This is a genomic window from Cellvibrio sp. UBA7661 (assembly GCA_002483365.1).
Lineage (GTDB): Bacteria > Pseudomonadota > Gammaproteobacteria > Pseudomonadales > Cellvibrionaceae > Cellvibrio.
In genome coordinates this window covers 1-57,671 of the sequence record DLHT01000018.1, presented here as the reverse complement: position 1 = coordinate 57,671, position 57,671 = coordinate 1, and the positions used below count along the sequence as shown (strand labels likewise).

At 46.3% G+C, this 57,671-nt stretch carries 47 protein-coding genes and 1 tRNA gene (1 of these 48 running past the window's edge); 11 read left to right on the top strand and 37 right to left on the bottom strand.

What is annotated here, in order from left to right; all coding sequences use genetic code 11:
- Positions 1–158, bottom strand: the start of a protein-coding gene (locus B2739_RS15455; protein WP_331346747.1) for a flavodoxin. Its footprint begins 388 nt before the window's first position; the window shows 158 of its 546 coding nt (coding positions 1–158); the start codon lies at positions 156–158; its stop codon lies beyond the left edge, outside the window.
- 187 nt (positions 159–345) lie between these two features.
- Complete coding sequence (locus B2739_RS15450; protein WP_331346746.1) at positions 346–852, bottom strand: Spy/CpxP family protein refolding chaperone; 507 nt, start codon at positions 850–852, stop codon at positions 346–348.
- 186 nt (positions 853–1,038) lie between these two features.
- On the opposite strand from B2739_RS15450, the gene B2739_RS15445 reads away from it, so the two are divergent.
- The 3 genes from B2739_RS15445 (at position 1,039) to B2739_RS15435 (ending at position 4,299) form a co-directional block, all read left to right on the top strand.
- The gene (locus tag B2739_RS15445) at positions 1,039–1,746 is read left to right on the top strand and encodes a response regulator transcription factor (RefSeq protein ID WP_331346745.1); all 708 of its coding nucleotides are present in this window, start codon (positions 1,039–1,041) and stop codon (positions 1,744–1,746) included.
- Positions 1,746–3,140 carry an ATP-binding protein gene (locus tag B2739_RS15440; RefSeq protein WP_331346744.1) on the top strand — a complete coding sequence of 465 codons (1,395 nt, stop codon included), beginning with the start codon at positions 1,746–1,748 and terminating at the stop codon, positions 3,138–3,140. The genes B2739_RS15445 and B2739_RS15440 overlap by 1 nt, the downstream gene beginning before the upstream one ends.
- A 223-nt stretch (positions 3,141–3,363) precedes the next feature.
- Positions 3,364–4,299 (top strand): GGDEF domain-containing protein, encoded by a 936-nt coding sequence (locus B2739_RS15435; protein WP_331346743.1) that lies wholly within the window; start codon positions 3,364–3,366, stop codon positions 4,297–4,299.
- Positions 4,300–4,406: 107 nt separating this feature from the next.
- On the opposite strand, the gene B2739_RS15430 is transcribed toward B2739_RS15435, so the two are convergent.
- The 5 genes from B2739_RS15430 to B2739_RS15410 all read right to left on the bottom strand — a co-directional run bounded on the left by B2739_RS15430 (position 4,407) and on the right by B2739_RS15410 (position 12,412).
- Positions 4,407–7,928 (bottom strand): ThuA domain-containing protein, encoded by a 3,522-nt coding sequence (locus B2739_RS15430; protein ID WP_331346742.1) that lies wholly within the window; start codon positions 7,926–7,928, stop codon positions 4,407–4,409.
- Between the two features lie 226 nt (positions 7,929–8,154).
- A complete protein-coding gene (locus B2739_RS15425) occupies positions 8,155–10,353 on the bottom strand; it encodes a response regulator (protein WP_331346741.1) in 2,199 nt (732 codons plus the stop codon).
- 55 nt (positions 10,354–10,408) lie between these two features.
- Positions 10,409–10,606, bottom strand: coding sequence for a DUF2788 domain-containing protein (locus B2739_RS15420; RefSeq protein WP_414633236.1), 198 nt, complete (start codon positions 10,604–10,606; stop codon positions 10,409–10,411).
- Positions 10,607–10,697: 91 nt separating this feature from the next.
- Positions 10,698–11,666: an electron transfer flavoprotein subunit alpha/FixB family protein gene (locus tag B2739_RS15415; RefSeq protein WP_331346739.1), complete on the bottom strand. Its 969-nt coding sequence runs from the start codon at positions 11,664–11,666 to the stop codon at positions 10,698–10,700.
- Positions 11,663–12,412: an electron transfer flavoprotein subunit beta/FixA family protein gene (locus tag B2739_RS15410; protein WP_331346738.1), complete on the bottom strand. Its 750-nt coding sequence runs from the start codon at positions 12,410–12,412 to the stop codon at positions 11,663–11,665. The genes B2739_RS15415 and B2739_RS15410 overlap by 4 nt, the downstream gene beginning before the upstream one ends.
- Before the next feature lie 202 nt (positions 12,413–12,614).
- On the opposite strand from B2739_RS15410, the gene B2739_RS15405 reads away from it, so the two are divergent.
- The gene (locus B2739_RS15405) at positions 12,615–13,361 is read left to right on the top strand and encodes a hypothetical protein (protein WP_331346737.1); all 747 of its coding nucleotides are present in this window, start codon (positions 12,615–12,617) and stop codon (positions 13,359–13,361) included.
- A 10-nt stretch (positions 13,362–13,371) separates the two neighbouring features.
- Here B2739_RS15405 and B2739_RS15400 read toward each other — a convergent pair whose 3' ends face one another.
- From B2739_RS15400 to B2739_RS15305, 20 genes are all read right to left on the bottom strand, one after another.
- Positions 13,372–14,061 carry an acylneuraminate cytidylyltransferase family protein gene (locus B2739_RS15400; RefSeq protein WP_331346736.1) on the bottom strand — a complete coding sequence of 230 codons (690 nt, stop codon included), beginning with the start codon at positions 14,059–14,061 and terminating at the stop codon, positions 13,372–13,374.
- Positions 14,062–14,266: 205 nt separating this feature from the next.
- Positions 14,267–16,327 carry a flagellar filament capping protein FliD gene (gene fliD, locus B2739_RS15395; protein ID WP_331346735.1) on the bottom strand — a complete coding sequence of 687 codons (2,061 nt, stop codon included), beginning with the start codon at positions 16,325–16,327 and terminating at the stop codon, positions 14,267–14,269.
- 167 nt (positions 16,328–16,494) lie between these two features.
- Positions 16,495–19,152: a CHASE domain-containing protein gene (locus B2739_RS15390; RefSeq protein WP_331346734.1), complete on the bottom strand. Its 2,658-nt coding sequence runs from the start codon at positions 19,150–19,152 to the stop codon at positions 16,495–16,497.
- A gap of 149 nt (positions 19,153–19,301) precedes the next feature.
- Positions 19,302–21,341 (bottom strand): flagellin, encoded by a 2,040-nt coding sequence (locus tag B2739_RS15385; RefSeq protein ID WP_331346733.1) that lies wholly within the window; start codon positions 21,339–21,341, stop codon positions 19,302–19,304.
- Positions 21,342–21,786: 445 nt separating this feature from the next.
- Positions 21,787–22,173, bottom strand: coding sequence for a flagellar protein FlaG (locus B2739_RS15380; protein ID WP_331346732.1), 387 nt, complete (start codon positions 22,171–22,173; stop codon positions 21,787–21,789).
- A 67-nt stretch (positions 22,174–22,240) separates the two neighbouring features.
- Positions 22,241–24,268 (bottom strand): flagellin, encoded by a 2,028-nt coding sequence (locus B2739_RS15375; RefSeq protein WP_331346731.1) that lies wholly within the window; start codon positions 24,266–24,268, stop codon positions 22,241–22,243.
- A 228-nt stretch (positions 24,269–24,496) separates the two neighbouring features.
- The gene (locus tag B2739_RS15370; RefSeq protein ID WP_331346730.1) at positions 24,497–24,823 is read right to left on the bottom strand and encodes a flagellar protein FliT; all 327 of its coding nucleotides are present in this window, start codon (positions 24,821–24,823) and stop codon (positions 24,497–24,499) included.
- A gap of 276 nt (positions 24,824–25,099) precedes the next feature.
- Positions 25,100–26,983 (bottom strand): flagellar hook-associated protein FlgL, encoded by a 1,884-nt coding sequence (gene flgL, locus B2739_RS15365; RefSeq protein WP_331346729.1) that lies wholly within the window; start codon positions 26,981–26,983, stop codon positions 25,100–25,102.
- A gap of 225 nt (positions 26,984–27,208) precedes the next feature.
- Positions 27,209–29,974, bottom strand: a complete 2,766-nt coding sequence (gene flgK / locus B2739_RS15360) for a flagellar hook-associated protein FlgK (RefSeq protein WP_331346728.1) — start codon at positions 29,972–29,974, stop codon at positions 27,209–27,211.
- A 3-nt stretch (positions 29,975–29,977) separates the two neighbouring features.
- On the bottom strand, positions 29,978–31,189 hold the full coding sequence (gene flgJ, locus B2739_RS15355) for a flagellar assembly peptidoglycan hydrolase FlgJ (RefSeq protein WP_331346727.1): 1,212 nt from the start codon (positions 31,187–31,189) through the stop codon (positions 29,978–29,980).
- A complete protein-coding gene (locus B2739_RS15350; protein WP_331346726.1) occupies positions 31,190–32,293 on the bottom strand; it encodes a flagellar basal body P-ring protein FlgI in 1,104 nt (367 codons plus the stop codon).
- A 36-nt stretch (positions 32,294–32,329) separates the two neighbouring features.
- Positions 32,330–33,049, bottom strand: coding sequence for a flagellar basal body L-ring protein FlgH (gene flgH / locus B2739_RS15345; protein WP_331346725.1), 720 nt, complete (start codon positions 33,047–33,049; stop codon positions 32,330–32,332).
- 15 nt (positions 33,050–33,064) lie between these two features.
- The gene (flgG, locus tag B2739_RS15340) at positions 33,065–33,850 is read right to left on the bottom strand and encodes a flagellar basal-body rod protein FlgG (protein WP_049629664.1); all 786 of its coding nucleotides are present in this window, start codon (positions 33,848–33,850) and stop codon (positions 33,065–33,067) included.
- Between the two features lie 47 nt (positions 33,851–33,897).
- A complete protein-coding gene (gene flgF, locus B2739_RS15335) occupies positions 33,898–34,641 on the bottom strand; it encodes a flagellar basal-body rod protein FlgF (protein WP_049629663.1) in 744 nt (247 codons plus the stop codon).
- Positions 34,642–34,870: 229 nt separating this feature from the next.
- Complete coding sequence (locus B2739_RS15330; protein ID WP_331346724.1) at positions 34,871–37,375, bottom strand: flagellar hook-basal body complex protein; 2,505 nt, start codon at positions 37,373–37,375, stop codon at positions 34,871–34,873.
- A gap of 49 nt (positions 37,376–37,424) precedes the next feature.
- A complete protein-coding gene (locus B2739_RS15325) occupies positions 37,425–38,126 on the bottom strand; it encodes a flagellar hook assembly protein FlgD (protein ID WP_331346723.1) in 702 nt (233 codons plus the stop codon).
- 13 nt (positions 38,127–38,139) lie between these two features.
- A complete protein-coding gene (gene flgC, locus B2739_RS15320; RefSeq protein ID WP_049629660.1) occupies positions 38,140–38,589 on the bottom strand; it encodes a flagellar basal body rod protein FlgC in 450 nt (149 codons plus the stop codon).
- A gap of 57 nt (positions 38,590–38,646) precedes the next feature.
- Positions 38,647–39,048 (bottom strand): flagellar basal body rod protein FlgB, encoded by a 402-nt coding sequence (gene flgB, locus B2739_RS15315; protein WP_331346722.1) that lies wholly within the window; start codon positions 39,046–39,048, stop codon positions 38,647–38,649.
- 262 nt (positions 39,049–39,310) lie between these two features.
- Positions 39,311–40,189 carry a protein-glutamate O-methyltransferase CheR gene (locus B2739_RS15310; protein WP_331346721.1) on the bottom strand — a complete coding sequence of 293 codons (879 nt, stop codon included), beginning with the start codon at positions 40,187–40,189 and terminating at the stop codon, positions 39,311–39,313.
- A gap of 54 nt (positions 40,190–40,243) precedes the next feature.
- Positions 40,244–41,200 (bottom strand): chemotaxis protein CheV, encoded by a 957-nt coding sequence (locus B2739_RS15305; RefSeq protein WP_331346720.1) that lies wholly within the window; start codon positions 41,198–41,200, stop codon positions 40,244–40,246.
- 180 nt (positions 41,201–41,380) lie between these two features.
- Here B2739_RS15305 and flgA point away from each other — a divergent pair, with 180 nt between their 5' ends.
- The 5 genes from flgA (at position 41,381) to B2739_RS15280 (ending at position 44,170) form a co-directional block, all read left to right on the top strand.
- A complete protein-coding gene (gene flgA, locus B2739_RS15300; RefSeq protein WP_331346719.1) occupies positions 41,381–42,139 on the top strand; it encodes a flagellar basal body P-ring formation chaperone FlgA in 759 nt (252 codons plus the stop codon).
- 177 nt (positions 42,140–42,316) lie between these two features.
- Positions 42,317–42,631, top strand: coding sequence for a flagellar biosynthesis anti-sigma factor FlgM (gene flgM / locus B2739_RS15295; RefSeq protein ID WP_331346718.1), 315 nt, complete (start codon positions 42,317–42,319; stop codon positions 42,629–42,631).
- A gap of 131 nt (positions 42,632–42,762) precedes the next feature.
- Positions 42,763–43,239, top strand: a complete 477-nt coding sequence (locus B2739_RS15290) for a flagellar protein FlgN (protein WP_331346717.1) — start codon at positions 42,763–42,765, stop codon at positions 43,237–43,239.
- Positions 43,240–43,289: 50 nt separating this feature from the next.
- Positions 43,290–43,365, top strand: a tRNA-Arg gene (locus tag B2739_RS15285).
- Between the two features lie 94 nt (positions 43,366–43,459).
- Positions 43,460–44,170 (top strand): 16S rRNA (uracil(1498)-N(3))-methyltransferase, encoded by a 711-nt coding sequence (locus B2739_RS15280; RefSeq protein WP_331346716.1) that lies wholly within the window; start codon positions 43,460–43,462, stop codon positions 44,168–44,170.
- Here the strand turns inward: B2739_RS15280 and B2739_RS15275 are convergent, their stop codons facing one another.
- Entirely contained in the window at positions 44,171–46,612 is a 2,442-nt protein-coding gene (locus B2739_RS15275; RefSeq protein WP_331346715.1) for a putative bifunctional diguanylate cyclase/phosphodiesterase, read from the bottom strand.
- A 151-nt stretch (positions 46,613–46,763) separates the two neighbouring features.
- Positions 46,764–47,897: an alanine dehydrogenase gene (gene ald, locus B2739_RS15270; protein ID WP_331346714.1), complete on the bottom strand. Its 1,134-nt coding sequence runs from the start codon at positions 47,895–47,897 to the stop codon at positions 46,764–46,766.
- Between the two features lie 250 nt (positions 47,898–48,147).
- On the opposite strand from ald, the gene B2739_RS15265 reads away from it, so the two are divergent.
- Both B2739_RS15265 and pgm read left to right on the top strand, forming a co-directional pair.
- Entirely contained in the window at positions 48,148–48,681 is a 534-nt protein-coding gene (locus B2739_RS15265; RefSeq protein ID WP_331346713.1) for a hypothetical protein, read from the top strand.
- 154 nt (positions 48,682–48,835) lie between these two features.
- Positions 48,836–50,476: a phosphoglucomutase (alpha-D-glucose-1,6-bisphosphate-dependent) gene (gene pgm / locus B2739_RS15260; RefSeq protein WP_331346712.1), complete on the top strand. Its 1,641-nt coding sequence runs from the start codon at positions 48,836–48,838 to the stop codon at positions 50,474–50,476.
- A gap of 50 nt (positions 50,477–50,526) precedes the next feature.
- Here the strand turns inward: pgm and B2739_RS15255 are convergent, their stop codons facing one another.
- The 8 genes from B2739_RS15255 to B2739_RS15220 form a co-directional block, all read right to left on the bottom strand.
- Positions 50,527–51,384, bottom strand: a complete 858-nt coding sequence (locus tag B2739_RS15255; protein ID WP_331346711.1) for a pirin family protein — start codon at positions 51,382–51,384, stop codon at positions 50,527–50,529.
- Between the two features lie 173 nt (positions 51,385–51,557).
- The gene (locus tag B2739_RS15250; RefSeq protein ID WP_331346710.1) at positions 51,558–51,953 is read right to left on the bottom strand and encodes an OsmC family protein; all 396 of its coding nucleotides are present in this window, start codon (positions 51,951–51,953) and stop codon (positions 51,558–51,560) included.
- 23 nt (positions 51,954–51,976) lie between these two features.
- The gene (locus tag B2739_RS15245; RefSeq protein ID WP_331346709.1) at positions 51,977–52,456 is read right to left on the bottom strand and encodes a pilin; all 480 of its coding nucleotides are present in this window, start codon (positions 52,454–52,456) and stop codon (positions 51,977–51,979) included.
- 30 nt (positions 52,457–52,486) lie between these two features.
- Positions 52,487–52,741, bottom strand: coding sequence for a GNAT family N-acetyltransferase (locus B2739_RS15240; protein ID WP_331346708.1), 255 nt, complete (start codon positions 52,739–52,741; stop codon positions 52,487–52,489).
- Between the two features lie 131 nt (positions 52,742–52,872).
- On the bottom strand, positions 52,873–54,276 hold the full coding sequence (gene rimO, locus B2739_RS15235; RefSeq protein ID WP_331346707.1) for a 30S ribosomal protein S12 methylthiotransferase RimO: 1,404 nt from the start codon (positions 54,274–54,276) through the stop codon (positions 52,873–52,875).
- A gap of 201 nt (positions 54,277–54,477) precedes the next feature.
- Entirely contained in the window at positions 54,478–55,653 is a 1,176-nt protein-coding gene (locus B2739_RS15230) for a PatB family C-S lyase (protein WP_331346706.1), read from the bottom strand.
- Positions 55,654–55,817: 164 nt separating this feature from the next.
- The gene (gene dinD / locus B2739_RS15225; protein WP_331346705.1) at positions 55,818–56,663 is read right to left on the bottom strand and encodes a DNA damage-inducible protein D; all 846 of its coding nucleotides are present in this window, start codon (positions 56,661–56,663) and stop codon (positions 55,818–55,820) included.
- 124 nt (positions 56,664–56,787) lie between these two features.
- Complete coding sequence (locus B2739_RS15220) at positions 56,788–57,309, bottom strand: sel1 repeat family protein (RefSeq protein ID WP_331346704.1); 522 nt, start codon at positions 57,307–57,309, stop codon at positions 56,788–56,790.
- Positions 57,310–57,671 lie beyond the last annotated feature (362 nt).

The following is a 57,671-nucleotide window of genomic DNA, read 5'->3' as shown; positions in this document are numbered from 1 at the left end:
CCCAAAATAATTTTGTCGTAATTGGCAAAATCCAATTGTGTAGCATCACTGATATCGCGAACGTCAACAACATCGGCACCAAAACGATTTTGGATGCGATAAGCAACGCGCTCGGTATTACCTTCGTCACTACCAAAAAACAGACCTATCTGTGCCACGATAACCTCGGGAAGCAGGAGTAAACGGGAAATAGCAGGATCGCTAAAAACGGCGCGAATTTTCCCAAGAATGTCTTACACAAGCAAGCCCGATACGGATCCCATCCGGAAATTAGATCTAATCCATGATCCACTAACAAAAAACCCCGCCAAGCGGGGTTTTAGTCAAACAAGAGGGAATCCATATTCACGATGATGATTGGGTTTCTCTGCGCTCCGATTTATGTTCTTTTTTACGCTCCATACGCTTGGACTTGAGCTCGGTCATTTTTGTCTTTTGCTCATCTGTCAGTACAGCGAGAAACGCCTGGCGCGCTTTAAGACTTGCAAGCACTTGTTCAGCTTGTAATTTGCCCAAAGTATCTGCCAATGCCGTTAACTCCGCTTCATTCGCGCCAGCTTCTACAGCTGTTGCCAATGCCGTACGCGCACCAGACAACCTGGAGTGAAGTGCTTCGCGCGCTGCTTTGTTGGCGTCACGCTGGCTTGCAAGTGTTGCCTTTTGTTCATCAGTCAAATCCAATGCATGCCCAAGGTGGCGCAACTCGCGCTCTCCCATACCGTCATGCCCACCCCACTGGCCGATATGATGCTTAACATCACAACGCTTTCCCGAGTCCCCCGCCATAGCCGGCATTACACTGGCTGCACTCAACAGGATGACCCCAACAGACAATAATCTGATCGCTTTCATAACAATATTCCTCTGGCAGTATGGTCAGGCTGATTCAGCTCTCATGCCCGGCAGCCTGTATCCGAGCCTGTGAATCCATTATGGTGCGGATAATGTTAAGATTGGTTAATGAATTCCAAAGAATCATGACTCTCAACAAGGCCTGGTGCACACTCAGCGCCTTCCAACAGGGGATTAGATACGACCATGCTTAAAGTTCTACTCATCGACGACGACAAAGAACTCAGTCAATTACTGACCGAATACCTCCAAACTGAAAGTTTCTCGGTAGATACCGCTTTTGATGGTCAAACGGCTCTTGATCTTGCATTGAAACATCCCTATTCCGTTATCGTGCTTGATGTGATGCTGCCCGTGCGCAATGGATTTGATGTGTTGAAAAATTTGCGCCAGCACAATCAGACACCGGTGATTATGCTCACAGCTAAAGGTGACACTGTTGACCGTGTTATCGGCTTGGAAATCGGTGCCGATGATTATTTATCCAAACCCTGTGACCCACGCGAGTTAGTTGCACGCATTCGCGCTATCTTGCGTCGCGCAAACCACAAAGAAGCATCGCCCAATAGCGTTGAGCGTCTGACTTCCGGAAAGTTGTCACTGCATTTGGGAACACGTACAACAACCTGGGATAATCAGGAAGTCGCCCTCACCGGAACTGAATTCAGTGTTTTGGAAATATTGGTACGTCGCGCCGGACAGGTCATTAGCAAAGATGACATGACCGAACAAGCGCTTAACCGCAAGCTAACTCCTTACGATCGCAGCATCGACGTACATGTGAGCAACATCCGCAAAAAAATTACTGCTGCAGGCTCATCAAAGGATCTGATCATCAATGTACGCGGTGCCGGGTACATGTTAACGATGAACGATGATGATCCTGTAAATTAATGACACGCCTTTATTTAAAAATATTTCTTACATTTTGGTTGATTACGGTGGCGATTATTATCGGCACCAATATTGTTGTGCATTGGTTCGACATGACGCCAGATGGCAATCTGCAACATAGCAGCATGACCAATGATGATGATCCTGCAAAACGTTTGCTCTTCCAAATGGTGGGTAATGCGGTCAACCGCAATACCCAACAATTGATTCAGGACTTGCGCGCAATGCCTGCCTGGTCAACGCGGTTTGTGTACGTTATCGATAAGGAAAACCGTGACCTGCTTGATCGTCCACTACCACCGGGAGTCATGTTTCTCGCACCGCGACTCACGTTCAAACACCCCTTCGATAAGGTTCAAGACCGCAACCGTAAATTATTCGGGCGCTACATCACGTTAAGTGATGGCAATAGTGTGAAATTAATTACTATTTCTGCAGGACGCGATGAAGGCCAGGATCGGGATATTATTTGGGAGCTTTTCCTCGATAACATTTGGCCATTATTACTGGTATCAATATTAGTCAGTGGATCTGCCTGTTTTTTTCTTGCACGTCATTTCACCCGCAGTATCAACACACTGCAAAAGGCCACCCAGCAAATTGCGCGCGGTGATTTAAGTGTGCGCATCAGTGAACAATTCCGCGGGCGCAACGATGAAATTGCTGCACTTGGCCGTGATTTTGATCACATGACTGAGCGGCTGGAAAAATCGATGCAAGAACAGAAACGCCTGATTAAAGACGTTTCGCATGAGTTACGGACCCCTTTGGCGCGACTGCAAATTGCGCTTGCATTGGCTCGTCAACGCAGTAATGGTGTAGTAGATAATGAATTGGCACGCATCAAACAGGCGGCAGATTATCTCAATGACATCATCACCGAAATTTTGACTTTACCCGTACAAGGTCAAGATAGCTGGGTACTGGATGATGTCGTGGATTTGGTCAGCATGTTGCAAACCCTGATGGATAACTACCAACAGGATGCCTACGACAAAAATATCAATATCCGTTTCAAATCCCCATTGGAAGAAGCACTTGTTTCAACCCATGGGAACATGCTGTTAGGCGTTTTTGAAAACACATTGCGCAATGCAATACTTTACACACCCCACAACTCCGAAATCTGCATCCAATTGGATAAAACCGGTGATGGCGAACACTACCGGATAGACATCATGGATCAGGGGCCTGGTGTACCTGAAGATACTCTTGCCGATATATTCCAACCTTTCTTCCGCACCGATCAGGCACGTACACGCGAGAGCGGTGGTTACGGTCTCGGGCTCGCTATTGCCCATCGAAGCGTGTCCCTACACAAAGGCCGGATCTGGGCAGAAAACCGCCCCACTGGCGGTCTGTGTCTCTGCATACTTTTGCCGACAAACTTTTGACTGGCGGCAAAAGATTTCCGCTTTACCGCATTCAACCTGTTGACTTCCTGACGATAACACTGCCGCCCAACATCCGCAGAACCCGCCAACTATTTGATTTTAATGGAAATAAAATTATAAAAATCGAATGGCATGAATTTCGCTAAACACCTTTCACTGGCGCCTAATTATTCAAAAACGGCAATTAGGCGACGAATAACTTTTAACGTGACAGGTAAAGAATATGCGGGACATGACTCTGGTGACTAATTCCCATCAGGTAAATGGCGCAGCCAACATTCCTCTCATCCCCCTGACACCTGAACAGGAGCTCAGCACTCGGGTACGCCTGTCCCAGGCGTTACAAATGAGCCTGGACACCGGGGAAATCCTCAATCTGTTTTACAAACACATCCAATCCTTGGTCAATGTATCTGGTCTGGTTTTTAAGTTCAGTGACGGTAGCAATGTCTTAAAAGTGGGCCGTGAATGCCTGCATCACTGCGATTATCGTTTGACTACCGATGAAGGCTATCTGGGTGAAATCATTTTTAGTCGCAGTAAACGCTTTGTTGAAGCTGAATTAATTACGCTGGAGTTTTTACTAAGCTCGCTGATTTACCCACTGCGCAACTCAATCCGCTACCAAACGGCCATGCGCCTTGCCCTGCTTGATCCGCTTACTATGTTGGGTAATCGCGCCGCTTTGGATACCGCCTTGCGCCGTGAGTTGCAAATGGCAGAACGCCACAAAACGCCATTATCCTTGTTAATCATCGATGTTGATTTTTTCAAAAAAATTAACGATGAATACGGACATAATCGCGGTGACATGGTGCTCCGCGAAATAGCCAAAACCATCCAATCCGTATGTCGTGGCAGTGATATCACCTTCCGTTATGGCGGCGAAGAATTTGTAGTTGTACTTGGAAAAACAGACTCCGAAGGAGCCAAAATTATTGCCGAGCGCATTCGTCAGCAAATTGCCGAAACACCTATTTCACACAATGGCAAAATGCTCAATATGACCATCAGCGTTGGCATCGCCACTTACCAGGGATCTCCCAAAGAACACGTTAATGAATTTTTTGAACGAGCTGATAATGCATTATATCTGGCAAAAAAATCAGGCCGAAACTGTGTCGTCAGTGCAGATGCAATTACAGCGGTAAACTCATAAACTCACGATTCAACAACCATAAAAAACAACAAAAAACTTTCAATAAAAAAACCACGCAAGCGTGGTTTTTTTATTTTTTCAACAGTAATTATCTATAGATACCAGTTTTATTTTTCAAAACTAATATCTTGCAAACGCAACTCAGCAGACGTTTTTTGTTCGGGCTTCACCTGGATATACAGATCAAAGAAGCCTGTAGACTCTTTTAATACAATCTCTGTACGGCCGTAGGTTTTAAGCTCTTGGGGAGTCAGTACACCCTCCGCCAATACGTCACCTTGTGCATTTGCGCGGCGAACTTCAATTAACCATTTGGTTGGCTCTTTGAAAAAGAGTGCCCCAATTTTTAATGACTTCACCGATGACAAATCATATCGGCCTATTGCAAAACCAGCCCAATTATCATCCGCATTGAACTTGATCGTCTTAATCTCCCTGAAAGTATCTTGTGCTACACCTTTGGATGCCAGGTCAGGGTTAAATACACTATCAAAATCAAAACGATAAGGGACTAACTTGAACTCCTGAACCGTTTGGATCGACGGCATACCATTAGCAACTTTATCGGTATAACTGGCTGAGAATTTATAGGCATCTCCAAGACTGCTGTATGGTGAATTCGCTGTTAAGCCGGTTACATTTTTTTGATGGGATTCAAGCGCAACTACGCCAGATAAAGGTAAACCTTTAGGCGAGTTATCTTCTGCCAGCGACAAAACATAAGTCGCCAACGCAGTACGATCTGCATCACTCAAGCCAGAGAAGCCTGGCATATTCATCTCACCCCAAACACCGGCACCGCCGTTAGCAAGTTTATTGACCAAATACTTAATTGCATTCGGGTCATTTTGGTATTTACGGGCAACATCGCGAAATGCCGGGCCAACCAGCTTTTCATCTACCTTATGGCAACCAAGACAATTATTCGCATCAACCAATGCTTTTGCTTGTTGGATAACATCTACAACCTGATGCCCCTGCCCTTTTTTACTGACCGGTGAAATATATTCAAATGTGATTAACGGGTTGCTGTTGTCGACCTCGGTAACGGCACCGTCCTCTTGATCCTGAACAGTGAAGGTGTAGTTCAGCTTGCTTGTGTCAGCCCAATAAAATGATTGGTTTTGGTTTAACGAAAATTCGATCTGCGAAGGCTCATTGCCAATATCAAGTTGGGTATTTGTGGATGAAGTTGCACCATGAACATCTGTCACGGTTAATGCCAAATTGTATTTTCCAGCCTTATCAAACGATAAGTTCACTTCAGTAGCGTCACCCAACTGCCGTTGTGGACAACTATTATCCGCACACCCCAATACCCATTTATAAGCCATCTTATCGCTGTCGAGGTCGACTGATTTTTTGGCTGATGCATGAATGGCAGCAGGAATTCCCGCCTGGCTTTTATTGACAGCAATTTCTGCAATAGGTGGACGATTGCCTGCACCTACGTATTCAATACGGGCAAGACGGGCATCTGGATTTCCGGTGAACCACGAAAGACCGTATTCAAGCACATACAAAGTGCCATCGGGTGAGAAGCGTGCATCAATCGGTAATGCATAATTAATTTGCGGTGCAAATGGTTCAATCTTATGAATGCGCCCTTGTGCATCGAAGCTTACGGCTTTTACCCAGGCGCGCATAAATTCAACAATAAATAATTTTTCGTTGTAATACGCTGGATAGCGATTTACTGATTCGGGATACTCGTTCGCACGATAAACATCGGCAACCAATGCTGTACGTCCACCTGTACCCAATTCAGGGAAAACATCGGAAATCCCATAAGGATATGCAATAAATGCCGGTTGTGCAGGTGGCAATTGTTTTGCACCCGTGTTGTTCGGTGAATAATTAACAGGGGCATTTACATCAACGAACTCGCCCGTTTTTTTATTGACGTAATCGTATTGTTTGTATGGGCGATTTTGGCCAATAACTAACGGCCAACCAAAATTTCCTGGCGCTGTTACACGGTTAACCTCATCGTAACCGCGTGAACCTTTTTCTTCAGAGTCGTTGCTTGCATCAGGTCCGACATCACCATAAAACAATGTGCTGGTTTTTTTATCGTAAGTAATACTGTATGGGTTACGCGCACCCATTACGTAAATTTCTGGGCGACCTTGGGCAGCATCACTGAAGAGGTTCCCTTCCGGGATATCGTATCCGCCTTCTGCTTTCGGCTTGATGCGCAATACTTTACCGCGCAAATCCTGAGTGTTGCCGGGCCCGCGCATACCATCATTTTTCTTCATACCAGGGCGAAGATCTACAGGAGCGTAACCATCTTGATCATGTGGGTTGGTGTTATCGCCCGTTGAAAAAAACAATTCGCCATTTTGGCCAAACTGTAAATCACCACCGGTGTGACAGCAGTTATTATCAATCTGATACTGCAGGATCATTTGCTCTGTCGCTGCATCTACCTGATTATTGCGCCACAAAAAACGGGACAACCGCTGATAGATATTTCCCGCTTCATCTTTTGTAGTGAAGGCTGCATAAATAGCTTGCGTGGTTGCAAACTCAGGATCTACCGCTACACCAACAAGCCCCCACTCCTGATATTTATCATAAGCAGTCACTAATTTTCCGGCATCGCTTAGTTGATTGGTTTTGTAATCAACACGCTGGAATTTTCCCGGACGCAATGCAATAAGAGCGTCGCCATTAGGAAAAAATGCCAACTTGACTGGCTCATCCAAATTTTCAACCAAGGTTTTTTTAATGAAACGATTATTTTCCGGACGGGATTTGGAGTAATCCAAACGCGGTGTAAAACCCGGGCGATGGTTGAGACCAACTGCGTAGGTGATACCACCCAACAAATGTTTCAGGAAATCAGGATTGGAATAAACCTCAGCTGAATGTCCCATACCAGTATAAAACGCACGGCCACCATCGTATTCGTGATACCAGGAAATAGGATGATCGTGATCATGCTCACCGCCGACATAAGTAGATTCATCAACCTTGGCTACGACGTTGATAAATTCATACATATCGCGATAGTTGTACCATTCATCTGCCATAGAAAACGCATCTGGCATTTTTTCGGTTGAAGGATGTTTTTTATCAGTGAAATTGACGGTTGCCACCTGCACATTACTTGGCTCATTCGGGTGGTTTTTAAAAACAGCGCCCACCAGGTTGCGATACCAAAACCAGTCACCTTCCCACTCCGTATCTGCTGCGGCATGCACCCCAACAAAACCACCACCTGCTTGAATGTATCGCTCCATTGCCAATTCCTGATTCTCATCAAGAATATTGAGCGTTGTGTTTAAGAAAATGATTGCATTGAATTGGCTGAGCTCAGCATCTGTAAATACACTTGAATCTTCGCTCGCAACAACCGTAAATTGATTTTCAGCTGCCAGCTTCTGCAAGGCTTCAATGCCTGCAGGAATGGAATCATGACGCCAACCTGCTGTTTTACTGAACACCAGTATTTTGGCTCCAACAACAGTTTCTTGCGTGGACTGCTCTTTTTTCACTGTGCTCGGGGGAGGTTCTGTTTTCCCGCAGGCCGCCAAGCCAAAAATGACTGCTACCGCCCCCACAAGATGGAGAAACGACATGAAGACAGACGAAATGGTATTACTCTGATGAACTCTGTTCATTGCCAACCCTTTATGCGCTGTTTGTTTTATATGTAGTGTTTGATGGTTTGTTTGGTTTTTTATAGTAGTTTTATAATAGTGATCTGGTGATATTGAAGGCATGCATGCCTTACAGCATAGTTTTAAAATCAGCTGCCTGAAAATAAAAATGCCGCTGATTTTATCAGCGGCATTTTGACCCAGCTTGCAGGTTTACGAATATAAACGCTTCTTTGCTCATACCTTGTTAAACGCCAGACTGTTCAAGCCAACGTTGAAGCCTCACATCCAGATCATCGTAGCGGATCGGCTTGCTAATGTGATCATCCATACCCGCAGACAGATAGACATCCTGATCGGTTTCAGATTGTGCTGAGGTTACAGCAATAATAGGTAGACGGCGCACACTGTGTGTCATGCGTTCATAGTTGCGGATTTTTTCTGTGGCAACAATACTGTCTTGCTCTTTCATGTCGTAATCCATCAACACCAAATCAAAGCGCTCTTTTTCAACAATTTCTACCGCCTCCAAACCGTTTTGCGCTACTTGCACATAACAGCCGAGTTTTTTGAGCATAGCGCTGATGACCATTTGATCGACACGATGATCTTCCACCAGCAAGACTCGCGGCACAACCACCATTCCAACAGTTTCTTTATCAATGGTTTTTCGCTGCTCATCTTCACTATTCAGGTTTAATAATTTTTGCACTGCAATATCAAGCAGACGGCGGCGCATAATGGGTTTTTCAATAATGCTCACCTGCGGATAAGTACGCAGGTGTAATTTCATCTCCGGGCTATCGCTCTGCAAAATACTCATCGCAATAATTTGTTTAACATCTGCAATATCGGGGTGAGACACAATCTCACGGGACAACGCCAAACCATTCATATTGTTTAGCTTGGTAAAAATGAGCACCATATCAAACGGCGCTGAGCTGGCCCGTTGCTCGCGCAATTTGGCAATTGCCTGCTCTTGCCCGGCCACAATGGTGGTACTCATACCCCAAGCATTAATCTCATCGGCCAACGCGTTGGCATTACTATCTGGCAAATCTACTAAAAGCGCTCGTTTACCACGCAACTTTTGTTCAGAACCAAAACGGCGCTCTTCATGGGAAATGACCTGCAATGCGACATTAATAAAAATCCGGTTGCCGCGATTTTTATTTTCGCGCAGATGAATACTTCCACCCATACACTCAGCCAAACCTTTACAAATTGAAAGGCCGATACCCGTCTGTTTGCTTTCATAAGCTTCAGGATCATTTTCACCGGCGATATTTTTTTCGCCGTCACTGATAATGACTTGCAGCTCACCGAAGTCATCCTGCTCTTGATGAAAACGGGCCTCAATATACACATGATCTATTCGGCTCGCTTTCAGTGTATGGTTGAGTAGTGTTGCCAGGATTTGATTCAGGCGCGTGACATCGCCCTTCACCCGCAATGGCATATTAGGGTCAAAGTTGTAATACAGCTCTATACCTTGCTGATGCGCATCGAGCGTAAAATCCTGGACAAATTTTTCCAAAACCCGGCGCAAATCAAATTCAACTTCATCGAGTACCAAGGTTTTCGTCGTAATTTTGGAAAAATCAACGACGTTGTTAACCAGATCGATTTGTCTGCCAGTGGCTTTATTCGCCGTCGCCAGTAACTCGCGATGATGTTCAGATAATTGGCTGTCATCGATCAATGACAAAGTACTCATTACATCGCTGATAGATGAACGGATTTCCTGCCCGAGATTAACCAGAAATTCATTTTTTAATTCAATTTGCGCTTGGGAACTACGCTTTTCATTTTCCAACCCCTGTGCGCGCTCGCGCAGTGAATAATGAGCCTCCAAACGCTCCCAATACGCTAGTGATGTTACTTTGCCCTGGTGACTGAGCATCACATAAAACACCAGCATGATGCAGCCATAGAGGGCACCTTCTGCAGTACCTAATAAAATTGCGGTAATGGCAGCAGGAATCTGGCCTATCGCTAAATACAAACTGAGAAAATGTCTGTAAGGCGCAAATACGTTGGCAACACTGGAATAAAACACTACCGAGTACAGCCACATCACCAGTGTTTCATCACGCATACCCTGTACCCAGGTGAGCGTTACCAGAATTGCGCTCCACCAGGCAGCACCAAGGCAAGATGCAAAAAAGTATTGGTTGCGCCAACGTGTTGGCGCACGCGCATAGAGAGTGTCAAAACGGAAGAGATAGTAACTACGCCCGAGTGTCACCAGCAGCAGGCCCGTCACCAGGACAATGGCTAGATTGTGCTCTTTTTCCTGAAAATCACCGAATGCCAAACACAGTACAAAGACGATGAAGTTCAGTATCAAGCCACGTCGGCTGTACTTGGCTACGCGTGCATCTGTTTCACGCATGATGGCGCGGTCTTTTTGCACCTTAGTGGCGGGAACAAAAAAATGGAGCATAAGGTATCCAGTTGTAGGCGCAGGGTTGAAGCACTAAAAAATAAATTTCAATGCTTTAACCGAGAATATGGACGAATACTTCTTTGATAACAAAAACCATAATCGCAAATCCAAGCACACCGAACAGCACAAAAGTACCAAACTTGCCGGCTTTGGATTTTTTAGCGAGATCCCACACAATAAAAAACATAAACACTACTAAGCCACCAACACAAATATACATGGCCCAAGTTTCGAATTGTTCGAATGTCATGCGCAATAAAACCTGAAAAATAAAGAAGAGGGATAAAAACAGAGGCGACATTGTAGCGAAAATCATCAAGAAAAGCGGCTTCTTATTCGCTTTATAAACGCTCAATCAACTCCGGCACTGCCTCAAATAAATCTGCAACCAACCCGTAGTCTGCCACCTGAAAAATAGGGGCATCCGGGTCCTTATTAATTGCCACAACTACCTTAGCATCACGCATGCCCGCCACGTGCTGAACTGCACCCGACAAACCTACTGCGATATACAACTCCGGAGCAACCGCCTTCCCCGTCTGGCCAACCTGCATGTCATTTGTAGCAAAACCAGCATCGACGGCCGCGCGGGATGCACCAACCGCTGCACATAACTTATCCGCCAATCGGTACAGTAATTGAAAGTTCTCACGGCTTTGTATTCCTCTCCCACCAGAGACCACAACCCGTGCCGATGTGAGCTCTGGCCGTTCAGATGCTACCCGCTCCTGCCGGACAACACGGCTATGCTCCTGAACGGCTGGAGGTGTGAGCCTTGTTATTGGTGCCGGAATCGATGAGCTTCTTTGCGTGATTGCAGCAAACGCAGTACCGCGAATACTCAGTAACTGGATTGGCTGCAGGTTTGCAACACGCTCAATTACCCGACCGGCGTAACAAGTACGAGCAAAGACATTGTGTGCTTCTATGGCGATGACATCGGTCACGGGCTGGCTATCAACAAGAGCGGCCACACCCGGCAACAGATTCTTACCGAATGCTGTTGCGCCGATCAGCACGTAAGAATAACCATCAACAAGTGCTGCCAGCCAAGGTACAACAACCTCTGCCAGCTGGAATTCACAGCGTTCGTCATCCACAACCAGAACTTGCCGGACTCCCGGGATTGCTGCGGCAATATCAACGGCCGCTCCACATTTCCATCCTGCCAGCAACAAGTCCACGTTTAATGCGCCAAATTCCCGCAGGCGGGCAATAGCGCCCATCACTCTCCAATTAATATCGCAAAACTCTGTACCATCAAGCTCAATAACAACCAATGCTGCGCGTGATTCATGTGTTGTACTCATATCACCCCGGCCTCCTGCCACAACTTTTCCACTAACTCCGCCACACTACCCACTTTAATGCCGGGCTTACGCTCAGCTGGAGCCTGGTAATCAAACACCCGTAAACGGGGTTCAACATCCACGGCCAATTCAGCGATGGGAATAATCGCCAGCGGTTTCTGACGCGCCTTCATAATATTCGGCATAGTGGGATAACGCGGCTCATTAAGACGCAAATCTGTTGTAACGACCGCAGGCAAACGGAGCGCAAGGGTTTGCAGGCCAACATCCAACTCTCGCGTCACCCATATCTCATTGCCTTTTAGCTCGATCTGCGAGGCAAATGTCGCCAGAGGATACTTGCATAAGGCCGCCAGCATCTGGCCAACCTGGTTGTGGTCACCATCAATAGATTGCTTACCCAACAGCACCAACCCTGGATTTTCCTGCTTGACAACATTAGCTAACACTTTGGCTTTACCCAATGGCTCTAGAGGTATATCCGACAGAATGTGGATAGCGCGATCCGCTCCTAAGGCCAGGGCACTCCGCAACTGTTCCTGCACGACTGAAGCACCGATACTGACAACCACTACCTCATTGGCGATGCCGCGCTCTTTAAAGCGGATGGCCTCCTCGACGGCAATTTCGCAAAATGGATTCAACACCATTTTGGTATTGGCAATATTTACACCACTTCCATCTGCAAGAGGACGTACCCGGGTATTCGCATCCGGTACGCGCTTAATAGCTACTAAAATTTTCAAGACGCTTTCCTTGTGTATGAAAGAAAATCAAAATATAGCAAATAACCTTGCATAATTTGAGGTTATTTACGGAAGTAACTGTGGGCGTAACTGCAATAGCACAGTAAACAACCAACCCGGCCTAAAAACAGCTTATGTACGTTATATCGCCCATTGCGTACACTGCCGCACTAATTCTACTGACTGATTCAACGGATTCTTTATGCGCTTGATCAAACCACTCTCTATTATGTGTATTTGCCTGTTTCTTTCGGCTTGCGTGTCCTCACTGTTAATCGGCAATCAATTGCAAAGCAAGCTCATGTGGTCATTCCTAAAACCCTTGGTGGGATTTGACCCGAATGAAGTCAACTTTTTTGAAGCCCCCATCATTAAGGATCGGATGACAGCATTATTGGGCGATAAGTATGAGCCCACCATGAAGCTGCTACGCACCGCCCAGGAGATTCAACAGGAAGGCGCTCTGTTTTATGTGGCATCCCGCTATGCACCACCGCAAGCAAAAGCTATAACCGACAAAGCGGCTATGGTCTGGAATGCGGACACCAACCAAATGGCAGTTATGTTGATTAAAGATGGCACTCCCGAAATATTCTCTGAACAGATTGAAGGAGCAAAAGAGAAACTTACACCAGTGCTACCACAAGAACTACAACGCGCTTACGACAAAGCACAGGCGGCCAAAAAAGTCGTCGAGGAAAAACAAAAAGCGTTGGAAAATGTTCAGGATATTATTAACAACCCTGTAGAGGCGGTAGCGGAGAAGGTCAATCAAAAAGTCGATGCCACGGTGAATGAAGCAAAAGAGAATGCGCAGAAAAAAGCACAAGAACAATTAACCCCGTTAGTGCCTGACGCGGATAAAGAGCAACGTAAACTTGAACAGGAACAACGTGAATTTGAAGAAGCGTTAAAAAAGGAAGCAGAAGAACTGAAAAAATCCCCTTAAGCCATTCAGTTCAGGAATTGATTCTTTCGCGCAAACGGTTCTCCACAAGCTGTAGATCGTTCACGCTACATACCTCAATACTGTCAGACGCTGGCATCAAGTATGGAACAATATGCGTGAGCGGAATTTTTTCCTCACGCATAAAGTCATCAACTTTGAAAATGTAAATTGCACCATTGGGCATGTAAAGCGATGGCAAATCCTTTCTACAATAATAAGATGAATGCTCACCAGCCAGAGGATGTAAAAATTCCCCACCGCCAACATAGGCTCTCATGTACGCATTATTAATTTCATAAACACTGATTAGGTTCTGGCAGGTAGGAAAATCATTAAACTCTGCAAGTGCTTCACGGATATGCCTTGCTGTACGCAGTGGTGATGTAGGTTTCAATAAAATAACAATGTCTTTACCCGCCAGCTTCATGCGATGGATAAATTCTGCCACGACAGCATCTATGGTTGATTCATCTTTTGCCAGATGCGGATCGCGTTTAAATCGCTCCGCATTGTAGTAATGCGCAACTGACAGGATCTGGTCATCATCAGACGAGACAAAAATTGCATCGATCACTTCTGAATCATGGGCTGCTTGAATGCTATAGGCGATAAGGGGTTGCTCCAGTACAGGAGCAATATTTTTTTGCCAGAGGCTCTTGGATCGACCACGCGCAGGAATAAGTGCAAATACCTTTGACATAAGCTACCCACCCGTTGATTGTTAATTATGAAATGGCTTATTCATCAAATAGCTAAAGAATAGGTATACCGCAAACTATGATTCAAAGATCAAGATTCAGCAAAGAACAATAAGGAATCAAAAAAAACGGGGAAATACATGAATGTCAGGTGCGCGAACAGGCTGCGCACCTGAGTGAAAAATCGCGCACGGCTAATTCTGCGAATTAACTATTTTTGGCTGTGAAAGGTAAGCGATCGAGAATACCATCCAAAAAATCACCAGTAGAGTTGAGTGAGCGGACAATGCTTTCCATTGCCTGGAACTGCGCCATCAAGCGCGCTCTATAGGCATCACTGCGACGAGTCAAATCAGTTTGATCTTCCTCGACACCTTTAATTTCTTTGCTGATATTCTCTTCGCGCTCTTTAATGACACCGGAAGATTTAAGGTAATCATTCACAATGTTGGTTAAACCACCAGCAAAACCGCGCGAAAATGTAACCGTGCCGCCCGTTGCACCTGGTTGAATTGTCATGCTCAAGCCTTCTGCATCAGTCCCCAATGCAGGCAGCAACACATTGCCATAACCAAACGCAGCTCTTCCGGCCACAGTTCCACCAACATCGGTGCCCGACACACCTGCACCAAGACTAATTCCCAAATCCGCCATATCAGTTGATATCGCTGTAAATTCCACTTTACTGGAGCTGCCGTAAGAATTAGAGGTAAACACCAACTTTCCTGCTTCAATACTCACCGCAAGCGTTGACTTCACTGTTTTTAAATTAGTGTCCAAATTGATCAAACTTTGGATTTCAGCAGCCAACTCACCTTCAGTTGTATAAGTTTTTCCGGCGGGCAAAGTAATCAAGCCCGTTTCAATGCCATCCAATTTAAGTTTGAAGTTGTAATCCTTTCCGGTAGTGTCTAGCGGAAAGGCGACACCTATTGCTGCACCGGTCAGTTTTCCTTTTGAAGGTTGCTGGGTAATCACAACATCATAGGTGCCAGGTTTACTTTGCGCTGTGTATTTGGAAACTTCAATATTGGTTACGGATGCCGATACCTTGGGCACAAACAAATCCCGCACCTTATCGAAATGGGTATCGATTGCTGCGCGAAAACCTGTATTTTCTTCATTTTCAACAATTTTCAGTGAGCCATCTCTCTCGGTGCGGATACCCAGACTGGAAAGCGCAGTAAAACCATCGCTTAAACCCGGGATCGAACTGGAGAGAAAATTGCGGATACCTTGCATCAAATTTTTTGCGAGAGGATCGGTTTTCAAACTGCCGTAATCTTTCAGCTCTGCATCAAAACCCACTAATTTTTCAACTTCTGTTTTAAACGTGTTGTATGCCGTTACAAAATCACGAATGGTTTTTTCTGCAACAGATTTGTCTTCATTAATCGAAATACTGATAGTTTCAGTCAGCGAAGCACCAAATAAATCAAACTCCAACCCATCAACAACATCTTTGATTTGGTTGGATTCGCGGCTTACCAATAAGCCATTCACACGCACTTTTGCATCCAACCCTTCTTGTTGTTGGGTCAAATTACGCGTGGTTTCATTAAAATCAAAACTTGCAAGGCCAAGTGCACCCGGATCTTCTGTTGCGGTGATTTCTATTTCATTTTTGGCACCCGATTTGGACGTCAGTAACAGTTTGTAAGAGCCACCATCGCTCACAATACTTGCAGCGACACCAAAGTTCGCTTTGTTAATTGCATCACGCAGGCCAATCAGGGAGTTGTTGCCGTCATCAATGGTGATTGTTCCACCGGCACTCTTGCTGGCATCAACTTCAAAATCATTTAAACCTGCATTCCATTCACCCAAACGGATGACCAAGGTACCTTTACCGATAGGGTCAGTCATGGAGCTGAAAGTACCGGAACTTAGCGATTGGGACTGTGCAGTTTGCTCGACTTTGATTTGATAACCACCCGCAGCGGCTTTCGCATCAAGCTTGGTAATACTGAGGAGATTGGTATCGGGCACCGATAAGGATTTGGCGTTAAATGTATCGGAGCTCCCCAAAGCGGCGGCAGCGGTTTCAAGTTTGGATAGAGAGCTACGCAGCAGGCCGTAATCGGAAATTTGGGTTTCCAATAAGGTTTTCTTGGAGGTCAGCCTGTTGGTCTGCACGATATGGGCAGTTTCGGTCAACTGGTCAGCCAGCTTATTCGAGTCAATGCCCGAACCGGTCCCCAGAGCACTGATAATGCTGGAGCCTGTCGCGCCATTGTTGTTGGTTGTGCTCGATGTACTGTTCACCATAGGTACCTCCACGCCAAAAATTACCGCTTGCCATAAGTTAGCGGCAGCGCACGGGCAAACTTTAGCCGGTTTTGCCGCTTTTTAAGGAAAGATTTCCCTTATATCCAATAGAGCACAAACTACGCCAATTCATGTACCTTTTATGCTGCAAGGCTCTCTGAATCAGGCTATTCGCCTACATCGCCTACATGCAGAGGCAAAGTAAAGAAAAATGTGGTTCCTTTACCTAAAGCAGAACGGTAATCAATTTTCCCACCCATTCGTTCAATCATAACCTTGGTAATACTTAACCCCAACCCGGTACCATCGCGCCGCCGGGTATTTGACGAATCAGCCTGGGCAAATTTTTTGAAAACATGCTGACGAAAATCATCAGCCATACCCTGCCCTTCATCGATAACAGAGATTCTTATTTTCTCTCCCTCAGTGGCCAAAACAATCTTCACGACACCGTCCAGAAAAGAAAACTTCACCGCATTGGAGATCAGATTAGCCATGATTTGCAAGAACCGATCTGCATCCATATTGGCTACTGCAGTCATAGCTGACTCCGAAGGTACATCTAACTGTAACTTCACCCCGTAGCGTGCTCCGTAACCAAAATTTTGTTCAATCGACTGTTGTAGCAGTGGATACACCCTGTGTGGCTTGAGGGTTAATTGCACATTACCGAATTCCAATTTTTCGATATCCAGAATATCGTTCACCAAACGGGATAACCTTTCCGCATTACTACTCGCAATTCCCAATAAATTATTTATGTTGCTGGGCAACTCGCCCATGGTGCCACTGGTGACAATACTTAAAGCGCCCTTAATCGAGGTTAGCGGTGTACGCAATTCATGGCTGACCGTGGAAATAAATTCACTTTTTAATCGCTCTACTTTTCGCCGCTCAGTCGCATCATGAATGATAAAAGTAAAAAATTGACGATCGTGAATGTCTACAGGACTAACACTCAATTCAATCGCCACTTCTTTGCCGTTGCTACAACGTCCGAAGCTTTCACGTAATTCGCTTGCTATTGCTTGTGTATTAGTAGATGCAAATGCATCGCCTAACATCGGAATGAGATCCGCAATATGCAAGCTGGTAAATTGCTCCAGAGGATATTGAAATAGTTTTGCTGCCGCCTGATTTGCCTTTTGAATAATGCCGTGCTCATCCGCCACTAAAATAGATTCGACCGCATTCTCTAAAATAGCAGCCAGCTCTTTAGTGCGCTGCTCTACCAAATTGGTAATGTGCTGTGTTCTGCCGCTAATCAGCAATAAGAAACCACCCAACAAACTACAAAATAACAACCCCCCAGCCAACACAAACCAGGATTGTAAACTGACATGCTCATTTAAAAATTTTTCTGTTGGACTAATCGTCAGCTGCAGTATTCTTCCCCCAAGAGCGATGTTTTTCCGATAGATAAACTCCTGTGCATAAGGCGGAACATGGGCTTCACCTACACGATAAAATATGTGTGGTTTATCAGGCTCTGTTACATCGACCATATCAAGATGAAAATCACCCGATGAAAATGGAGTCAATGTCGAATTAATTAAATCATGAATGCGCACAATCGCCGTTGCATAACCAAGGATATGCTCCCTACGTTCAGCTACTGTATCCAAACGCTTGATGATGTCGTACACAGGAAAATACACAATCACACCGGGTGATAGCTGAACATCTTGTAGCAACTGTACTGGCTGTGTCATTGCATATGAGCCACTATCCCGTGCACGGTTGACGGTAATTGCGCGAGTGGGATCAGACGCCACATTAAAACCTAAAATAGACGCATTTTCTGTCCATGGTTCTATATAAGTAATAACAACGTATTCTTCCTGTTCAGGCGCAATAATGAAGGCATCACTTGCACTTTTCTCATTAACATAAAAATTTTTCATGCCTTCAGCGCGCATTTTATTTTCAAACGCAATACGATCGCGATGCATCACTCGCAGGTTCCATGAGAATCCAGATACCCCCTGTTTATCGACAAGCACATCATTGATAAATGCTGAAAACTCTTCACGGGTAACCTCTTCTGAGGCTGAAAATAATCCGCGCAATGTCGCTAATGTATAAACAACACCCGACATGCTGGATTGAACCGTATCATCAACCAAACGTGCCTGTTGTTGAAATTGATCTGCAAGTTTTTTGTGTTCGTTATTACTCGACATAACAAACACTGCAACCACGATCAAACTACTCACAACCAGCGGCACACCTACAGTAAGGCGCCTGCCCCGCCAAAAATGTTGCGGCTCCGCAAACAATACACACATCAGTGGTGTAGCGATTAATACACCAATGGTGTCGCCCACCCACCATGTCCACCAACTGTGAAGTATTTGTTTGGTTTGGATGACATCATTAACCCACAATGCCAATACACCTACACTTGCACTCAGACTGGTAGCAACAGGTCCTCCGAACGCAAAAAACGCAAAAATTTTCCGCTCATCGGTCAAGCTATCAGGGAATCCCACAAAACGGCGGATCAGCGCACGGCCAGCAAGACTTGCCAGCACACTGCCACTGGCAATTTCAGCCGCAAGTAAAACAGTCGGCCCGGACAAGTCAGGGGCATTGCTGACAGAAATATTAAGTAACAAAGAGCCAAGGAAAACCCCAACTCCCATTGAATATCCCCAAATCAGCACAGCACCTAACGCAATGCCCAAGGGGAGAAACAATCCGGTGACAAAACCAGGAGGAATGGCTAAAAGCAACGACAAACGTCCGGCAATGAAATACACCAGCGCCAGTAAAAGAATACGCAACACCCACAGTGCTGCTGGCATACGCCTAATTGTGATCATGCAATGGAATCCGGTTTTTCACTTTCTTAAGACTAGCCGAGCTACTTGAAACTGGCTGAAAAAAGCCATAAAAAAACCGTCGCAACAAGTTGCGACGGTTTTTTATGTGCCGGAAGGCGTTGTCGTTTTCTATGTATCGAAAACCCAACTTATCTGAGTAACTGCAATACCTGCTCAGGGCGCGCATTGGCTTGCGCCAACATCGCTTGGGCTGCCTGTTGCAAGACTTGCGCACGGCTCAATGCAGCGGTTTCTGCTGCAAAGTCTGCATCCACAATGCGCGAACGCGAGGCCGATGTCTTTTCAGACACGTTTGCCAGGTTGGACATAGTGAAGTCCAAACGGTTGTTGATCGCACCCAACTGTGAACGGGCATCGTTGATCGTAGTCAACGCGTTATCAATAACGCCCAACGCTTTTTGTGCACCTTCGACCGAATCAATACTGATAGAGGCGATCGCGGTACCGAATGCTCCCTCGGCAGTTACGTTGGATTCCAAAATCCCCAAGGTATCAGGATCAGCATTAGCACCCAACTTCACGCTAATAGGAGAACCATTTTCACTGCTCAGCTTGATACCACCATTCACGCTATCGCCATCAGCAACAGCGGCAGGCACCGGGTTGTTGTTGAAGTCTGAATGAGCCAGCAACGCCCCGCCCAATGCGGTTGCTACTGAACCGGCACCATCTCTGAAGGTGAGCGATGAAGCAGAACCTTCCAGAACGACACGGGTACCTAGCAAGCTCGCTGAAACACCGGTTGAATCGGTAGCGGCATTAAATCTGGCCACAATGTCCGCAACGCTGGTAACCGCTGCCGGAGCATCCATATCAATCACGACACCATTCAGCTCAAACGTGCCAGTGATGGTTGATATATCGGTGGTAGAAAAATCCAGGGTTGCAGACACAAATGCTTCAGCAGTAACGCCGGTATCTTCTTGCGCAGCGTTAATTGCCGCAACTTTACCCGCTAAAGAGTCAGTATTTTTATTGGAGATGATCACACCGTTGATGCTGAGATCACCCACATTCCAGGCCACATTGGGAGTATCAATTCCTATACCCTCAATATTTCCCGGATTGGTATTTTCACGGAAGCCCAAAGCATCCAGTTGCGCCAAGTCACCGGTCGATCCACGAGTGATAGTAATTGGATCACCATGTTCTGATTCAAGCACCAGGCGGCCAGAATAAGTACCTGCAATGTTACCGCCAGCAGAGCCGGCCGGCACGCTTCCGTCCGTGACCGTAAAGCTTGCGACATTAATACCTGCAATACTCAACTTACTGTTCTCACCAACCGAGGCACTCAACAAGCCACCACTTTCAGTGTTAATTTTATCTACCAACTCATCCAGGTTTTGCGTATTGGTGACCTGGATAGTGGTTTGTGAGCCATCCAGTTTGGTAATCGCAATCTCAAATATTTGGCCACTTTCCAGTACACCTGTACCAGCGCCAGTCGCCGTTGCCTGAGCATAAGTAGAAGCATTAATGCCCAACACATTTTTATTAATCAGTTCAATCAATTTATCCATCGTTTCGGTGGAGCCATCAAAACTCTCCAGCGATTTAGCAACAGATTGACCATTAATGAGAATATCGTTTTCGTCGATTTGCAATGCAGCCAAATCAATCTCGCCACCCAACATATCCACACCCACAAAGCCCATACCCAAGGTTTTGGCATCCATTGCGGGGATTTTCATGGTGATGGTTTGGCCTGCATCGGAACCGACTTGTAGATCCACTTTTCCAAGCGAACCATCCAATAATTTTTGGCCGTTGAAGGATGTAGACGTCGCAATACGATCCAATTCCAGAATCAATTGCTGTACTTCCGCATCCAGTGTTTTGCGGTCAGCATCGGAATAAATTCCGTTCGCAGACTGAATGGACAGTTCGCGCATACGCTGCAAAATATTGGTCGATTCCTGCAAGGCACCTTCCGCAGTTTGTATCAGTGATACACCATCGTTCGCATTGCGGATTGCTTGGTCAAGACCGCGGATTTGCGATGTCATGCGGTTGGAAATAGCCAGACCCGCAGCATCGTCTTTCGCAGAGTTAATACGTTGGCCAGAGGACAAGCGTTCGCTTGCCCGATCGAGCGCATTTCCTGAGCTCATCAATTGACGCTGTGAATTCAAGGAAGCGACATTGGTGTTAATGACTAGAGGCATAATAAATCTCCTAATGATTGTTCCTGTTCACAGTTTCTATTGCTGTGACAAGCCGACTAATGAAGTTCAAAGCCATCGGTTAATCGACTTGCATGGACTGTCAGAACTTCGTGGCAAGACTTTTAAGAAATTTGCTACCCACTGATTAACGGGGGTTGCACTAAACAGGATTTCTATACGGTCGCCTAAAGCCGATTTTGCACAGACCATGCCAAAACATTTTTAAGGAGAAAAAGTACGCTTATCAAAAACACAATTGACAGTTATTGGAAACGCAAATTTGCTGAAAATTTTCTCTGCTTTTAATTTAAAAAAATAAAAAACCAAATCGGTTTTACATTTTTTAAACAAAAAAAATAGGGCAGCTTTCGCTGCCCTATTCGTTTTAAAACACTCGCCAAACCGCTCTTTTAAAACCGTTACAACCTATTGTTTTAAAAGGGTTTTATGCCTGTGCACTGAATAATTGACCAGGCTCATCCGGGGTGTGGCTTTGCGCCAGCCGCAAGAAAATTTCATCAGGGATTTGACGAATAACTTCTTGCGTTGTGCGATCCAAAACTTTCACAACTGTCTCACCTGAATCAGGATCATATGAGAAGTTTAAATCGCGCTGGGTTGACTGAATATACTCATTCATTTGAGCCACGGCTGCCTGAACACGCTCTTGCACCGCCTGAGAATTGACAGGATCTTTAGGTAAAGATCTTGCCGCTTCTGCGGCAGGCGGCAAATCATTGCCGGTTTTTTGACCTCTTGCGCCAGGCAACGACGAAACCGGCGAAGCTTTCGCTTGTACCGGATTCGAAGCAACTTTAGTGATGTCATTCATAATCTGTTCCTCACTAAAAATGTTCTTCCGGGTTAGCTGGGATTAGCTAGCCCGGAAGTAGCCTGTATTATCTCAAGAGAGACAGTACTTGTTGTGGACGAGCATTAGACTGAGCCAACATCGCCGAGGCCGCTTGTTGCAACACTTGTGAACGGCTCAGGTTTGCAGTTTCCGCTGCGAAGTCAGCATCAGTGATACGTGAACGCGCTGATGAAGTCTTCTCTGAAATGTTCGCCAGGTTGGAGATGGTGAAGTCCAAACGGTTGTTGATCGCACCCAACTCTGAACGCACATCACTGATGGTGGTCAATGCGTTGTCGATTACCTTAATTGCTTTTTGAGCGTTTGCAGCGGTGTCGATGCTGATTGATGAGATTGCTGCGCCGAAGCTAGCTGTACCAGCAGCGTTACTCTCCAAGAAGCCATAGTTTGCATCACGATCTCCATCACTTAAATCGGCTGCAAAATCAATTTGGATAGGGTTGCCGCTAACACTGGTCAACTTAATACCACCATCAACAGTAGCTGCGCCCACCGCACCCGAAACAAAGGCACCATCTTCAATATATTCAAGATTAGATGCGCCTAACGCAGCCACAACACCACCACCACCGTCAGCAAACGTCATTGAGGCTACATTACCCTCAATAATTACCCGTGTACCCGACAAAGTAGCTGTAATACCGGTTGAATCTGACACGGCATTAAACGCATCCACAATGCCCGTCAAGCTTGTGGCAGCAGCAACACTAACACCATTAAGTTCGAAGGTACCTGCTAAGGCAGACAAATCAACGCCATCGAAGTCTAATGCAGCACTTGTAAACGCACTTGCCTGCACGCCAGTCTCAACCGATGAACGATTTATCGCATCAACTTTTCCCTGCAAACTATCAGTCTCATCGTTATCAATGACTACACCATTGATTTTTAAATCGCCTGCACCCCACTCAGTGGTAGGATCTGACATACCACCACCTTCCACTGTACCGGCTTTGTTGTTTTCGCGGAAACCTAATGCAGCCAAATCTTCAAGGGTACCGGTTGAGCCGCGAGTGATAGTAATTGGATCATCATTGTCCGCAGTCAATACCAGTTTCGCAGTGCCCGCAGTTGTAATACCGGTACCGCCTGCACTGGCGCCGTCAGTCACAGCGATTTGAGTTGCATTTTCAGCGCTTATGGTTAATTTACCCTCGTCATTCAACGAAGCACTGATTAAACCATTACCCTCAGAATTGAGCTTATCTACCAAATCATTCAGGTTTTTGGTATCACGTACAATAACTGTAGTTATACTGCCATCCAGCTTGGTAACAGCTACTTCCATTTGTTGGGCATCTTCCAAAATACCAGTACCTACACTGGTTGCCTCAGCAACAGCTAAAGTAGAAGCAGTAACACCATTAACGTTGGTATTGATTTTATCAATCAACTCATCAAGGTCATCGGTACCACCAATCCAACTTTCACCAGCGGCAATGATTGACTGGCCATTGATCATCACGTCGTTTTCTGCCAAATCCAGAGTATCTGCAATTGCGGTAGTAGAACCGCCCATCAAATCCACGCTGGTAGAACCCATACCCAGAGTTTTGGCATCCATCGCTGGAACTTTTAATGTTACGGTTTGGTTAGCCGCAGAACCTACTTGCAACTCCACTTTACCTAACTTGCCATCTAACAGATTTTGGCCGTTAAACGCGGTGGTTTTGGCGATACGATCCAATTCAGAGACAAGTTGTTTTACCTCGGCGTTCAGAGTGGCGCGGTCGCTGGCGTTGTAGATACCGTTTGCGGACTGTACTGACAGTTCACGCATACGTTGCAGGATGTTGGTAGATTCTGACAGCGCACCTTCAGCGGTTTGAATCAGAGATACACCGTCGTTAGCGTTACGGATTGCTTGGTCAAGACCGCGAACCTGTGAGGTCATACGGTTGGCGATCGCCAAACCGGCAGCGTCGTCTTTTGCAGAGTTAATACGCATACCGGAAGACAAACGCTCGGTGGAGCGGTCAAGCGCGTTGCCTGAGCTCATCAACTGACGTTGTGCATTCAGAGAGGCGACGTTTGTGTTAATTACTAAAGCCATGATGAATCTCCTGGATTTAAAGTACGCAGTGGCTGATCAAGTAGGAAGGCCATGCTGCTAGTGTCGGTTGATGAAGTCTGACGCTAACAGCTTAATCAGCACTTCTAACTAGGTTATCGACACATCCAGAAGGAGCTTTAGAAATTTTTTATGGCAGGAATAAACTTTTTGTACGAGGAATTACTAAAAATAAGCACAAAGCGTTATAAGCAACACGCATGACGTCAATTAGCCGCCATACGCATCAATTGCTTTTGCTGCTCTTCCATTTTGACGCAATTCTGACGCGGCATTATCCCGGTTTGCTTCCGCCAGAGAAGATAATTCTTTGTTGATCAACTGAATTTCTTCAATTAATCCTGCCGCTTCAGTTTCAAGATCCGCTTGCGCTAATGATTGCAGGTACTCGTGGTCGCTAAGCGATAAAAGACCCTGCTGGCGCTGTTGCACCAAGGTTTCAAACGATTCCCAATCACCCGCTTGGGCAAGAGACAAAAGAGCTTTTGATTGACTGAGCGCACGAACTAAAGGGTCAAGCAAAGGGTTGATATCCATAAATACAACTCTACGTAATAGAACAACTCTTAATAATGGCTAAAGGCAGACTAACGCTATAGTGCAAGATTAGCAAAAGATAACTGACCTGCGTATAAATTATGACTTACATGCCATTACATCAAGTCTTCATTATAGTAAGACGATGATGTAGTGAGACGATATAGAGCGGCGATGGTGACGCACTCATTTTGCGGACACTCCATGAATTGATGTCAGGCAATCAACAAAAGTAGTGAGCATCAATTCATAAAGTGATTCATAGAGCGATGAAGATTATAAATAAGTAAAAAGCGATAACTGGCTAACTTTGGCAAAGCTTTGTTGTGCTGCATTCAACACCAATGATTGCATGGTTAATTGAATAGAGGCTTCGCCATAATCCAAATCCTGTAAGCCGGACAATACTGTCTTGGTAGACAACGTAATATCCAGATTTAACTCCTTGCTACTCTCCAGTGTATTCAAGCGCGATCCCATTTCACCCTGCACAGAAGTAAGATTGGTTACTGCGTTTTGCAAATTGGTCAAGGTTTTGGCAACGATCTTGGCTAATACCTCTTTGCTTTCCGGTGTATCCACAACAGATTTCATTGCCTCACTAAAACGTGTGAGCGTGGTGAGTAAGCCTTGCTTGTTGGTGGATTCCACAAAAAAACTATCGCCGGTTTCGATAAGTACACCACGGGTTGAAGAAGTACCCGTATCCTGCGTGTTCAGACCAGTGACATTATTTACATCCAGATTGCCACCCTTGATAGTAATGGTGGCATTGGTATTTGAAATTAATCCCTGATCAGTAACTGTAATTCCCAAACGCGCAAGCTTGGCAGCATTATCCGGTGTACGAAATGCGTTGGCCAAATCAGTGACGTTGGTTATGTTTTGATTGAAGGTAATTGACTCAGTCCGGCCATTCACTTCCAATTGAAATGTCGTAGGTGATGTACTGAAATCTTCTGCACTGACAAAAGCAAAAGGCAAATTAACGGAAGTAGTCCCATTACTTTGCGTGTTAAATCCCAACGCTGTATCAGTATCCGGCGTACCGTTACGCACGGTAATATTCAAACCGGTTGGAGAATGAAAACCGGTTGAGTCAACGGTAATACCCAAATTGGCCAGTTTGTCCGCATTGCTGGGCGTACCTGCTACGCTGTTAAAAGCAGCAGTCAAATCCGTTGCGTTAGTGACGTTTTGATCAAGCAGCAGAGTTTCTGTTTTTCCACCAACAGTAATGGAAACATTCGTTGGTGTTACGGAAAAATCAAATGCACCTACTGCACCAAAATCCAATTCAGCAGGAATGGCAGGGTTACCCGCATAAGGATTCCCCAAAATTTTAAATTTCGCACCCGCGACTTCAATATCATCCCCCGCCACATACAGTTGCGCAGGCAGTAATATTTTTCCACTGGCACGCTCAGTGACAGTGAAATTCACCACTGAACCATTTTTGGTAAAAATAACCTGTAAATCTTCTGGATAAAGACGATCAAATTCTTGCTGGTCAATTACCTCACCTACCGAAATCACTGCAGGAGGAATGGCTTTGTTCCCTGTACCAGCAGAGGTAGTAAATGTGTTGTGCCCACTGGGGATATCTACAAATAGCTTTTTACCAGAGTCACTGACCGCCACAGTTACCGATGTGGACGCTTGCAAACGCAATTGCCCTTCGTCGCCCATATACGTGAAATTACCACCAATATCACTGACAAACGGTTTGGTATCACCTTTATAACCCGCAAAAATATACTGGCCCGATGCATTGCGGGTATTTTGCAAGTTCGCAAGCTCGGCAATCCGTGTATCCACTTCTGCTGCAAGCGCTTTGTAATCGGTAGACGTATAAATAGCTGTGTTACCTGCTTTCACCGCAAGTTCACGCATACGTTGGACAAGGTCGATCACGGTTTGCGTTGTCGATTCCTCAAGATTCAGATTGGACTCTGCAATATTAATATTTTTTCCATATTGCTCGGTACGCGCCAATTCCTGGTTGAGACGCAAAATTGCCGTCGCCGCCACAGGATCATCCGCAGGCGATAATACTTTTTTCCCGGTCGACATTTGTTCCTGGGTTTTGGTAACAGCAGACTGCGCCTGCCCCATTCCCAGAGTTGCGATGTTATAAATTTGTGAGGTGGATACGCGCATGACCAACTCCTCTAAAGCGGCAAATGTTTGCCTCATTGATTACTTACAGTCTACCAATGCAGGAATTGATCCAATTTTTATGAAATAAAAGAAGAAGAGATTTTTAATCCCTCCAAGCCTCCCTTTTTCAAAGGGAGGAGTTTGACTCCCTGCTTGCCCTCTTTTTAAAGAGAAGCCTTTAAAGAGGAACAAGGAGAGATGAAGGAATTAATGTGATACAGAAGATTAAAGTGAACTAAGAAGAGTATCAAACAATTCACGCACAACAGAAATCACTTGGGCATTCGCTTGATAAAGCTGCTGGAACTTAATTAAGTCTGCCGCTTCTTCATCCAGGTTAACGCCGGAAATACTGTCGCGCATGGTTTGGGTTTGTTCCAACAAGCTTTTACTTGCTTCAGTATTGATTTTTGAAAGACTGCTTTTGGTACCGACTTCTTCAACTAACTTGCCATAACCATCTTCAAGTGTCAGAGTCCCGTTTTGCATCATACCTTGCGATTCAAGCGCAACCATCGCCAATGCATTGCGGTTGTCATTCGTTCCGTTGGTATTAAAACCAACTGTGAATGTATCGCCCGCTTTAGGTTGTCCGCTGATCGCAACTTGATAGCCAACAAAAGAAGAGCCTGCAAAAGTATCGCGTGCGCTATCGCCAAATAATGGGCTGTCGGTGGGAACTGTTCCGAGGCTAATGCCATCTGCCATCGTAATATCAATTCTTCCACCCACTACGATACCTTGCAATTCACCTGCCCCGGTATCGGCCCCCACTAAACGAACATTAGGATTTCCATTACTGTCATTCACATCAACACTACTATTGGATGAGGATTTCAAACGGATATCCAAATCCACACCGGATGACGCAACCAATTTTAATTCCGGTGCACCGGTAATCGGATTAGTACTACTTTGCGCACGAATTCCCAAACTGGTTAAATTGGGATTGTTGTTAATTTGCTGTGCGAGGTAATTATTAAAAGCAACCTCACCATCAACAGCAATATCAGGCACATCGGCATGAAAAGCCGTGTTGCTGGGATCATATTGAATAAGCGCTTGTCCATTCACATACAGTTGTGTGGGCGGCGCAAGATCGGCCGTTGCCAGATTCAAATCCGTTAAGGTTGCCGTAGTAAATGCACGTGCCGACACACCTTGTACAGAACTGATCTGTGCAGCGGTTTCCATTGCCGTTGCACCGGGAACTGTCGTGAGCATTTTCGTACTGACTGAACCGGTAACAGGATCTTTAATGGTGAAATGCAGCTGCTCTGCCAAATAACCGTTTTTGGCAAGTGGATCACTTAGTGCCGATACCACCTGCGGTGAGCGACCTTCCGGCAACCCCAGCCGGCTGCCATTTCCTACAACAATATGCTCACCAATGTCGCCGGTAAAAATATTATTGCTACTACCGGGAATAAAAATCTGTTCACGCAGTGCAGGCACTAAATGTTTGGGATTGGTCGGATCACTATTGTCCAGAACTTCATAGGTTGTTTCAGATGTAAAGCGAATCAAAATGGGTGGAGATAATTCACCCGGTTTTGAAAACGCAGGCAAACGATTGCCGTTAGCATCGACCAAACTTAATACTTCACCAGCACTGATAAGGCCACTGCCAGCATTACTGGTATTGCTTGCTGTACGCACAGGCGATGCGAATGCCAAATCTTCCGGACGTTTTATTTCAGCACGAATATCGCGCGAACCATTTTTAGTTGGCTGGATTGTGAATTTGTCGCCTCCCTGAAAAGAGCCGCTGGTTAAATTAACGCTCACGCCATCGAATGAAATGCTGGTGGGGTAAGCGCCAGACAAAGTACCCTGCTCCACCACGGTTTTATCGGATAACCGGGTAACCAAATAATTACTGGAGCCAGGAACAATTTCAAACAAATAGTCACTGGTGCTTAATTGATTAGTGTCATCAATAGTGACCGAAATAATCCGATCAAAAGGCAATGCATTATTACCGTGTGCGACACGGTTCGCAGCCAGTACCGGATCATTGATATCACCAAACATACGCTGGCCGTAATCACCATCCAGATCAATACCTTCTTGCTGCAAAGTGTTGAACTGATCCGCCATTGTCAATGCAATGCGCCCCAACTCGTTCAGCGAAGGTGACAGCACGCTCTCACGGAACCCTACCAAACCACCCAGTTGTCCACCAGTAATTTGAGAGGTAACGTCAACATTGGAATTGTTGCCCGTTAACTGGATCTTTCCATCATTCGTTACGCTAAACGTGCTGGATTTAATACCAATAACCAAAGGCTGGCCATTGCCAATAAATACATTGACATCGCCATCAGCTTGATTAACGACTTGAATCGATACCAGTTCAGATAATTTTCGCAAGGCTTCATCGCGTTTATCCAGCAAATCATTCGGGGCATTGCCACTGCCGGATGCACGCAACTCACCAATCGATTGGTTAAGTGATGCAACCGATTGTGCTAGCGAATTAATTTGCTCGGTCACCGTGCGGATTTCACCATTTACACTTTTTTCGATATCAGTAAAGCGCTGATTGAGATTATTGAAGCGGATGCTCATGCTTTCCGCTTCCGTCACAATTAACTGACGACCAGGAGTAGAGGCAGGATCATTCGCACCATTTTGCATTGCAGAAAAAAAGGATTGCAATGCACCGGACAAGCCGGTGCTGGTGTCTGCAAGCAACTTATCCATTTTGCCAATATTGGCGTTGAATTTATTTAACTGATTAAATGTAGAGGTATCCAAACGCAACTGGGCAGTCACAAATTCGTTGACCACACGCTCAATAGAAGCCGTGGTAACACCGGAACCAATAAATCCGGCACCACCCGCATTTTGTTCAGGGCGAGTAACGTAATTTACTTCCTGACGGGAATAGCCAGCAGTGTTGGCGTTGGAAATATTATGCCCTGCAGTACGCAGTGCATTTTGGCTGGCCTGCAAGCCGGATACGGCGTTAGAGAGAATACCGCTCATGACTTACTCCACAAATGTGCGGCCAGCTTTCGCTGCCATATTGAGAGAGGAAAGCACAGTGCCTGTGATATCCCCCACTGATTTAATCGCATCGCTATTCAACAAACGTTTAATTTTTTTGGCGTATTCCGGGTCTGTTGCATAACCTGCTGCTTGTAGTGCTTCCGCATATTTTTTTGAATCGGTTCCTGCGGCCAATACATCGTCGTAACGCGGATTATTTTTCATCAATCTCACGTAATCTGAAAAGCTTTCGGCATAATCGGTATATTTACGGAAATCCGCTTTTTCATTTGCCGCTATACCATTGCGATATTCAAGTGTAGAAACATTCACCTTATCGCCTTGCCATTGAGTATTCGCTTTAATATTGAACAGGTTAAAACTGTTGTTGCCTTGGTTATCATGAATAACGTGTTTTCCCCAGCCGGTTTCCAATGCAACCTGGGCAATCAATACATCCGGATTAACATTCAGTTCTGCCGCTGCCTTTTCAGCATGAGGCTTTAGCAGCATGACAAAATTTTCCTGGGTATCACTAATACTACCTTTCTGCCCTACGCGAATTTCAGCAGACTTGGCTTTGTTCAAATAGGCGGGCATTGCTGCATAATTGATGAACGGTGCAACAATAACCGGATTTTCAGCATCCTTATCCGTTTCGCCGCTCAACACAGATTGCACATTCGAGTTATCGCTCATGCGCATAAAATCGTTGATCCAATCACCTAATACATCAATAGAATCACCAACATCACCTTCTGTATTTTTTGCATCTACACGTGCAGAATCACCTTGTGGCAGTGACTGATGCGTAACAATATCGGACAGATCGCCAAGCTCATGAGTATTTGATGAATTCTCTGGCGCTTTCATATTGCCGCCATAATTTTTCAGCATTTGCTGATAAAAGTGATCCGCCAAACCAATACCCGCACCGCTGGTTAAATTGAGCACCATTTGCTGATCGAGCATATCACGATGGAAGCGTGTGGTTTGGCTATCAAAATAATTACCTTCGCTAAAAGCCTCATTGGCTTCACGCATGGTTTTCAACATTTGCTGCACAAACATCGCTTCAAATTTTTTCGCTACTTCTTTTAATGCTTGCGGGTCTTTATCGCGCCCCATTGCTTTAACAGAATTCAGCGAATTAGGATCCAAATAGGAATCCTTAATTTGCGATATGCCTGTACTGCTGTCGATAGGTAACATTTAGATCACCACTAGTTCTGCTTTTAGCGCACCGGATTGTTTAAGTGCTTCCAAAATGGCCATTAAATCACTGGGTGACGCACCTACGTTGTTAACCGAACGCACTATGTCATCCAGGTTGGCACCGGGTGCAAATTTAAACATGGGATTATTTTCTTCATTGGCTTGCACATTGCTGCTGGGCACAACAACAGTTTGCCCACCGGCCAAGGCATTGGGTTGGCTCACGGTTAAACTTTCTGCTACCGATACTGTCAAGCTACCGTGAGTTACTGCAACCGGTGAAACACGCACATTTTTTCCAACGACGATAGTGCCCGTACGGGAATTGATGATGACTTTGGCAACCTCCTCACCTGGTGTAACTTCAATATTTTCCAGTATCGAAATAAAATCAACGCGCTGCGCAGGATTCGCAGGTGAATTCACAACAATAGAAACAGCATCCATTGGGCGCGCCACATCAGGCCCTAACATGGCGTTAATACTTTTTGCCAAAGCATTGGCAGTGGTGAAATCCGCGCGATGCAGATTAAAAATAATAGGCTGACCTGCGGCGAAATTGGTTTCCACCATGCGCTCCACAATGGCACCGCTGGGAATACGGCCCGCACTAGGAATATTCACGGTAATTTTTGAACCATCATTACCCGATGCACTCAGCCCACCCACCACTAAATTACCCTGAGCTACGGCATAGACTTTTCCATCAAGGCCTTTTAGGGGAGTCACTAATAAACTGCCACCGCGCAAACTTTTTGCATTACTAATAGACGAGACGGTGACATCAAGGGTTTGCCCTGGTTTTGCAAACGCAGGCAGTTCTGCCTGAATCATCACCGCCGCGACGTTTTTCATTTGCATACGCGCACCTTCCGGTACGGTGATACCAAATTGCTTGAGCATGCTGTTGAACGACTGAACCGTAAAAGGCGATTGCGTTGTTTGGTCACCGGTTCCATCCAATCCGACAACTAAACCATAACCCACCAATTGGTTGGCACGCACACCGGCAACGCTGGCGATATCTTTAATGCGTTCCGCTTGGGCTGCACTACTGAAAACCAATGCGATGCCAAGTACTAAACAATAAACACTACGCATAAAAATACCTCTATAGAAAAGTTACAGCGGGCTTATTTATAAAGGCCACAGATCGCTATTAAAGAAACGCGATAACCAGCCCATTTGCTGTGTGCTAGCCAATTCGCCTGAACCGCTGTAAGAAATTTTTGCATTCGCCAAACGGGTAGACACAATGGTGTTATCAGGTGCGATGTCATCGGGCCGTACAATTCCGCTGATGCGAATAAATTCATCGCCACGATTTAATGTGATCCATTTTTCACCACGCACAATCAAATTACCGTTTGGCAAAATTTCAGCGACAGTCACTGTGATATTGCCTTGCAAACTATTGCTTTGATCTGCATCGGCACTGCCATCAAATGTTCTTTCTTGCTCAAGTGTTGTTGTTAACTCCCGCCCCTTGATTGTGGGATTAGCACCTAACAAAGGACCCGCATTAAAATCAACACCGCTATTTTTACTGGTAGTAACACCCGATGATTTACGTGATACAGTACGCTCACTTAAGGTCACAGTAATAACATCGCCCACAAAATGCGCTTTGCGGTCATTGAATAAATTCAAACCGTAAGTGTCTTGATATAAAGAGCCTTCTGTACGCTGCGGAACTGGCATATTGGCTGCCACTGTGGGTGCATAGGCAGGATCATCTGCCATTGGCTTTTTGTTGGTAAAGCAACCGCTGAGAGATATTGCGACTATCGCTAATGCAAGCGACTTCAATACAAACAATCCCAATAAACGATGCTTACCAATATAAAAAGTGCGCATGATTGAATCACTCACTTAAAGATTTTGGGTGATGTATTGCAGCATTTGGTCTGCAGTGGAAACGACTTTGGAGTTCATCTCGTAAGCGCGCTGGGTGGTGATCATGTTGACCATCTCCTCAACAATATCCACGTTGGAGTTTTCCAACATACCTTGCTTTATTACGCCCAAACCATTTTCACCGGGCGTTCCCTGAATCGGGTTTCCACTGGCAACGGTTTCCACAAACAAGTTGCCGCCAATGGGCTGCAAACCGGAATGGTTTATAAAATCAACCAGAGTGATATCGCCTAGCTGTTGTGGATCAACCTGGCCTGGTGTGTACGCATTAACGGTACCGTTTGCGCCAATGGTAATTTTGTTGGCACCTTCGGGAACAATAATCGCAGGCTCCAGTAAATAACCATCTGCATTCACAAGTTGGCCTTCACCATTGATTTGCAATTGGCCATTGCGTGTGTAAGCGATAGTGCCGTCGGGTTGCAGTACTTGTAAAAAACCGTGGCCATCAATTGCGACATCAAGCGACTGCTCTGTTACTTGCAAATTGCCCTGGGTAAATTCTTTTTGTGTTGCCACTACACGCACACCGGCACCCAATTGCAAACCTGAAGGCAATTCCGTTTCTTGCGTTTGCTGCGCGCCAGGTTGGCGTTGGTTTTGATACAGCAAATCTTCAAAAATTGCGCGGTCACGTTTAAAACCAATAGTGCTGGTGTTTGCCAGGTTGTTGGAAATAGTAGTGAGCTGGCGATCTTGTGCGGACAAACCGGTTTTGCTGACATAGAGTGCGGCGTGCATGATCTATTCCTCTGGTTAAATGCGTTAAATAAACAACGCATTAAAAATTACGACATTTGCAATAACTGGGCAGACGCAGCGGAATTTTCTTCCGCCGATTTCATCACCTTGACTTGCATTTCATATTGGCGTGCGAGACTAAGAATTTGCGTAAATTCTTCGATCGCATTGACGTTACTGCTTTCCAGCATGCCGCTGCGCAAGGTCACTTCCACTGCAGGTAATGCAATTTCACCATCGCGCTGACGAAATAAACCGTCATCACCTTTTTCAATATTTTGAATATCGGGATTCACTAATTTGATTTGCCCGACTTGTACCATCGCCTCAGGCCCTTGCCCTTGGCCGATAATGGAAATAATGCCGTCGGCACCAATCTGGACTTTTTCATTTTCGGGAATATTGATTGGCCCGCCAGCGCCTAATACCGGCAGACCATTGGCAGTGCGCAACATGCCGGTTGCATCCACAGCCATGTTGCCGGCACGGGTATAAGCCTCTGTGCCATCGGGTGATTGCACGGCGATAAAACCATTGCCCTGTATCGCAACGTCGAGCGGGTTGTTGGTGGCAATCATTGAGCCAGGCGTGAAATCAGCGCGGGGGGATTCCGTCATGGCGTAAGCGCGGGTTGGCTGACCATCGCCGTAATACACACCCATGCTGCGCGACTGTTCAAAGTCAGCACGAAATCCGGTGGTGCTTAAATTAGCCAGATTATTGGCGCGATTGGCCTGCGCCAGCATGTTGTGCTTGGCACCGGTCATTGCGATAAAAAGTGCTTTATCCACGATAGTATCTCCAGTGCTAGCAGCTTTATAAGGAATAAAAATGCCGCTAGTTTTTTGGCGGATTTGCCATTACTGGAGATTTTGCAAGAGCAGTGCCAATGTTTGGATAACACTTAAGCAACTGAATTACAAAGACTTTATTTTGATAGGGTTAGCAAAGCAAATGAAACCCCAATAGAAAGCGGCAAAGAGCTTCCGCCCTTTGCCGCTGTGTAATCAGGTGATTTTATTATCGTAAGTTGATAATGGTTTGGGTGGTGGCGTTCGCGGTTTCAATGGTTTTGGCGTTTGCCTGGTAGTTGCGTTGGGCAATAATCAGGTTAACCAATTGCTCCGACAGATCCACGTTCGATTCTTCCACCGCACCAGCCACCACATTCCCCAGTTGGGATGAGCCGGGAGCGCCCACAATCGCCTCACCCGATTCAAATGTCTGTGCCCACATGGTATCGCCTGTTGGTTTCAAACCATCCACACTGGCAAAGTTAGCCAGGGCCACCTGCCCTAATACTTGTGCTTCACCGTTAGTGAAACGGGCAAACACAATACCGGTATTGCTCACATCCAAACCTGCCAAACGGCCAGTGGCGTAACCATTTTGATCCAACTCTTCTACTGAAAACACGCTACCAAATTGGGTGCTGCCTTCAAGATCAATCAAAAAATTAGAACTGGCTGGTGGCTCAGCTACGGGTATAGTCCCGCCCTGCAATACATTCAACGGCCCCAGTGCACCAACGGGTTGTCCATCTTCGCCAAGTGGAGTCCAGTTAGAAATAAGGATCGCATCTGTCATGGACGCATTGATAGTACCTTCAGGTGTGAAGTGCACATCAAACGACGCCATAGTCGGCGCGATATTGTCTGGTGATGGCAAAGTTGGATCGGGATCACCTACGTTTTGACCATCAATTTGCACATACATTTTCCAATGGTTAGGCGACGTTGTTGGATCAGCTGGATCGTAAGCTTGCTTCACAAAATATTGACGCATTGAATGAACATTTCCCAGGCTGTCATACACAGGTGTAGTCGTTGCGTGGTTAAATGTTTTTTGATCGTTGGGATCAAATGCGTTAATCGGCACAGGAGTAAAGAAAGTCGGATCACCAATTGCGCCAAACATAACGCCTGAACCAGCAACAATAGGAGTAGTGAGTGTGCTGTTGGTAATCGAATATCCTTCCTGCATTGTTACTGTAATCACTCCCCCCACTTTAATCGCACTATTGACAAGCGCTGGATCCGCATTTGTATCTAATTGTTGTAACTCACCTTGGCTACCAACAATCGCAACTGCATCTCCTGTAGTTCCAAATGAGAAGTCCAAATCACGCCCGGTTGCAGAAACCACTTCAAGATCGCCAGTTGTTTCGTTAACGCTCGCAGTAATTCCAAATAGAGTAGATTTGCTGAGACTATTAATTTCTTTCGCAAGATCATCCATTGTTGCAGATGTATCAGATGACAGAACAACTCCATTTAATGTGAAAGTACCTGTACTATTTGTAAACGGAATTGCCGGAGCAGCTGGCCCAGGAACTGCCGGAACGGCAGGTATTTCTCTTAAAATTGTTGCTGTTGTACGTGCCGTTGCGCTAATTCCAGCAAGCGAGTTTAACTCCGATGCGGTTACATCTGCACCTGCACCATATTTACTAATGTAAGTGACTGGCGCAGAAGTTCCTGGACCTTGAATTACCAAAGTATGTGATGCGTACTTATTGTTAGCCGCAGCCTCACCCTCAGTAATATTCGCAGGTGTGATTGCCGATACAGCAGTAGTGAGTCCATTAGTAGGGACTACAAGAGGGCCAGCACCATCAGGATCGACAGCTGTAATATTCAACTGAGAAGCAACACCTGCAGATAAATCCCGAATTTTCAAACGCCCATCAGTATCAACAAATGCTTGAACATTAAGAGGAACCGGGCTGCTGAAATTCTGATTGTTGATTTCATTTGCAACAGCAGTCAGATTGTTATATGAACCGGGGGAAATTGTAATATTCAGAGTCTGAGCACTTCCTCCCGGAGCAGTACGAGATAGCTGCAACACAGTAGCAGCAATAGCTGGTGGGCCTGCAGTTGGAGATTGGATTACTATAGGGGAAACCGGTGTAGCAACAGCAGTAGCAATATCGATGGTTGATGTTAAAGGCTGTTTCAAACCGAGTGATGCATTACCAATTCCAGTTCCATTAGTAGAAAATCGTTGTCCTGTTGTCTCCAATACCAATTCATTGGAATCCAAATTGTAAGAGGCAAATACACCCGTAGTCTGGCGTGGGTCTTGCGAACTTACATCGACACGCAAGTCACTTAATATTCCACTCACATTGCCATCGGGATCTGCAGCAAAACCTTGCAATAACGCGCCGGTTCCATTCACGATGTAACCATTTTTATCCAACCCGAATGTGCCTGCACGGGTATACAAACGCTCACCGTTTTTTTCAACGACAAAAAATCCTTCACCATTAACCGACAAGTCCAATTCATTTTGGGTAAATTTCAAATTACCTTGCGTAAATTGTTGGCGAATATTTTGGATATTCACACCACTACCCGCAGTATTTGAACCACCACCCAATAAAGTGCTCGTATATACATCGCCAAATTCAGCGCGTGACGATTTAAAACCAACGGTACTGGCGTTGGCGATATTATTACCGGTCACTTGCAGATCAGTATTAGCTGCACGAATTCCGCTTAACGCTGTATTGAAAGACATATTACACCTCAGCCATAACGTTTAACGTTCAGGATTTTTTATCTAACCATTAATTAAATTGTTTTACTTTGTCTGCTTCAACCGCGCCTATACCTGCGAGGTTTAAAATCAATTTGCCGTTTTCACCAATCGTCACACTATTCACATTGGCGCTAAGCGATGTTTTCAGCGCTTCATTCTTGCCATCTTGATCAGCGGTAACCTCAAAGCGATATTCACCTGCAGCGGCGGCATCATCACCTGCTTCCCAATCCAGCAAATCGCCATTGATTTCCATATTTTGTCCATCCCAACGGAAGACCATTTCACCTTTGGGTACTTCACCAACAGGAATGGCTTGTACTAGCGCACCCTTTTCGTCGTAAATATTGATTTTCAAATTATTTGTGGAGTACGCCAAATCAGCACTACCCGCCACAATACCGCCTTTAACCAAGGTACTTTTTTCCGATTCAACAGTTACGCTGCGCCCAACCAATGACGACGCTTGCAGTGCGTTGTTCGACATAAAACTATTGAAGCTATTGTTTAAACGCTCCAGTCCTTCAACCGAACTGAATTGCGCCAACTGTGCAACAAATTCACTGTTGTCTTGCGGGCTCAATGGGTTTTGGTTGTTCATTTGCGTAATCATTAATTCCAGAAACGCAGCCTGACCTAACTCATTGGTATTTTTTTTCGTTTCTGTTTTTTTAGTGATACTTAAGTTGTCAGTAACACTATTGGCTGATGAAGTACCGGATACGCTCATGATTCAGCTCCTTTTATTGACCCAGAGTTAAAACACGTTGAACCATTTGCTTCGCAGAATTCATCACTTCCACGTTCATTTGGAATGAGCGCGATGCTGCAATCATGTTGGCCATTTCTTCTACAGGATTTACATTGGGATAATAGACGTAGCCTTCTTCATCGGCCTTTGGATGCGTGGGTTCATAGCGGCGTTGTAAAGGCGCATCGCTTTCAACAATACCCAGCACTTGCACACCGGCAGCTGCATCCACTTCGTTATCGCTATAAGTACCTTCGGTAACCGCGGCACGCATAGCATCTTGATGTATTGCGGCAAATACCGGCTGACGGCTGCGATACACTTCATTCACACTGGAGCTGGCCGATTGCGCATTAGCCAGGTTGCTGGCGGTTGTATTCAAGCGCAAACTTTGCGCATTCATACCAGTGCCCGCGATATCAAAAATAGTTCCAAGTGCCATGATTCAATACCTACAAAATTCGTTTAATAAACGCATTAACTACTTTGTTTATCTGCTTTAATCACCGCGAATGGCTGTACGCAATCCGGTGAACTTGCTATTTAAAAATTGAAAACTCGCCTGAAAAGCCAACGCGTTTTTCATGTATTCCGCGTGTTCAATTTGGTCTTCAACCGTGTTGCCATCAATCGATGGTTGCTGTGGAGTGCGATACAGCACATCACCATCGTCTGTTTCAAAACCGCTCGCATCGATATGGCGATTTTGAGTGGTGGTCAGATCAAACCCCGGACCGGGATTCATTTTTTGGCTCAGCGCCTGCTTGAAATCCAGATCTTTTGCTTTGTAGTTTGGCGTGTCGATATTGGCGAGGTTGTTGGCAAGTACGCTGGCACGCTCTGAGCGGAAGTGCAGTGCGGTCTCGTGGATACCCAATGCTTTTTGAAATGAAATTGACATATCAGCTTGCCCCTGCAGTAAGTTCAGACGGCAACCAAAACGGTTTACGCCTGCGTTTGCTAACTACAAAGCAACCCCTGTGCCAAAGACCAATATTTATTGTATCTAATTGATTTAAATGAATTTTTTAAGATGGGATACCACCTTCCCATGAGGGCGGCAAACACCAAGCGGCAAAGGATTTCCGCTTTTTAAACGGCAGAGGCAAAAACAAAAATGCCCGCTATAGCGGGCATTGGATAACGAGGAGAGAAAAATTTAATCAAATCGCTTTATAAAGAATTCCCGGATCGCAGCGCACCATTTCAAACAAATCCGCAGCACCTGCCAAACCTTCTGATGATCCCAGAAATAAAATCCCTTGCGGCTTTAACGCTGCGTGGATTTTTTGCAGAATCTGGCGTTTGAGATCGCCATTAAAATAGATCAGCACATTGCGACAAAATACGATGTCGAACTTACCCAAACCGGCATAGGAGTCCATCAGGTTTAATGAACGGAAATCGATCCGCTCTTTGACAACGCTTTTGACACGCCAGGTTGTAGGGTTTGGATTGTCGAAATAGCGCTCCAGGCGGTCTGATGATAAACCGCGCATTACCGACAATTTGTCGTACTCCCCTCGCCTTGCCTGTTCCAGAACAGTTGCGGATAAATCCGTTGCCACAATCTGCACTGGTCGCGCCAGATTACCCATTGCCTGACGCTTGTATTCCTCTACCATCATGCTGATCGAATAAGGCTCCTGACCAGATGAACAGGCTGCAGACCAAATACGCACCGGACCAAACATGCGGTTATTGCCCGCCATCAATTGTGGAAGCAGCGTATTTTTTAAATGATCGTAAGGATAGTTATCGCGAAACCAGAAGGTTTCATTGGTGGTCATTGAATCGATCACCTGATCTTTTAACTTGCGATTGAAACCTTGCTTCAAGACCCGCACCAACTCACCAAAGGAAGCAATATTATTTTCTTCCAATATGCGGCGAATGCGGTTGGTTACCAAATATTGCTTGTTATCACCGAGCGAAATACCGCAAGCGTCCTCAAGGAACTGGCGAAATTGGTCAAACTCTGCCTGGTCGAGATTGTCACGCCCCAGCGATTTGCCAAAAGGAGAAGACTCTTTATTAATCATATATTCCCAATGTAAAACAGTTGCTGCGTACTACCGGATCGCAGCAACACAAAATCACGCCTCTTCCGGCGGTAACAAGCTTTCACCGGTAATTGCCAGCACGCGATCATTGACACGCTTGGCCAATTCATCTGGATGGAATTTTGCCAGAAAATCATCAGCCCCCACTTTGCGCACCATTGCCTCATTAAATACACCGCTGAGTGATGTATGCAGAATAATGTGCAGATTCTTTAATTTAGGGTGATTTCTCACCTCTGCAGTAAAGGTATAACCGTCCATTTCCGGCATTTCGATGTCACAAATAATCATGACCAATTCGGCATAGGGATCTTTGCCTTCATTCAACAGATCTTGCAGATACTTAAAGCCTTCGGAGCCATCCTTTTTAAGTGTTGTTTTAATACCCATGCTCTCTACTACACGCTGAATTTGTTTGCGTGCGATAGTGGAGTCATCGATGATCAAGACATGCTTCTGCACAACCCGGTCTGCAATACCATCTTCAATTACCCCAGCGCTGACCTCTTCACGCGGTGGAGCAACTTCGGCAAGGATTTTCTCAACGTCAATAATTTCTACTAACTGACCGTCCACCTGGGTAACAGCCGTCAAGTAGTGCTCTTTACCAGCGCCCTTGGGTGGCGGGTGAATATCGCCCCAGTTCATATTGACGATACGCTCTACCGAACGCACCAGAAACCCTTGGGCGGTGCGGTTGTATTCGGTGATGATCACAAAACAGCTCTCAATATCCGGCAGTTCGCGTCGGCCAATCGCAAGGTTCATATCCATGATCGGTAAAGTACCGCCACGGATGTGTGCAACACCACGTACAACCGAACTGCGACCCGGGATCGCATTAAGCTGCGGGCACTGCAATACCTCTTTCACTTTAAATACGTTAATACCGTATAACTGCTGCCCACCTAACCGGAACAACAACAATTCAAGACGGTTTTGCCCAACCAGCTGCGTGCGCTGATTGACGCTATCCATTACCCCAGCCATGCAATTACCTCTTTTATTCTCAGTATTGCGGTTCCCGATGAGCCGAACGACAACAAATTTACGGCACAGTATTTGCTCTGATACCTGTAAAGCAGCTTAGCGGCAAAAAAGTGTCAGACTTTAGTCACTCTTTGTTTTCAATCTGGCACCCGGTTCTTACCCTTGAGGATAGGACAAAATATGGAACTTCCTAGTTTTTACAGAAGTTTTTATCGAACTTTATTACGAAATATTCTGCGCCAGAGCCGCGGTACAGCTGCCGCATGGGCTATTTTCTCTTTCTATTCCCTTAATCTCGCTGCAGCACCTGTTTATCCGCAACATCAACTGAAACAAGACGTTATCCAATTCCTTGCGAAAACCTACTCAACCACACCTCATGAACGTATCGACATCAGTGTAAGTAATCTGGATAAACGTTTGCGCCTTAGCCGATGTGAGTCGGCTCCTGTCTTTACCCTTCAAGACAGCACCGGCAATGGCGGCAACATCAGCGTCAAGGCGGAATGTGAAAGCGGCAAAAAATGGTCTGTTCATATACCGGCACAAGCGAACATTTACCGTGAGATTCCTGTGGCACAAGGCAACATCGCCCGCGGCGAATTGATTAACCAAGGCCACATAGGTACTCATCTCGTTAATATCAGCAGTATCAGGCAGGCATTTCTGGTAACAACCGAAGACATCATCGGCAAAGAAGCCAAGCGCAATATCAGTCAGGGAGAACCGTTCAAAACAGCACTTCTGGATGCCCCAACGGTTGTTAAGCGCGGTGAGCTGGTGAGTCTGGAATCATTCGCGGGCAGTATCAAAGTCAGTAGCGCTGGTACCGCCATGGCAGATGGCCGTGTGGGGCAAAAGATCAGGGTGCGGAATAACTCATCCGAGCGGATTATCAGTGGCATTGTCGTCGGTCAAGGGATCGTGCGGACGCTGTAGGTGAATGTTTTATTAAATTATTGCGAATAATTGCTAAAGTTAGGCAGGGTTTGGTCGATAACCAGACCAGAGAGTCTAAAAACTCTCGCCTGTCACGTATAGCAACCGCGACATTATTGATGTTAATCGCTACCACTACTTGTTTTTGAACTAGTTGATAGCAATAGGGGAAACAAAATGAACTTCAATACCAACAACAATCTGGATTCTGTCGGCACCAAAGGTGCTCGCAGCAAGCCTGCGGCTCCTGCGCCAGAAACCAAAACCCAAGCTCCCAGCCCAACACCTGCTTCGCCCAACGCGAGCGACCAGGTCGTACTGAGCCAGGAGGCGCAGAATTTAGGCCGCCTGCAAGCCAGGATCAACAGCTCACCTGACGTTGATATGGATAAGGTTGCCGACATCAGACGCGCCATTGCTGAAGGCCGTTTTGAAATTAATCCTGAGCGTATTGCAGAAAATATGCTCAACCAAGAGGATCTGCTGGGCTAACACGCCTGGAGTATCGGCAAAGGCACTTAAAGAAAGCGGATCCCCTACGCTTTTCTTAACTGCCCTCGCCTGTTTTGCGTCATTTAATTTGCACCCGCAAATTTGCACCATCACAAAATGAAGAGGTTGCTATGTCTCTCGATATCAATTCACTGCGCCAGATGATCGCGCAGGATGCCGCTGCTGTTTCACAACTCAAACAATTGCTTGTAGATGAACGAAGCTTGCTGGAACAACGCAAATTGAACGAGCTCCAACAAATCGTCGATCAAAAAATTGTGCTCGTTGATCAGCTGAACACCAATTCCAAGCAACGCCAACAAATATTGAATACGCTTGGATTACCGACCAATGCCCATGGTTGGGATCTATTTCTGCAGCGCAATGCCGCCACACTGCCCTTACGCGATGACTGGAAACTGGTCGTCAGTGAATTTGAAGATTGCCAAAAAATGAATGACATTAATGGCAAGCTGGTTGGGCGCACCCAACAAACTGTCAATCATTTGCTGGGGCTTTTGCGCGGTAAAGGCACCGCACCATCACTTTATAATGCGCAAGGCGCAAAAACCCAATTCTCATCATCCTACACAGTCGCCAAGGCTTAATGTTTTTCGCCTAACCCTATATAATCCGCGCCGCACAACATGTGCGGTGTGTCCCTGTAGTTTAATTGGATAGAACGTATGCCTCCTAAGCGTATGATGTGGGTTCGATTCCCGCCGGGGACGCCATTCAACTCCAGATTTTTCACTTCACTCTCACCACAGTAAATATTCCTGGCACAGGTTGCCAAATATTTGTTGTCATTTGCGTCTGCTATTGCGTATGAACCTGATCCTACTCACACAGGAAGATTTGCTGTCACCCACCCAAGCAGTCATTCGCGATGCACGGCGGCTTTCCCATATCCGTGAAATACACGGTGCCGCAACCGGTGAGACATATAAAGTCGGAATGCTAAATGGACTCATCGGTAAAGGAACACTGCTCAGTATCTCTGCGACAGAAGTAGTGCTGGAGTTAGAGATAACGGAAGCACCGCCACCGCCACTGCCCCTAACATTAATATTGGGATTACCACGCCCAAAAATGTTACGCCGTATATTCCAAACCATATCGACGCTAGGCGTGAAAGAGCTTCACTTGATTAACTCGTATCGCGTAGAAAAAAGTTATTGGCAAACGCCCTTCCTGGAACCAGAAGCAATTCACGAGCAATTGATTTTAGGTTTGGAACAAGGATGCGATACGCAATTGCCCAAGGTGCATTTGCACAAGCGCTTTAAACCGTTTGTGGAAGATGAGTTGCCGAACATTATTGCAGGCAGGACTGCGTTGGTTGCGCACCCCTATACCCATACGGAATGCCCGCGCGCTATTGATTATTCACTGAGCCTTGCTGTAGGACCTGAAGGGGGATTTATTGCCTATGAAATTGAATTGCTAAATAAAATTGGTTTTGAGGCAGTTCACCTGGGCCAACGGATCATGCGAGTAGAAACCGCCATCCCCTATTTGCTCGGCCACTTATTTTAATTATTTGTCGCACGTTAGAATTTCCTCAAACGATTCCAAAGGAACGGCTTGGCTAGACAGGTAACCTTGATAATAATCACAACCATAGGATTTCAAAATCGCCAGCTGCTCTGCTTCTTCAACACCTTCAGCAACCAGCTCCATATCCAACAAGCGCCCCATGGTAATAATAGTTTCCACTAACACGCGGTCATTGCGGTCGTCGATAATATCGCGCACAAATCCTTTATCGATTTTTAATGTAGTCACAGGCAAACGCTTGAGATAGCTGATAGAGGAATAGCCAGTACCAAAATCATCCAGTGAAAAACTAATACCTTTTTCACTCAATGTTGTCATGGTTTGAATGGCATCATCAACGCGTTGAATAACAATACCTTCAGTAATTTCCATGTCCAGGGAATCGGCAGGAATAGGATATTTTGCTAAGGTTGCGAGCACATCATCCGCAAACGCGGCGCGTCGGAACTGGCGAGGGCTGATGTTGATGCTCATGCGCATTCCGGGCCGCCACAAATCGGCTTGCTGCCATCTCACCAAAGTTTTGCACGCCGTCTCCAGCACCCATTGGCCCACATCGATAATCATGCCCGAGGTTTCCAACACGGGAATAAAATCGACGGGCGATATCATGCCTTTAGTGGGATGGTTCCAACGCAATAAAGCTTCTGCACCATCCACTCGCCCGGTTTGGATATGAATTTTGGGTTGATAATATAATTCGAATTGCGACTCTTCCAACGCACGGTGCAGATCGCCTTCCATCGTCAATTGACGGCTGACTTTATCGGCCATTTCTTCATTGAAAAACTCAATCGAATCACGACCTTTTTCTTTAACCTGATACATCGCTGTATCGGCATAGCGCAATAATTCATGCACGGAATTATTTTTATCGGGATACACAACAACACCCACGCTACACGTTACGCGCAGCTCCATGTTGTCGTATATGTAAGGCTGGGAAATAATTGTGCGGATTTTTTCACTGATCTCGCCAGCGCGCAAAGCAGCTGTTTCAATATTTTGGTCGAGTACTGTCAGCACCACAACGAATTCATCGCCACTTAAACGTGCCACCAAATCCTCTTCTCGCACAGACTGCTGCAAGCGCTCGGAAACTACTTCTAATACTTTATCGCCAACGGGATGCCCCAGGGAATCGTTGATGGTTTTGAATTGGTCAAGGTCAATAAACAAGACTGCCCCGAAATAACCATGGCGCTCTGCGCGGCGCAATTCGTGCTCCAATCGCTCCACTAATTGCAGGCGATTCGGCAAACCGGTAAGCGCATCGTGATGCGCCATGAATTCCATTTTTGCCTGCGCGTTTTTACGTTCGGTAATATCAACCGATACAATCAGAGCCACTTTTTCATCATAAAAAGCCAGCGGCATAATGTGCGTTTGCAAAAATAATTGTTTACCTGTAGCACTAACAAATCGCTCTTCAATGACATCAAGCTCTTCGTTACCGCGAATAACGCGATAATCATTAGCGAGCATAGTGTCGATATCAAACACTGAATTTTTAAGCAATTGACGCACATGCAAATTGCGCATTTGGTCAGGTGTATAACCCAACTCGTTAGCCAGTGCTTTGTTGGCAAACAAATAATAACCAGCGATATTGCGCGCACCGATCATGACCGGCAGGTGATCAATAATTTGGCGTAAATGCTCTTCACTTTTGCGCAGCGCCAATTCCACTGCACGACGCTTGGCCAGTGACAGTTCAACAATATCCAACAATTGATTGGAGCTGGCGATGAGCTGCGCCAATTCATCTTTGCGATGGGGCGGCAAATGCGTGAGGCGATTAACGCCCGGATGATCGGGATTGATGTTATTAATTTCACGGGACAAACGCACCAATGGTTTGGTCAGCGTGTAATAGAACACCACAAAAAGCAGCAACACCAAAAACATATTGCGCAGTAATCCCGTCATCAATGCCGTTTTTGAACGGTTGTAAAATCCTTCTAATGCCAAATCCATATCCACTGAAAAACGGATACTACCGGACGTACCGTCGCTGTAACCTGGCAATAATAAATTGGTGGTGTATTCGCGCATATTGTCCGTAATTTTATTAGTCAACCACCGCGTGTTGACTTCCGGGCGGGTGCTACTGCCCTGTGCCAATACGTTGCCGGTATCATCATAAATAACGACTTCATAAATAAAGCCGTAGCGCAACAACCCGTTTACAACTTCATAAGCCAGCTCATCATCCAAGGTGGACACCGAACGGACAGCAGGTGGAGTAGCAACTTGGACAACGCGGTCGATAAGGGTTTTGAGTTCTTTTTCCTGATTCAGAAAATCAAGATACAACTGTACTGAACTCAATATAAAGCTCAGGACAAAAGCCAGAATGATGCCGATTTTGGCAAGCTGGAAAGAGATGCCGTTAAAAAAGGAAGGCGCTTTATCTCTCATTAACCTAGGGTTTCCGGGACTAAATCTCGTTATATGAATGTGGGGCGGATATGCCCCATACAGGCATTCTCGGCTTACTTAGGCCTGAGTATAGATCAAGAATATTCTTGTGCCGAATCTATCCCTTTATTTACGCGGAGGCGATTATTCTTTATCCAGTAAACAGTTTGCCCTTATCTAACAGCTGGTTTGCGTCTACAAAAGGCAGGGAAAATGCACGCGCGACAGCCGCTTGTGTCAATTGGCCGCGATGGATATTCAACCCTGCACGAAACCCGACATCACTTGCCAACGCCGCCAAGCCTGATTCGGCGAGGCGCAAAATATAGCTAAGCGTTGCATTGGTCAAACCCAGTGTTGCCGTGCGCCCAACCGCGCTGGGGATATTGGCAACACAGTAGTGGATTATTCCCTCTTCAATATAAGTCGGGTGTTGATGGGTAGTCGGGCGCGAAGTCTCAAAACACCCGCCTTGGTCGATGGCCACATCCACCAGAACAGACCCCTTAGCCATTTTCCTGATCGATTCGCGACCAAGTAGCTTGGGCGCACTGGCACCGGTATTTAATACGCTACCGATAACCAGATCCGCATCCTGCGCATGAGCTTCTATTCGCTCCTGTACTGCGTACTCGCAGATCACACGGCCACGCCAAAGATCATCCAGATAACGCAGGCGCGCGATAGAGGCATCCATAACACGCACCTGTGCCCCCAAACCAACCGCCATGGCAGCGGCATTGGCACCGACTACACCGCCACCCAGAATCAATACATTGGCCGGTGCAACGCTGGGAATTCCACCCAATAGCACCCCTTTTCCGCCCTGCGCCATTTCCAGATGGTGCGCACCTGCCTGCACCGCCATACGCCCAGCAATTTCTGACATAGGTGCCAACAACGGCAATCGCCCTTGGGCATCTGCAAGCGTTTCGTATGCGATACAACTCGCGCCAGAGGACAACAACGCTTCGGTCAATGGACGGCTGGCAGCAAGATGCAGATACGTAAATAAAATGTGGCGATCATTCAACAGCGCAAACTCTTCGGTTTGCGGCTCTTTGACTTTGACAATCAACTCTGCACTGGCATAAACCGCCTCCAACGAATCCACCAACACCGCTCCCGCTTGTTGGTATGCTGCGTCGCTGAACCCCGAGGCATTGCCAGCGGTTTCCATCACATACACACTGTGGCCTGCCCTGATCAATTGCGCAGCACCGGCCGGTGTTAACGCCACACGGTTTTCACCTGTTTTTATTTCTTTTGGGATTCCAATACGCATAACAACCCCTACCTCTTTAATTGCCCTGTTTTATTGCCATTCATGTCGAGTATAGCCGTGCTTTAAAGGGAAATTTTTTATGCAAAATGCAAATACAAACACTGCACAGTGAGCAAAAGATGAAACTGGCGCGACTTATGCTGGATATATCCTGTACCGTCTTTTTGACATCACACGCTTCGCAAAAACGGTACTACAGAGAGTAAATCCGGTCTGTTGGTAATAAATGCTGACAATTTAGGACACTGCTGTGACAAAAATGGGGCGTATTGAGGTTGTTATGGGTATTGCTGTACAAGAACTGCGAGAGCTGGTTATTAAACCCTGCTTGCAGCTGCTAAATGACGATTCTGATACCGCTGAAAGCCTGCTACTTGGCACTGCTGCACAGGAGTCGTTATTGGGACAACATTGTTTCTGTCAAAAAACAAACGGCTTGGGAATCTACCGGATCACAGCAGAAAAACATCTGGAGTTATGGGACCAATATCTCGTGCAATTTCCCGAGCTTGCCTCGCTCCAGCGCGGCATGGCCAGCCAGCAACAGTTTTTGAAAAATCCTCATAATGAACTCATCACCAACCTCAGTTACTCAACCGGCATGGCGTGGATGATTTACCGCCGCGCAGGTATCGATACTCAAAAACCACTCGAATTCGCCGGCCTTGCTTCACTCTGGGCAGCATATTTTGATAACGGCACAGGCTGCCCTCGCCATGCTGATGATTTTGTCCAGACCTATCGGAATTTAATACTCGATGACAGTAAAAAATTAGTCGCGTAGAGATTGCATCTTTCTTTGCCGCTTGTTGACAGCGCGCACGCCTGTTGTATTTGCAGATAAATGAACTGATAAATGAAATAGAGAAATGAAATCAAAGCGAGTTACTATAGCGCTTTGTTATTCATCTGCAGAATCGAGTCGAACAGGAGTTTTTATGCCCACAAGCCCACTGGCTGGACAACTTTTACCCGCGGAATTGCTGGTAGACCTGCCCCAATTAATTGATGCCTATTACACCAACAAACCGGATGTAGGCATTCCTGAACAACGCGTAAGCTTCGGCACATCAGGGCATCGCGGTTCATCGTTCAATACCAGCTTTAACGAAAACCATGTATTGGCGATCAGTCAGGCCATCTGCGATTACCGCACACAAGCCGGTATTACCGGGCCACTCTATGTGGGGATAGATACTCACGCACTTTCCGAGCCAGCCCAAATCAGCGCGGTAGAAGTATTAGCGGCGAACGGTATAGAAATCATGCTTGCCAAAAATGGCGAGTACACACCGACTCCCGCTATTTCACACGCCATTCTCACCTACAACCGTGGCCGCACATCCGGCTTGGCTGACGGCATTGTGATTACACCCTCGCACAACCCGCCCGACAATGGCGGCTTCAAATACAACCCGCCCAACGGTGGCCCTGCTGACAGTGACATCACCAACTGGATGCAAGCGCGAGCCAATGAATTGCTGGAAAATAATTTGCGCGATGTAAAACGCATGGATTATCACCAGGCAATTAAATCAGCGACTACCCACCACCATGATTACGTACACAACTACGTTAAAGATTTGATTAACGTTATTGATATGGATGCAATCCGTGGAGCCAATGTGCACATGGGCGCAGATCCACTCGGTGGAGCCGGTGTGAATTTTTGGAGCGCCATCGCCGATTATTATCAGGTGAATTTAAAAGTCCTGAACACTGCTGTCGATAAAACATTTTCATTTATGACGGCCGACTGGGATGGAAAAATCCGGATGGACCCATCATCTGCCTACACCATGCAAGGCATGGTTGACCGTCGCAATTTATTTGATGTCGCATTCGCATGTGATGCCGACCACGACCGTCACGGCATTGTTGCGCCCAGTTGCGGCTTATTACCACCCAACCATTACCTCGCGGTTGCCATTGAATATTTATTTCAAAACCGCCCGTTGTGGAAAGCGGATACTGCGATTGGAAAAACCGTTGTCAGTAGCGCGATGATTGATAAAGTGGCGAAAAAAATTGGCCGCCGTCTGTATGAAGTACCGGTAGGTTTTAAATGGTTTGCGCCAGGCTTGTTCGATGGTTCACTCGGCTTTGGGGGTGAAGAAAGCGCAGGTGCGTCATTCTTGCGTATTGATGGCAGCGTATGGACTACCGATAAAGACGGCATTATTCCATCGCTGTTATCCGCTGAAATAAAAGCCAAAACCGGGCGCGACCCCGGCGAGTGCTACAAAATTCTCGCGGATGAATTTGGCCATGCAGCAGAGGCACGCGTAGAAGCACCGGCCAATACCGCACAGAAAAAAGCTTTGTCAAAATTATCACCAGCGCAAATTACATCAACTGAATTGGCAGGCGATAAAATTGAAAATATCCTCACCAATGCTCCAGGCAATAATGCCGGGTTCGGCGGTATAAAAGTGATGAGTAAAAACGGCTGGTTCGCGGCGCGACCATCCGGCACCGAAGAAATTTATAAAATTTATGCGGAAAGCTTTAAAGGAAAAGAACACCTGCAGCAGTTGATTGCAGAAGCGCAGGTGATTGTAGACAAAGCGATTTCGTAGTTTTCTTTTAATCCCCCTGCCCCCCTTTTTCAAAGGGGGGTTAACAACGCCTAACTAATCGTTGGCAACGGAATCCATTCCACTTCACCCGGCACCATTTCAAAGCCACCGTTTGTCCAACGCTCGCCCGCTGCGCGAAGTTTTTCACGCGATGACGCAACAAAATTCCACAAAATAAATCGTTCGCCATCCAAGGGCTCTCCCCCCAGTAATAAAATGCGCGCACCGCTCACGGTTGAAATAACTGCATGTTCATCCAACACTGCCAGGTGATATTCCGGCACTGGCTCATCGTTCACGGTCACATTTCCCCATGCGACATAAATCGCTAATTCCTGCTGCGGAAAATCCGGCTGGTATTGCGTATCTGCTCCGAGTGATAGATCAATGTAAGTCGTTTTGCTCGCTGTTTTTACGGGCGATTCAACATCAAAAGCACTTCCAATCAAAACACGCGCACTCAGTGCCGGTAAATTCACCGATGGAATTTCATCTGCAGCGTAATGCGCAAAAGAAGGTTCGCAATCTTCAACATCCGTTGGTAGTGCCAACCAGGTTTGGATACCTTCAACGGCATCCTGTTGTTCACGTATATCCTCCGGCAAGCGTTCGGAATGCACTATCCCCTTACCTGCGGTCATTATATTAATCGCACCCGGCTCTATGCGCTGCACACTCCCCAAACTATCGCGGTGCATCATGGCACCGGAAAATAAATAAGTGACCGTCGCCAAACCAAAATGCGGATGCTGGCGCACATCGCCTGCGGTAGTGCCCGCTTCAAAATGTGCAGGCCCCATGTGATCGACAAAAATAAATGGGCCAACACGTTGCTTTATGCGCGATGGCAATAAACGTTTGACGGTAAAACCAATGTCCTGTGTACGCGGCGGAATTAATAGTGTCATGATGAAATACTCTTAATAGATAATTTTTTGCTGCAATTTGTTTTCAAAATGATTAAGCAGTGCCGTTAACCGATAAGGTTGGTACTTACGTTGTTTATAGACCGCATAAACCGGCGTCAGTTGCGATTGATTGATATCAATTAATATTGAGGAGATATTGACCTTACAATAATTTATTGGCTTGTAGTACTGATGTTGATGGTTGCGTGCGATAGCAGTTTGTGGATGGGGCATTTTTCTACAATGCCCAATAATTGCGCGCGCTGTTCATCACTTAAATTTCCCACAAATTGAATTTTCATCGCCAGATTATATTCTCCCGATTTTTCTTTGGAGCTATCGCGCTCAATATCAACATTGACTGATTCCAACGGCATGCCGCGGCGTTTGGCAAACATGGTCAGTGTAATTGCAGTGCAAGCTGCCAAGGAAGAATCCAGCAAATCGTGTGGATCAGGTGCGCTATCTTCACCACCCAAATCCGCTTTAACATCGGCAAAGAATTCGTGATTGTCGATACGGATTTTCTGGCGATAAATTCCGCCGTTATCTTTTTGTAAATAAACCATGTTCACCTCGTCGTGTTTACGGATTAAATCCTGCAATTGAGTGGCAAATGTTTAATATCAATATCCGTCCTGTTCTCACCTACCGCCTGCATACCGGGCGGTGCTTCTGCTTTGCCGCAATTCCAGGAAATGGGGCTGTCAGGTGAATCTTTTACCACAATCGGTTGGATACTCAGTGTTTTACCTTTTAATTCCGGGTGTGCCTTGTTGCCAAAATGCAGATGAAATGCACCGTCTTTTAAATCGATACGGTCAACATAATTACCCAGCAGTTTATCGGGGGGAGGAATATTGGCTTCCTGATTATTTTTTAAAAACACATTGGCGCTTTTGTAATAAAACTCGACCAGTTTTTTATAATCACTGATCAACTCAACCGATTCGGTGACCTGACGTCGGCTGATGGTTGGGTCAGGCGTTGGCATTGCCATGAGTGCAATAATCGCGATAATCGCTACCACCACCATCATTTCTATTAATGTAAAACCATTTTTCACTTTCACACAGAATCCCTTTTTCATTTACTTAAAACATTAGCGGATAAACTTTGCGACATACCAGCAACTGGCATGCAGTTCAAAGTTCCGCTCCTTCGCCCACTTCAAGCCCGCACGCACCAGCTTTTCGGCAAAGCCCTGCCCGCGAAACGCAGGCGGAACAAACGTGCTGTAAAAATCAATTGCCTCTATACCGGCATTATTAAATAACCGATAGGCCAATACCGCCTCATCCCCTTCATGACGAATAACAAAACGGTTTTCTTCAACTAAATGCAATACATCTGTCATCGCAACCTCGATTGTTTTAGTACAACCACAATTATCTGTTCAGTGTAGGGCAAAGCGTAAAGACAACGCATAAAAAAATCCCCCACTGCGTGCGCAAATGGGGGATTTTTCAGACAGCGGGTATCTGTGCTTTAGACTTTAGTGCCCCACAGATCGTACTCGTCCGAGTGTTCGATCAACACATTGACCAAATCACCCGGCTTCACGTTTTCTTCACCGTTCAAATACACGCAGCCATCGATTTCCGGTGCATCCGCAAAACTGCGGCCAATCGCGCCTTCGTCGTCCACCTCATCAATCAACACCTGTAAGGTCTGACCGACTTTTTGTTTCAAACGTTCCGTGGAAATCGCCTGTTGCAATTGCATAAAGCGGTCATAACGTTCTTGCTTGATGTCATCAGGCACAGGATCAGGCAGTTCATTCGCTTTGGCACCCTCAACCGGCGAGTATTGGAAGCAACCTACGCGATCCAACTGCGCCTCTTGCAAGAAGTCCAACAATTGTTGGAAATCCTCTTCAGTTTCACCGGGGAAGCCCACAATAAAGGTGGAGCGGATGGTGAGATTAGGCACCTGCTCACGCCAGCTTTTGATGCGTTCCAGGGTTTTTTCAACCTGACCAGGGCGACGCATTTTGCGCAGCAGTGTCGGGCTTGCGTGTTGGAATGGGATATCCAGATACGGCAATACTTTGCCCTGCGCCATCAGCGGGATGATGTTGTCCACGTGCGGATACGGGTACACGTAGTGCAAACGCACCCACACACCCAGCTCACCCAATGCTGCCGCGAGCTGGTACATATCGGTCTTGAGTGGGCGGCCATCCCAGAAATCGGTGCGGTGTTTGATATCAACGCCGTAAGCCGAAGTATCTTGCGATATCACCAGCAACTCTTTCACGCCCGCCTTCACCAAGCGCTCCGCTTCGCCCATTACCTGGCCAATGGGGCGGCTCACTAGTTTGCCGCGCATATCGGGGATGATGCAGAAGCTGCAGGAATGGTTACAACCTTCAGAGATTTTGAGGTACGCGTAATGGCGCGGCGTGAGCTTGATGCCTTGCGGCGGGACTAAATCGGTAAAGGGGTTGTGCTGGGGCGATGGCGGCAAATGTTCATGCACTTGCGACAGCACTTCTTCATAGGCATGAGCGCCGGTAACACCCAATACATTCGGGTGAATCTGGATGATTTCGTCTTTCTTGGAACCCAGGCAGCCCGTCACCAATACTTTGCCGTTCTCAGCCAAGGCTTCACCAATCGCACCTAATGACTCTTGCACCGCGCTGTCGATAAACCCGCAGGTGTTCACAATCACCATATCGGCGTCGTTATAGGTCGGCACAATGTTGTAGCCTTCCATGCGCAGCTGGGTCAGGATCCGCTCTGAATCCACCAGGTTTTTAGGGCAGCCGAGCGACACAAACCCAATGGTATTACCCTTGTTGGCACCGCCAACCGCTTGACTGGCAAGGGTTTTCGCCGGGGTTTCCAAGGTGGTGGTCTGTGAAGGGTCGAAGGTATTAACAGTCATAAAGTCTCGCGCAGTGAAGGAGGCGGAAAAGAGCCTGAAAAAAGTCGGCGGATTGTACATGAAGCACGTAAAACTTCCATCCAAATTTGGATAAAAAACAACCAAAAAAGAATGAGAAAATCCGCCTTGGCTATCTGACTGGTCAGGGGGATTCGCTATTAGCCCTGCGCTTATAACGCAGAGCCGTAATGCAGATTCCCGTTATATGGGCATGCGTTCACACGCGCTGCGGATCGCTTCCAGCGCCTGCACAATAACGTCCTTCCGTGTACCGATATTCATGCGCATAAAACCGCTACCGCCCTCACCGAATACCGTGCCGGGGTTCATGCCGACTTTGCAGGTTTTGACAAAGAAATCGCGCAGGGCTGCATCGCTCAAACCCAGCCTGCGACAATCCAACCACAGCAAATAAGTTGCTTCGGGTTTGATCATGCGGATGCGCGGAATTTCACGGGCCATAAAATCCGCCGCAAAATCCCGTGTGGTTTCAAGGTAAGCCATCAATGCATCCAACCAGGCATCGCCCCCGCGATACGCCGCTTCAAATGCGGTGATACTGAGCGGGTTGTAATTGCCCACATGCAGCGCTTCAAATGCGCGCTTCATTGCAGTGCACTGTTGTTCATCAGGAATCACTAACGCCGATAATCCCAAGCCAGGAATATTGAACGATTTATTTGGCGCAATCGCGGTAATAATTTTATCGCCCGGTTGCGCAAGGCGGCCGAGCATAGTGTGTTTTACACCGGAGAAAAGTAAATCGCAGTGAATGTCATCCGAGAGAATAGTCAGGTCATACCGGCGTGCAATCTGCAACACCTGTTGCAATTCCGGCTCAGTCCACACACGCCCCACCGGATTATGCGGCGTACACAGCAGCAATAATTTTGCACCGTTTTTTGCGCAGCTTTCCAAATGATCCACATCCATTTCATAACGGCCTTTCACTTCGCGCAACGGGTTATTCACAAGCTGGCGGTTATTCGTGGTGACCGCTGAAAAAAACGGAAAATACACCGGCGGCTGCACAATAACGCCCTCGCCCTCTTGCGCAAACGCTTGCACCGCCGCAAACAAAGAAGGCACCACACCCGGTGCCAACACAATCCATTCGCGTTTGATTTCCCATTGGTGACGGCGCTGAAACCAATCAATAATCGACTGATATAGACTTTCAGGATAAAGCGAATAACCAAACACCGGATGCGCAATCCGCGCCTGCAACGCCTGCACCACACACTCCGGCACCGCAAAATCCATATCCGCCACCCACAAGGGGCTGACATCAGTAGTACCAAAATACTGCTGACGGCCATCAAACTTTACGGAGTGGGTATTTTCGCGGGCGATGATTTGATCGAAATTAAAAGCCATAAAAAGATGCTAACCAAAGAAGGGATAAGAACGGGTTGGTTGCATGATATACAACAAATTACAGCATGGGCAATTTTCACACCTATCTCTATACCAACTAAAAACGGATTATTCAGCTACTCGATAAGATTTTTATAAGCTGCATGTGTGGCTTGATCAGTTGCTTATTCACCGTCCAACTTGTCAGGATTTTGTAACGATTTTTTCTCGGCAGAAGACAGTCTGCGTTCTACTTTTTTCACATCTTCAGCCGGTGGTAAATGTTCAGGTCTAATACCTCGGCTTAGCAATGTTTGCCGCACAGCGTCGTTGTTGATGACATGCTCGTTGGAAATTTGCTTTTCACTTTGCATTTGTTGTGTACGAGCATTATGGATCGTTATCTCGGTCGCAAAATCTTTCGCTTTAAGAATAATGGTGGGAGCAAAATCAGCCAGCGGGCGATTATCAGGAACTTGCCACTGCGCCTTCATTGTGTGAGTACTTTTGCCAAATAAAGCCTGATCACCCTTGCTGCGAATTAGCGCAAAATTCTGATTACCACCCGTCTGTTCATAAATAACATGCGATAGCTCTTTTTCCGTATCGGACAATTTTTTTCGTGCCTGCACTCGCTCAGACTTCAACAAGCGCTGCTCAATCAATTCAGCCTTGCGAGTCTGCATAGCAAAGTAGGTTTGCGCAAAAGCAATCGGCTGTTTTCTTGAGTCACCGTTTTGAGCGATGAGATAACAGGCATAGCGGGTGAGCATTACATCATCAATTTCGCGCTGGCTGCCCGAGCCTAACTCGACCATTTTCCCGACGTCGGCAAAATGGTCTGCAATAGCATGGCCGGACAACTCACAGGCTGTTTTGGCCTTGGAAATCACACTTTGGAAGTTATCCCACTTGCCATAACCCAACAGGTGCTGCAAGTCGCGCGCAAGCCAATATTCAACCCCGTTTTCGGTCTGTTGGGCATGGCCTTCATAGGTAGCTGTAAGTGCTTGTATCTGTTGCTGTTCCATTGTCAGTCTCCGTTTATTCCAGCTTTTGGCAAGACCAATACTGTATATAAACACAGCATTAACATCAAGAAGCGAAAATAGCCGATTGGTGACAAGTTGTCACCGGTAGAAACCCAAAGACCGCCTAGCCCTTAAGGTGTTTTAAATATCGATTAACTTGTTTAAGAATGGTTTTATCGCCCTCACTCTTTTCTTCAATGCCGCGATAAATCAACTTGGCTTTCTCGCAATGCGGCAATGCTTTACGTGGGTTATAGGTACTCACCTCAGGGTCAGCGTAGGCATGGCACAAATGGTATTCCGCTTCAGTGTGCCCTAACGCAATCGCCCTATTCCAATAATCAATAGCCTCAGCTTTATTTTCCTCAACCCCGTAACCAAAAAATAACATATACCCCAAATTGCTAAGCGCACTAATTTGCAGCTCAGCATATTCATCAGGAATATCATCCAACAGCGAAAGCTCCTTCCACAAAGCCACCGATTTCTCGTATTGTTCATTTCGGTAATGGCAAGTACCGGTGTAAAACAGCTTTTCAGCTTGCGGGGAATCATCGGTTAGCTTTATGTCCGCCAATGAGCAGGACTCATTGGCGAAAACGAAGCGGGAGCAGAGGATTAAGAATAAAACGGTAAGTGATTTCATTTTCTTTCCTTGTGAAGAGCGATGTTCAATTTAGCACTTCTGCCAAAAGCAGAGATCGGCACTTACCGTAGGTTGCTGGTGAGGAACGAACCGCAACATGACATTGTTTCCGATTGCGATTTAAACGCCTCATGTAACCAAGCGATAAAAACACTAACATTTAAATAAAAACTCTTGCGTTGAAGCAAGCTGCCGAACTTCGCAGTTCGGTAGAGTCGAAGACTGGCGCGCCGAGTTTAGGTAGTGGCTTCCTACTCCTGCTCTTTCGATTTAATGCAGGTGACACTCCTTCTACCTTGCTCACGTTTCCAGCCCCCGCTCATCGAACCGGACGTGCAGATTTCCCGCATCCGGCTCTCGGA

Excerpts from the sequence above, each read along its gene's own strand:
- B2739_RS15240 (WP_331346708.1), bottom strand. The coding sequence starts at position 52,741 with ATGACAGATGTATTGCATTTAGTTGAAGAAAACCGTTTTGTTATTCGT.
- B2739_RS15375 (WP_331346731.1), bottom strand. The coding sequence starts at position 24,268 with ATGGCTTTAGTAATTAACACAAACGTCGCCTCTCTGAATGCACAACGT.
- B2739_RS15440 (WP_331346744.1), top strand. The coding sequence starts at position 1,746 with ATGACACGCCTTTATTTAAAAATATTTCTTACATTTTGGTTGATTACG.
- B2739_RS15430 (WP_331346742.1), bottom strand. The coding sequence starts at position 7,928 with ATGAACAGAGTTCATCAGAGTAATACCATTTCGTCTGTCTTCATGTCG.
- B2739_RS15275 (WP_331346715.1), bottom strand. The coding sequence starts at position 46,612 with ATGAGAGATAAAGCGCCTTCCTTTTTTAACGGCATCTCTTTCCAGCTT.
- B2739_RS15400 (WP_331346736.1), bottom strand. The coding sequence starts at position 14,061 with ATGTCAAAGGTATTTGCACTTATTCCTGCGCGTGGTCGATCCAAGAGC.
- flgC (WP_049629660.1), bottom strand. The coding sequence starts at position 38,589 with ATGGCACTTGGAACTATTTTTGATATCGCGGGCACTGGTATGAATGCG.
- flgA (WP_331346719.1), top strand. The coding sequence starts at position 41,381 with ATGGAACTTCCTAGTTTTTACAGAAGTTTTTATCGAACTTTATTACGA.
- B2739_RS15390 (WP_331346734.1), bottom strand. The coding sequence starts at position 19,152 with ATGATCACAATTAGGCGTATGCCAGCAGCACTGTGGGTGTTGCGTATT.
- B2739_RS15220 (WP_331346704.1), bottom strand. The coding sequence starts at position 57,309 with ATGAAATCACTTACCGTTTTATTCTTAATCCTCTGCTCCCGCTTCGTT.
- B2739_RS15415 (WP_331346739.1), bottom strand. The coding sequence starts at position 11,666 with ATGAGTACAACACATGAATCACGCGCAGCATTGGTTGTTATTGAGCTT.
- flgL (WP_331346729.1), bottom strand. The coding sequence starts at position 26,983 with ATGCGCGTATCCACCTCACAAATTTATAACATCGCAACTCTGGGAATG.
- B2739_RS15305 (WP_331346720.1), bottom strand. The coding sequence starts at position 41,200 with ATGGCTGGGGTAATGGATAGCGTCAATCAGCGCACGCAGCTGGTTGGG.
- flgM (WP_331346718.1), top strand. The coding sequence starts at position 42,317 with ATGAACTTCAATACCAACAACAATCTGGATTCTGTCGGCACCAAAGGT.
- flgJ (WP_331346727.1), bottom strand. The coding sequence starts at position 31,189 with ATGTTACCTATCGACAGCAGTACAGGCATATCGCAAATTAAGGATTCC.
- B2739_RS15310 (WP_331346721.1), bottom strand. The coding sequence starts at position 40,189 with ATGATTAATAAAGAGTCTTCTCCTTTTGGCAAATCGCTGGGGCGTGAC.
- B2739_RS15330 (WP_331346724.1), bottom strand. The coding sequence starts at position 37,375 with ATGTCTTTCAATACAGCGTTAAGCGGAATTCGTGCAGCTAATACTGAT.
- flgK (WP_331346728.1), bottom strand. The coding sequence starts at position 29,974 with ATGAGCGGTATTCTCTCTAACGCCGTATCCGGCTTGCAGGCCAGCCAA.
- B2739_RS15280 (WP_331346716.1), top strand. The coding sequence starts at position 43,460 with ATGAACCTGATCCTACTCACACAGGAAGATTTGCTGTCACCCACCCAA.
- fliD (WP_331346735.1), bottom strand. The coding sequence starts at position 16,327 with ATGGTGAACAGTACATCGAGCACAACCAACAACAATGGCGCGACAGGC.
- B2739_RS15435 (WP_331346743.1), top strand. The coding sequence starts at position 3,364 with ATGCGGGACATGACTCTGGTGACTAATTCCCATCAGGTAAATGGCGCA.
- B2739_RS15370 (WP_331346730.1), bottom strand. The coding sequence starts at position 24,823 with ATGGATATCAACCCTTTGCTTGACCCTTTAGTTCGTGCGCTCAGTCAA.
- flgB (WP_331346722.1), bottom strand. The coding sequence starts at position 39,048 with ATGTCAATTTCATTTCAAAAAGCATTGGGTATCCACGAGACCGCACTG.
- dinD (WP_331346705.1), bottom strand. The coding sequence starts at position 56,663 with ATGGAACAGCAACAGATACAAGCACTTACAGCTACCTATGAAGGCCAT.
- B2739_RS15255 (WP_331346711.1), bottom strand. The coding sequence starts at position 51,384 with ATGACACTATTAATTCCGCCGCGTACACAGGACATTGGTTTTACCGTC.
- flgG (WP_049629664.1), bottom strand. The coding sequence starts at position 33,850 with ATGCACGCCGCACTCTATGTCAGCAAAACCGGTTTGTCCGCACAAGAT.
- B2739_RS15385 (WP_331346733.1), bottom strand. The coding sequence starts at position 21,341 with ATGCCTCTAGTCATTAACACCAATGTCGCTTCCTTGAATTCACAGCGT.
- B2739_RS15290 (WP_331346717.1), top strand. The coding sequence starts at position 42,763 with ATGTCTCTCGATATCAATTCACTGCGCCAGATGATCGCGCAGGATGCC.
- B2739_RS15450 (WP_331346746.1), bottom strand. The coding sequence starts at position 852 with ATGAAAGCGATCAGATTATTGTCTGTTGGGGTCATCCTGTTGAGTGCA.
- B2739_RS15230 (WP_331346706.1), bottom strand. The coding sequence starts at position 55,653 with ATGGCTTTTAATTTCGATCAAATCATCGCCCGCGAAAATACCCACTCC.
- pgm (WP_331346712.1), top strand. The coding sequence starts at position 48,836 with ATGCCCACAAGCCCACTGGCTGGACAACTTTTACCCGCGGAATTGCTG.
- B2739_RS15380 (WP_331346732.1), bottom strand. The coding sequence starts at position 22,173 with ATGAATGACATCACTAAAGTTGCTTCGAATCCGGTACAAGCGAAAGCT.
- flgH (WP_331346725.1), bottom strand. The coding sequence starts at position 33,049 with ATGCGCACTTTTTATATTGGTAAGCATCGTTTATTGGGATTGTTTGTA.
- B2739_RS15405 (WP_331346737.1), top strand. The coding sequence starts at position 12,615 with ATGCGCTTGATCAAACCACTCTCTATTATGTGTATTTGCCTGTTTCTT.
- B2739_RS15325 (WP_331346723.1), bottom strand. The coding sequence starts at position 38,126 with ATGAGCGTATCCGGTACTTCATCAGCCAATAGTGTTACTGACAACTTA.
- B2739_RS15445 (WP_331346745.1), top strand. The coding sequence starts at position 1,039 with ATGCTTAAAGTTCTACTCATCGACGACGACAAAGAACTCAGTCAATTA.
- rimO (WP_331346707.1), bottom strand. The coding sequence starts at position 54,276 with ATGACTGTTAATACCTTCGACCCTTCACAGACCACCACCTTGGAAACC.
- B2739_RS15350 (WP_331346726.1), bottom strand. The coding sequence starts at position 32,293 with ATGCGTAGTGTTTATTGTTTAGTACTTGGCATCGCATTGGTTTTCAGT.
- ald (WP_331346714.1), bottom strand. The coding sequence starts at position 47,897 with ATGCGTATTGGAATCCCAAAAGAAATAAAAACAGGTGAAAACCGTGTG.
- B2739_RS15420 (WP_414633236.1), bottom strand. The coding sequence starts at position 10,606 with ATGACATTCGAACAATTCGAAACTTGGGCCATGTATATTTGTGTTGGT.
- B2739_RS15425 (WP_331346741.1), bottom strand. The coding sequence starts at position 10,353 with ATGCTCCATTTTTTTGTTCCCGCCACTAAGGTGCAAAAAGACCGCGCC.
- B2739_RS15250 (WP_331346710.1), bottom strand. The coding sequence starts at position 51,953 with ATGGTTTATTTACAAAAAGATAACGGCGGAATTTATCGCCAGAAAATC.